The sequence below is a fragment of the Cellulomonas endophytica genome (assembly GCF_004123805.1).
In the GTDB taxonomy this organism is placed as follows: domain Bacteria; phylum Actinomycetota; class Actinomycetes; order Actinomycetales; family Cellulomonadaceae; genus Cellulomonas; species Cellulomonas endophytica.
In genome coordinates this window covers 1-52,008 of record NZ_RWJX01000026.1, presented here as the reverse complement: position 1 = coordinate 52,008, position 52,008 = coordinate 1, and the positions used below count along the sequence as shown (strand labels likewise).

Annotated in this window: 45 protein-coding genes and 1 riboswitch; of the genes, 23 read left to right on the top strand and 22 right to left on the bottom strand. The window is 76.6% G+C overall.

Translation table 11 applies throughout. The features are described from left to right. Positions 1-497 precede the first annotated feature (497 nt). From EJA20_RS09835 to EJA20_RS09795, 9 genes are all read right to left on the bottom strand, one after another. Positions 498-1,448 carry a phosphotransferase family protein gene (locus EJA20_RS09835; protein ID WP_164983918.1) on the bottom strand — a complete coding sequence of 317 codons (951 nt, stop codon included), beginning with the start codon at positions 1,446-1,448 and terminating at the stop codon, positions 498-500. Between the two features lie 185 nt (positions 1,449-1,633). Then, positions 1,634-2,800 (bottom strand): glycerate kinase, encoded by a 1,167-nt coding sequence (locus EJA20_RS09830; RefSeq protein ID WP_205687441.1) that lies wholly within the window; start codon positions 2,798-2,800, stop codon positions 1,634-1,636. Continuing rightward, positions 2,797-4,572 (bottom strand): alpha-amylase family glycosyl hydrolase, encoded by a 1,776-nt coding sequence (locus EJA20_RS09825; protein ID WP_129337978.1) that lies wholly within the window; start codon positions 4,570-4,572, stop codon positions 2,797-2,799. The genes EJA20_RS09830 and EJA20_RS09825 overlap by 4 nt, the downstream gene beginning before the upstream one ends. Further along, positions 4,569-5,987 carry a glycoside hydrolase family 36 protein gene (locus EJA20_RS09820; RefSeq protein WP_129337977.1) on the bottom strand — a complete coding sequence of 473 codons (1,419 nt, stop codon included), beginning with the start codon at positions 5,985-5,987 and terminating at the stop codon, positions 4,569-4,571. Before EJA20_RS09820 ends, EJA20_RS09825 begins: the two co-directional genes overlap by 4 nt. Continuing rightward, on the bottom strand, positions 5,984-7,297 hold the full coding sequence (locus EJA20_RS09815; protein WP_129337976.1) for a Gfo/Idh/MocA family protein: 1,314 nt from the start codon (positions 7,295-7,297) through the stop codon (positions 5,984-5,986). Before EJA20_RS09815 ends, EJA20_RS09820 begins: the two co-directional genes overlap by 4 nt. Further along, positions 7,294-8,382 carry a zinc-dependent alcohol dehydrogenase gene (locus EJA20_RS09810; RefSeq protein WP_129337975.1) on the bottom strand — a complete coding sequence of 363 codons (1,089 nt, stop codon included), beginning with the start codon at positions 8,380-8,382 and terminating at the stop codon, positions 7,294-7,296. The genes EJA20_RS09815 and EJA20_RS09810 overlap by 4 nt, the downstream gene beginning before the upstream one ends. 155 nt (positions 8,383-8,537) lie before the next feature. Next, positions 8,538-9,461, bottom strand: coding sequence for a carbohydrate ABC transporter permease (locus EJA20_RS09805; protein WP_129337974.1), 924 nt, complete (start codon positions 9,459-9,461; stop codon positions 8,538-8,540). Then, the gene (locus EJA20_RS09800) at positions 9,458-10,504 is read right to left on the bottom strand and encodes a carbohydrate ABC transporter permease (protein ID WP_240675304.1); all 1,047 of its coding nucleotides are present in this window, start codon (positions 10,502-10,504) and stop codon (positions 9,458-9,460) included. Before EJA20_RS09800 ends, EJA20_RS09805 begins: the two co-directional genes overlap by 4 nt. Continuing rightward, positions 10,501-11,880: an ABC transporter substrate-binding protein gene (locus tag EJA20_RS09795; protein ID WP_240675303.1), complete on the bottom strand. Its 1,380-nt coding sequence runs from the start codon at positions 11,878-11,880 to the stop codon at positions 10,501-10,503. The genes EJA20_RS09800 and EJA20_RS09795 overlap by 4 nt, the downstream gene beginning before the upstream one ends. 176 nt (positions 11,881-12,056) lie before the next feature. On the opposite strand from EJA20_RS09795, the gene EJA20_RS09790 reads away from it, so the two are divergent. The 4 genes from EJA20_RS09790 (at position 12,057) to EJA20_RS09775 (ending at position 14,861) form a co-directional block, all read left to right on the top strand. Continuing rightward, entirely contained in the window at positions 12,057-13,205 is a 1,149-nt protein-coding gene (locus EJA20_RS09790) for an ROK family transcriptional regulator (protein ID WP_129337972.1), read from the top strand. A gap of 186 nt (positions 13,206-13,391) precedes the next feature. Continuing rightward, entirely contained in the window at positions 13,392-13,736 is a 345-nt protein-coding gene (locus tag EJA20_RS09785) for a hypothetical protein (RefSeq protein ID WP_129337971.1), read from the top strand. A 125-nt stretch (positions 13,737-13,861) separates the two neighbouring features. Then, positions 13,862-14,356, top strand: a complete 495-nt coding sequence (locus tag EJA20_RS09780; RefSeq protein ID WP_129337970.1) for a molybdenum cofactor biosysynthesis protein — start codon at positions 13,862-13,864, stop codon at positions 14,354-14,356. Between the two features lie 112 nt (positions 14,357-14,468). Then, on the top strand, positions 14,469-14,861 hold the full coding sequence (locus tag EJA20_RS09775) for a hypothetical protein (RefSeq protein ID WP_129337969.1): 393 nt from the start codon (positions 14,469-14,471) through the stop codon (positions 14,859-14,861). 14 nt (positions 14,862-14,875) lie between these two features. Here EJA20_RS09775 and EJA20_RS09770 read toward each other — a convergent pair whose 3' ends face one another. Further along, positions 14,876-16,165, bottom strand: coding sequence for a coiled-coil domain-containing protein (locus EJA20_RS09770; RefSeq protein WP_129337968.1), 1,290 nt, complete (start codon positions 16,163-16,165; stop codon positions 14,876-14,878). Between the two features lie 156 nt (positions 16,166-16,321). After that, complete coding sequence (locus EJA20_RS09765) at positions 16,322-16,903, bottom strand: helix-turn-helix domain-containing protein (protein WP_129337967.1); 582 nt, start codon at positions 16,901-16,903, stop codon at positions 16,322-16,324. Positions 16,904-16,952: 49 nt separating this feature from the next. On the opposite strand from EJA20_RS09765, the gene EJA20_RS09760 reads away from it, so the two are divergent. Both EJA20_RS09760 and EJA20_RS09755 read left to right on the top strand, forming a co-directional pair. Beyond that, a complete protein-coding gene (locus EJA20_RS09760) occupies positions 16,953-17,960 on the top strand; it encodes a class I SAM-dependent methyltransferase (protein WP_129337966.1) in 1,008 nt (335 codons plus the stop codon). A gap of 175 nt (positions 17,961-18,135) precedes the next feature. After that, complete coding sequence (locus EJA20_RS09755) at positions 18,136-19,215, top strand: NAD(P)/FAD-dependent oxidoreductase (RefSeq protein ID WP_129337965.1); 1,080 nt, start codon at positions 18,136-18,138, stop codon at positions 19,213-19,215. A 66-nt stretch (positions 19,216-19,281) separates the two neighbouring features. Here the strand turns inward: EJA20_RS09755 and EJA20_RS09750 are convergent, their stop codons facing one another. Beyond that, a complete protein-coding gene (locus EJA20_RS09750) occupies positions 19,282-19,734 on the bottom strand; it encodes an ATP-binding protein (protein WP_129337964.1) in 453 nt (150 codons plus the stop codon). Further along, positions 19,731-22,481, bottom strand: a complete 2,751-nt coding sequence (locus EJA20_RS09745) for a SpoIIE family protein phosphatase (RefSeq protein WP_205687440.1) — start codon at positions 22,479-22,481, stop codon at positions 19,731-19,733. The genes EJA20_RS09750 and EJA20_RS09745 overlap by 4 nt, the downstream gene beginning before the upstream one ends. A gap of 246 nt (positions 22,482-22,727) precedes the next feature. Between EJA20_RS09745 and EJA20_RS09740 the strand changes: the two genes are divergently transcribed. Next, complete coding sequence (locus EJA20_RS09740) at positions 22,728-23,345, top strand: dihydrofolate reductase family protein (protein WP_129337962.1); 618 nt, start codon at positions 22,728-22,730, stop codon at positions 23,343-23,345. Positions 23,346-23,501: 156 nt separating this feature from the next. Next, positions 23,502-24,269 carry an alpha/beta hydrolase gene (locus tag EJA20_RS09735; protein WP_129337961.1) on the top strand — a complete coding sequence of 256 codons (768 nt, stop codon included), beginning with the start codon at positions 23,502-23,504 and terminating at the stop codon, positions 24,267-24,269. 33 nt (positions 24,270-24,302) lie between these two features. On the opposite strand, the gene EJA20_RS09730 is transcribed toward EJA20_RS09735, so the two are convergent. Next, on the bottom strand, positions 24,303-25,523 hold the full coding sequence (locus EJA20_RS09730) for an aldose epimerase family protein (RefSeq protein ID WP_129337960.1): 1,221 nt from the start codon (positions 25,521-25,523) through the stop codon (positions 24,303-24,305). A gap of 247 nt (positions 25,524-25,770) precedes the next feature. On the opposite strand from EJA20_RS09730, the gene EJA20_RS09725 reads away from it, so the two are divergent. The 11 genes from EJA20_RS09725 to EJA20_RS09675 all read left to right on the top strand — a co-directional run bounded on the left by EJA20_RS09725 (position 25,771) and on the right by EJA20_RS09675 (position 39,211). Next, complete coding sequence (locus EJA20_RS09725) at positions 25,771-27,192, top strand: ATP-binding protein (RefSeq protein WP_164983917.1); 1,422 nt, start codon at positions 25,771-25,773, stop codon at positions 27,190-27,192. Beyond that, positions 27,189-27,881, top strand: coding sequence for a response regulator (locus tag EJA20_RS09720; protein WP_129337958.1), 693 nt, complete (start codon positions 27,189-27,191; stop codon positions 27,879-27,881). The genes EJA20_RS09725 and EJA20_RS09720 overlap by 4 nt, the downstream gene beginning before the upstream one ends. 306 nt (positions 27,882-28,187) lie before the next feature. Continuing rightward, positions 28,188-30,191, top strand: a complete 2,004-nt coding sequence (locus tag EJA20_RS09715) for a coiled-coil domain-containing protein (protein WP_129337957.1) — start codon at positions 28,188-28,190, stop codon at positions 30,189-30,191. A 98-nt stretch (positions 30,192-30,289) separates the two neighbouring features. Next, on the top strand, positions 30,290-30,754 hold the full coding sequence (locus EJA20_RS09710) for a helix-turn-helix domain-containing protein (RefSeq protein WP_129337956.1): 465 nt from the start codon (positions 30,290-30,292) through the stop codon (positions 30,752-30,754). 190 nt (positions 30,755-30,944) lie between these two features. Beyond that, the gene (locus EJA20_RS09705; protein WP_205687439.1) at positions 30,945-32,765 is read left to right on the top strand and encodes a GspE/PulE family protein; all 1,821 of its coding nucleotides are present in this window, start codon (positions 30,945-30,947) and stop codon (positions 32,763-32,765) included. Positions 32,766-32,779: 14 nt separating this feature from the next. Further along, positions 32,780-33,985, top strand: coding sequence for a type II secretion system F family protein (locus EJA20_RS09700; protein WP_129337955.1), 1,206 nt, complete (start codon positions 32,780-32,782; stop codon positions 33,983-33,985). Then, positions 33,982-34,494 carry a type IV pilus modification PilV family protein gene (locus EJA20_RS09695; RefSeq protein WP_129337954.1) on the top strand — a complete coding sequence of 171 codons (513 nt, stop codon included), beginning with the start codon at positions 33,982-33,984 and terminating at the stop codon, positions 34,492-34,494. Before EJA20_RS09700 ends, EJA20_RS09695 begins: the two co-directional genes overlap by 4 nt. After that, positions 34,488-35,108: a type II secretion system protein gene (locus tag EJA20_RS09690; protein ID WP_164983916.1), complete on the top strand. Its 621-nt coding sequence runs from the start codon at positions 34,488-34,490 to the stop codon at positions 35,106-35,108. The genes EJA20_RS09695 and EJA20_RS09690 overlap by 7 nt, the downstream gene beginning before the upstream one ends. Continuing rightward, positions 35,105-37,273, top strand: a complete 2,169-nt coding sequence (locus EJA20_RS09685; RefSeq protein WP_129337952.1) for a hypothetical protein — start codon at positions 35,105-35,107, stop codon at positions 37,271-37,273. The genes EJA20_RS09690 and EJA20_RS09685 overlap by 4 nt, the downstream gene beginning before the upstream one ends. A gap of 248 nt (positions 37,274-37,521) precedes the next feature. Next, a riboswitch (cyclic di-GMP riboswitch) is annotated at positions 37,522-37,606 on the top strand. Between the two features lie 64 nt (positions 37,607-37,670). Beyond that, positions 37,671-38,036 carry a type II secretion system protein gene (locus tag EJA20_RS09680; protein WP_164983915.1) on the top strand — a complete coding sequence of 122 codons (366 nt, stop codon included), beginning with the start codon at positions 37,671-37,673 and terminating at the stop codon, positions 38,034-38,036. A gap of 89 nt (positions 38,037-38,125) precedes the next feature. Next, the gene (locus EJA20_RS09675) at positions 38,126-39,211 is read left to right on the top strand and encodes a type IV pilus twitching motility protein PilT (RefSeq protein ID WP_129337950.1); all 1,086 of its coding nucleotides are present in this window, start codon (positions 38,126-38,128) and stop codon (positions 39,209-39,211) included. Positions 39,212-39,298: 87 nt separating this feature from the next. Here EJA20_RS09675 and EJA20_RS09670 read toward each other — a convergent pair whose 3' ends face one another. Then, positions 39,299-39,907 carry a hypothetical protein gene (locus EJA20_RS09670; RefSeq protein ID WP_129337949.1) on the bottom strand — a complete coding sequence of 203 codons (609 nt, stop codon included), beginning with the start codon at positions 39,905-39,907 and terminating at the stop codon, positions 39,299-39,301. A 191-nt stretch (positions 39,908-40,098) separates the two neighbouring features. Here EJA20_RS09670 and EJA20_RS09665 point away from each other — a divergent pair, with 191 nt between their 5' ends. Then, on the top strand, positions 40,099-41,739 hold the full coding sequence (locus tag EJA20_RS09665; protein WP_129337948.1) for an OmpA family protein: 1,641 nt from the start codon (positions 40,099-40,101) through the stop codon (positions 41,737-41,739). 15 nt (positions 41,740-41,754) lie between these two features. Here EJA20_RS09665 and EJA20_RS09660 read toward each other — a convergent pair whose 3' ends face one another. From EJA20_RS09660 to EJA20_RS09645, 4 genes are read right to left on the bottom strand one after another with little or no spacing between them, the layout of a single operon-like run. Beyond that, positions 41,755-42,681, bottom strand: a complete 927-nt coding sequence (locus EJA20_RS09660) for an ABC transporter ATP-binding protein (protein WP_129337947.1) — start codon at positions 42,679-42,681, stop codon at positions 41,755-41,757. Next, the gene (locus tag EJA20_RS09655) at positions 42,678-43,772 is read right to left on the bottom strand and encodes a FecCD family ABC transporter permease (RefSeq protein WP_129337946.1); all 1,095 of its coding nucleotides are present in this window, start codon (positions 43,770-43,772) and stop codon (positions 42,678-42,680) included. The genes EJA20_RS09660 and EJA20_RS09655 overlap by 4 nt, the downstream gene beginning before the upstream one ends. Further along, entirely contained in the window at positions 43,769-44,830 is a 1,062-nt protein-coding gene (locus EJA20_RS09650; protein ID WP_129337945.1) for a FecCD family ABC transporter permease, read from the bottom strand. Before EJA20_RS09650 ends, EJA20_RS09655 begins: the two co-directional genes overlap by 4 nt. A gap of 7 nt (positions 44,831-44,837) precedes the next feature. Further along, positions 44,838-45,893, bottom strand: a complete 1,056-nt coding sequence (locus EJA20_RS09645) for an iron-siderophore ABC transporter substrate-binding protein (protein WP_129337944.1) — start codon at positions 45,891-45,893, stop codon at positions 44,838-44,840. Positions 45,894-46,091: 198 nt separating this feature from the next. On the opposite strand from EJA20_RS09645, the gene EJA20_RS09640 reads away from it, so the two are divergent. Next, on the top strand, positions 46,092-46,505 hold the full coding sequence (locus EJA20_RS09640) for a CoA-binding protein (RefSeq protein ID WP_129337943.1): 414 nt from the start codon (positions 46,092-46,094) through the stop codon (positions 46,503-46,505). A gap of 68 nt (positions 46,506-46,573) precedes the next feature. Here the strand turns inward: EJA20_RS09640 and EJA20_RS09635 are convergent, their stop codons facing one another. Both EJA20_RS09635 and EJA20_RS19750 read right to left on the bottom strand, forming a co-directional pair. Then, on the bottom strand, positions 46,574-47,047 hold the full coding sequence (locus EJA20_RS09635; RefSeq protein WP_129337942.1) for a ScoMcrA-related endonuclease: 474 nt from the start codon (positions 47,045-47,047) through the stop codon (positions 46,574-46,576). Positions 47,048-47,118: 71 nt separating this feature from the next. Then, the gene (locus tag EJA20_RS19750; RefSeq protein WP_129337941.1) at positions 47,119-49,302 is read right to left on the bottom strand and encodes an alpha/beta hydrolase-fold protein; all 2,184 of its coding nucleotides are present in this window, start codon (positions 49,300-49,302) and stop codon (positions 47,119-47,121) included. Between the two features lie 513 nt (positions 49,303-49,815). Here EJA20_RS19750 and EJA20_RS09625 point away from each other — a divergent pair. Further along, positions 49,816-50,295 carry an SRPBCC family protein gene (locus tag EJA20_RS09625; protein WP_129337940.1) on the top strand — a complete coding sequence of 160 codons (480 nt, stop codon included), beginning with the start codon at positions 49,816-49,818 and terminating at the stop codon, positions 50,293-50,295. Positions 50,296-50,398: 103 nt separating this feature from the next. On the opposite strand, the gene EJA20_RS09620 is transcribed toward EJA20_RS09625, so the two are convergent. Next, a complete protein-coding gene (locus EJA20_RS09620) occupies positions 50,399-51,112 on the bottom strand; it encodes a TetR/AcrR family transcriptional regulator (protein ID WP_129337939.1) in 714 nt (237 codons plus the stop codon). Between the two features lie 119 nt (positions 51,113-51,231). Between EJA20_RS09620 and EJA20_RS09615 the strand changes: the two genes are divergently transcribed. Beyond that, positions 51,232-51,966, top strand: a complete 735-nt coding sequence (locus tag EJA20_RS09615) for a DUF4386 domain-containing protein (RefSeq protein ID WP_164983914.1) — start codon at positions 51,232-51,234, stop codon at positions 51,964-51,966. The last annotated feature ends 42 nt before the right edge of the window (positions 51,967-52,008 follow it).

The window sequence follows — 52,008 nt, the reverse complement described above, 5'->3', positions numbered from 1 at the left end:
AGAACGCCGTCCTGCTCTGCCTCCGTCACCACCACCTCGTCCACGAGGACCACCTGACCATCCACCGGCTCCCATCCGACCCTGCCGGCACGAGGACCGGGCGCTATCGCCCCGGCGGACCGCCGTCGCAGGCTCGCTACGAGTTCCGCGGACCCGACGGAGGGGTCGTCGGCGGGCTGCCGGAGACCGCCCTCGGCGCCGGCGTCGACCGGGCGGCGGGAGCGACGGTGGAGGCCTCTCCGCCGACGCATCCCGGTCACGCCGCAGCCGCCTCGACCGCTGGAGCAGCGCGGCACGGTGGCGACGGCACGGAGGTGCCCGGTCATGCGTACGCACTCTTGGCCTGAGTCCGCGTGGCTCGAGCCACTCGAGCCACTCGAGCCACTCACTCGAGCCGCTCGAGCCGCTCGAGCCGCTCGAGCCAGGCGAGCCGCACGAGCCGCACGAGCGGCACGGGGGGCACGGGGGGCCCGGGCGGCTCGGCCCTGGGCGTCGGGTCAGGCCGACGCCGCCAGGAGGGCGTCGAGGCGGTCGAGCGACGCGCGCCACCCGTGGGGGCGGTCGAACGCGATCCAGGTCCGCTCGCGGACGGTGTGGAGGAGCTCGTGGGCGGTGACCCGCTCGTGCTCGGCGTCGGTGGTGACGCCGTAGGCGGCGCTGATGGTCGGCAGGTCGTCCGGCGTGTGCGACCGCACGTGGGTCCGGAGCTGCGCGACGTCGGCGAGTGGGTCGGACCAGCTCGCGCGCTCGAGGTCGACGAACCCGACGACGGCGGGGTGTCGAGCTTCGGTCACCAGGACGTTCGCGTCGGTGACGTCGCCGTGGCGCAGGACGGGCGGCCCCGTCGTGGCGATCGCCGGCTCGAGGGCCTTCATGCGGCGCGCCACGGCGCGCACCAGGTGCTCACTGCCTCCGGTGGCGGCGAACCCCTCGAGGGCCAGGGCCGTCTCCGCCGCGAGGTGCTCCACCGCGGTGGGCCACACCCCGCCGCCGCCGGCCAGCGGACCGAAGGTGGCGCCGGGGACCTGGTGCACCCGCCGCAGGAGGCGGGCGACCTCCTCGCCGAGACGGGTCGTGCCACCGGCGTCGAGGTCGCGGCGCCGGTCGGCCCACCGCACGCCGGGCAGGCGCGTCATCAGCAGCCAACCGGCCACGGACGGATCGGCGACGGCGCCGTGCGCGAGCACGCGCGGCACGAGGAGGCCGGGGACCTCCGCGAGGAGCGCCAGCGCGCGGACCTCCGTCGCGCACCCGGGCGAGGCGGCGGCCAGGTACACCTTGAGGACCGCGGCGGCGCCGGACGCGTCGGCGACGCCGACCACGTGGCCGACGGCGCCCTGCACGCCGGGTGCCCAGCCGTCGGCCGACCAGGGGCCGTGGTCGCGGGTCGCGGGGGAGGCGTCGAGGTCGTCGAGGACCCGCCGGAGCACGACGGGGGCGACGGCCACCCGCCCATCGTGGCACGACGCGATCTCCTCACCCCGACCGGGCCGGGACGCCGACGGGCGGCATCGCGGCGTCAGGGACATGGGTGTCAGGGACGGGGGCGTCCGAGGCTCGAGCAAGGGCGCGGGCATCAGGGGTGCGAACGGGAGGAGGGACGCGTCAGGGGTGAGGACAGAGGAGGGAGGTCTCAGGGGTGCGGGCGGGACGGGCGGCGGGCGGCGGCGGCCAGGAGGCGGACGAGCTGCTCGGCGGTGGCTCGCAGACCGGCGAGCGTCGTGGTCGGGTCGAGCGCGTCCGCGAGCGGGAGCGGCCGGGGGTGCACGGGCAGGACGGCGTCGAACAGGTCGCCCGTCGGGCCGAGCGGGTGGACCACGCGCCCGGCCAGCCCGACCACCAGGGCGCCGGCGGCCCGGCCGCGGCGGGCGACGCCCGCCGGCGCCTTGCCCCGTGCCGTCTGCGCGTCGATGCTCCCCTCCCCCGTCACCACGAGGTCGGCGCCCACCAGGGCCTCGTCGAGCCCGCCCAGGGCCGCGAGCGCGTCGAAACCGGGCTCGAGACGACCGCCGAGCGCGAGGACCGCGGCGCCCAGGCCGCCGGCGGCACCGGCGCCGCGCACGTCCAGGGCACGGCCCGCGACGGCCTCGAGCTCGCCCGCCCAGGCCGCGAGGGCGGCGTCGAGGACGGCGACCTGCTCGGGCGAGGCGCCCTTCTGCGGCCCGAACACGGCGGCGGCGCCGTCCCGCCCGAGCAAGGGGTTCGTGACGTCGGTCAGGGCGACGAGCTCGACCCCGCCGAGGTCGGGCAGGGCGGCGTCGAGCAGGAGCTCGGGGGCGGGCGGGGCCGGCCAGAGCGGGTTGCGCCCCGGCGACGGGTCGCGGGCCAGACGGGCGCCGAGAGCAGCGAGCATCCCGGCGCCGCCGTCGGTCGTCGCGGTGCCGCCGAGGCCCACGAGCACCCGGCGGGCACCGAGCGACACGGCGTGCGCCACCTGCACCCCGAGCCCCCACGACGAGGCGCGGGGCGGCACGGTCGCGTCGACCGGCGCGACGAGGGGCAGCCCGATCGTCGTGGCGGCCTCGACGACCGCCGTGCCGTCGGGGAGGAGGAGGAGGGGTGCGCGGCGCGGGCGTCCGAGGGCGTCCACCGTGTCGACGGGGACGAGACGGCCGCCCCGGGCGGCGGCGACCGCGTCGAGAGTGCCCTCCCCGCCGTCCGCCACGGCGACGACGCGCACGTCGGCGGCGGGGTCCGCGGCCAGCACGCCCGCCCGCACCGCGGCGCCGGCCTCCCGGCTGCCGACGCTCCCCTTGAAGGCGTCGACGGCGACGACGACCCGCAGGGCTGCCCCGCTCACGGCGACGGGGACGCGCCGGACCCGCCCCACGGCCGGGTTGCCGGCACGAGCCACGCGTACCCGTGCGGCGGCAGGTCCAGGCCGTCGGGATGGGCGGTGCCCGTGAGGACGTCGGTGCCCGTCAGCCCCGGCAGGTGCACCCCCTCGTCCGACACGTTCACCACCGTCACCACCTCGTCGTCGGTCCCGGCCGCCCGGCGGACGACCAGCACGCGGGGGTCGGGCTCCTCGACGGCCTGCGCCGCGAACGGGGACAGGCCGGGCAGGGTCCGGCGCACCTCGAGGAGCCGCCGCAGGCCCTCGAGCATGCCCTGCCTCCGGGGAGACGTCACGAGCTCGTCGGCCAGCCGGTCGGCGTCGAGGGTCTCCCGGTTGATGCGGCGGGCGATCCCGCTGGCCTCGACCGCCGCGGTGTCCTGGCCCGAGCCGAGCAGGGAGTGGACGTAGACCGCCGGCACCCCGACGAGCGAGAGGAGCACCGCGTGCGCCGCCAGCCCGCGCACGACGGCCGCCGTGTCGGGGTCCGGGTCGCCGGGGTCGACGAGGGCGTCGAGGTAGTTCGTGTTGAGCTCGTACACGCCCTCGGAGCCGTCGGGGCGCCGGGCCAGCGACACCCGGCCGCCGCGGGCGAGGGTGCGCTCCACCAGGAGCGCGCGGTCGTCGTCGGTGAGGAGCCCCTCGGACGGCCGCAGGCCGATGCCGTCGTGGCTCGCGAGGAAGTTGAACCAGGTCGCCGTGGGGCTCACGGGCCCGATGCCGGCGGCCCAGCGCGCCAGGGCGGTGGCCCGGCCGGTCACGAAGGCGTGCAGCACCAGGGGCGGCAGGGCGAACTGGTAGACCATGTGCGCCTCGTCGGAGCCGTCGCCGAGGTAGGTGACGTTGTCCGCGTGCGGCACGTTCGTCTCGGTCAGCAGCAGCGCGCCGGGGGCGAGCGCGTCGACGAGGGCCCGCCACACGCGGATGACGCCGTGCGTGCCCGGCAGGTGCAGGCAGGTGGTGCCGGGCTCCTTCCAGAGGAAGCCGACGGCGTCGAGGCGCACGGTGGTGGCGCCGTGCGCGAGGTACCCGAGCAGCACGTCCGTGAGCTCGAGCAGCAGCTCCGGGGTGCGCGGGTCGACGTCGACCTGGTCGGGGCCGAACGTCGTCCACGCGTGGGCGACGGTCCCGTCGGGACGGGGGAAGGGGTGCACGAGGGGCGTCGTCCGCGGCCGGACCACGCGGGAGGTGTCGAACCCCTCCCCCGGCTCGAGGAACCAGCCCGCGCGCCGCGGGTCGCGGGCGAGCCACTCCCGGAACCAGGGGCTGGAGCCGCTCACGTGGTTGGCGACGAAGTCGAGCATGAGCGCGTGGTCCGCGCGCAGGTCGGCGACGTCCTCCCAGGTGCCGAGGGCCGGGTCGACGACCCGGTGGTCGACGACCCCGAACCCGTCGTCGGACGTCCACGGGTACAGCGGCAGCAGGTGCACGTCCGTGACGGCGTCCCGGACGTGCGTGCGGAGCACCTCCCGGAGGGTGCGCAGCGGGGCCTCGCCCGGGCGGCGGACGGAGTCGCCGTAGGTGATGAGGTACGCGGTGCCCTCGTCGGGGCGCGCCCGCCCCGTCGGCCCCAGCCGCGGCGCCCAGCGGTCGGCGAGCGCGAGGAGGGCGCCGAGCACCTCGTCGGCCCGGGCCGGGTAGAGGGCGGCGACGAGCGGTGAGAGGCGGTCCTGCAGGGCGTCCCGGTCGAGCGGTACGGCGTCGGTGCCCGCTGGAGGAGCCCCTCCGGCGCTCATGCCCCGACCTCGGTCCCGGCGTCCGATCCGGAAGCGCGCCCGGCGTCCGAGCCGGCGTCGCGGCCGGCGTGCGGTCCCGAGCCGCGCCCGGCGAGGAGGTCACGCACGAGCTCCAGGCCGCGGGCGTCGAGCTCCGCGACCCGGTCGGAGAACCCGCGCACGCCCGGGGCCGCCAGGACGACCTGCGCCCACTGCTCCCGCAGCGCGAAGGACGGCCGCGCGACGAGGCAGTCGGGGTCCGTCGTCCAGAACCGGCCGTGCTGCCAGGCCCGCGCCTCCAGCGACATCCGACCGCGCAGGCCCTGCGACCCGTCCTCGCCGCCCTCGTGGAAGGTGTCGGGCGAGACCCGCATGGCGTCGACGAGCCCGACGCTCGGCAGGAGCGGCGCGCCGCACCCCAGCAGGTCCGCGCGCTCGCCGAGCACCTCGCGCACGAGCGCCAGCCCGGAGCGGTAGGCGCTGACCGGCGTGGCGTCGGGGTCGTGCCGCGGGCCCGGGACGGCGCCGGCGTAGAGGAAGTCGAGCTTGGCGTAGTCGATGCCGAGGTCGCGCAGCCCGGAGAGCACCCCGGCGAGGTGGTCGCGGACGTCGGGGTGCGTGAGGTCGAGGCCGACGAGGTCGTCGCCCCAGTTGTGCCCCGCGGGCCCCACCAGCCAGTCGGGGTGCTCCCGGGCGGTGGTCGAGCGCGCGCCCACGACGAAGGGCGCCAGCCAGATCCCGGCGCGACGGCCCGTGTCCCGGATCGCGGCGACCACGTCGGGCAGGGAGCCGAAGCCGGGACGCGGACGGGTGCCCTCGCCCGTGCCGAGGCTCCACCCGTCGTCGACCTGCACCACGTCGACGTCGAGATCGTGGGCGTCGAGGGCCGCGAGGTTCTCGAGCACGTCCGCCGCCGTGACCCCCTCGAAGTACCGGTACCAGCTGCACCAGACGCGCGGCGCGGGCCCCGAGGAGGCCCGGGCGCCCGCGGCGGCCCCCAGCGCCGCGCCGACCGCGGCGAGCACCGCCTGCCCGGCCGAGCCCCCGTCGGCCCCGGCCGGGACCTCGCCCCCGGTGCGGGACCGGGACGCGTCCGGCGGGGCGGTCCAGACGGTCACGGGGCCGTCGGCGGTCACGACGAGGTGCCCGCGCTCCAGCACAGCGCGGATCGTGGGCACCTCGCGGTCGACCTCCAGCGTGCCGTAGGCGCGGGCGGGGCTGCCGTCGCCCGGGTCGACGACGAGCAGGCCCTCCCCCTGGTGCCCGTCCGCGGGCGGCTGCACGCCGGGCCGGAACCGCATGAGGTGCTGCCAGCCCTCGGCCGGCCGGTGGGGCGGGTCCCCCGGCGCGGCCCAGGTGGTGGGGCTCCAGCTCTGCCAGCCCTCCGTGTACACCCGGGTGCGGGCACCGACCGGCAGCTCGTCGACGACGGTCATGGGCGGGCCTCCCCGGGGCCGGTCCCGGGCGCCGGGGACGGCGGGGACGGCGGGGTCGACGACGTCGACGGGGTCGACGCGGTCGACGGGACCGACGGGGTCGACGACCACGACGACGGCAGGGCCGCCCGCTCGCCGGGGCGGGTGAGGACGAGGGCCTCCGGGTGGACCGGGGCACCACCGGCGGCCGCGGAGTCCACGGCCGCGAGCCCCAGGCGCACGGTCGCCAGCACGTGCTCCGCGGCGTTCTCCGGCTCGCGGCCCTCGTCGACCGCCGTGAGCAGCTCGCCCATGGCCCCCGCGAAGCCGTCCGTGAACCACTGGCCCTCGAGCGCGAAGCGGGTCGTCGTCGCCCCGCGCTCCAGGACGAGCGCGTCGGAGCCGAGCAGGACGCTCCCGCGCAGCGTGCCCTCCGTCCCGTGGACCCAGAACGGGCAGCCGCCGGTGCGGGTGCGGGCGTCGCCGACGACGCGGAGCGCGGCGGACGCGCCGGACGCGAGCCCCACGTGCACGGACGCGTGCCACGGGTTGCGGGCGGCGTCGGGCTGGCCGGGGACGCGGGAGTCGTGCGCCGCGACCGTGGTGACCCGTCCCCCTTCGAGCCAGCAGCGCGTGATGTCGAGCCAGTGCACGAGGTAGTCGGCCAGCAGCATGTGGGGGACGTCGTCGAAGGGCGTGCCGGCCAGCGGGGGCAGCGGCTTGTCGTGCAGGTGCGTCACGCCGACCACCTCGCCGACCGCCCCGTCGCGGACGAGCAGGGTCGCCAGCCGCCACGCCGGCGCCCACCGCCCGTTCTGGTTGACGGCGACGCGGACGCCCCGCGCCCGGGCGTCGGCGAGGACCTGCGCCAGCCGCGGCAGGTCCGCCGCGTCGGCGACGAGGGGCTTCTGCGCGAGCACGTGCTTGCCCGCCTCGACGGCGGCGGCGAGGAGGTCCAGGCGCCCGGCGGGGCCCGTGGCGAGGTCGACGACCTCCACGGCCGGGTCGGCGAGCAGCTCGGCCACGGTGGCGTGCACGGTGGGGATGCCGGCGGCGTCCGCGAGCGCGCGGGCGTGCTCGGGGGTGCGGGAGGCGACCGCCACCACCGGCACGCCCCAGGCGGCGTAGGCCGGCAGGTGCGCCGAGCGCGCGATCGCCCCGGCGCCGACGAGCCCGACCCCGGGCCGCCGCGCGGGCAGCTGCGGGCGCGTGCCGGGCACGGCGTGGGGGCCCGGCGCGGAGGACCAGCGGCTCGCCGGGTGCTGCCCGCCGGCGGCACCCGCCGTCGCGCCGGGAGCGGTGGCCCCGGCGGGCGGCAGGGGCCGTGTCATCGCTCCCCCGTCCCGGCGTCGTCGGTCGACGGGTCGGCCGCGGGGGCCGCGTCGAAGCGCAGGAGGGTCTGCAGGACCGCGGGGTCGCCGCGGTCGAGGCGCCTGAAGGCCGCGGCGACGTCGGCGGCCGCGACGACGTCCGTCACCAGGGCGCGGGCGTCGACGCGGCCCGCCACCATCTCCGCAAGCACCGTCCGGACGAGCCGGGCCTGGTCCCACCGGCCGCCGAGGCCGACGGGCACCCCGGAGATCTGGCTCGCGACGAGCCGCACCCGGTTGTGGTGGAACTCCTCGCCCAGCCGCAGGTGGTCGGCACCACCCTGGTAGAACCCGGACGCGGCGACGAGCCCCTCGACGACGACGGACCGGATGGCCTCGTGCAGCGCCGCCGGTGCCCCGGACAGCTCGACGGCGCTGTCGGCGCCGCCGCCGGTGAGCTCGCGGACCCGCGCACCGGCTCCGCCCTCGACCCGGGCGTCCACCGTCGCGGCCGCCCCGAGGCGCTCCGCCACCGCGAGCCGCACCGGCTGGGCGTCCACGGCCACGACCCGTGCCCCCGACAGCGTCGCGAGCCGCGTGGCGAGCAGCCCGATGACCCCCTGCCCGAACACGGCGACCTGCTCCCCGAGCCGCACGTCGGCCGCGAGCACCGCGTTGAGCGCGATGGCCCCGACACGCGCGAAGGTCCCGACGACCGGGTCCGTCCTCGCAGGCAGCACCCGCCAGGACAGGGCCGCGGCGGGCAGGACCGCGTCCGACCGGTGCCCCCAGATGCCGTGCACGACGTCGCCGACGGCCGGGGCCGTCACGTCGTCGGCCACCTCGACGACCTGGCCGACCTCGGAGTAGCCCCAGCCCTGGACGGGGTAGCCGAAGCTCGGCTCGCCGGGCACGAAGAGGCGCCGCTCCGCGTCCCAGGTCGAGGTGAGGTACGGGTTCGTGCCCCGGTACGCGGTCAGCTCCGTCCCGGCGGAGATGCCGGAGTACCAGGTGGCCACGCGCACCGTGCCGGGCGTGAGCGCCACCGCGGGCGTCTCGACGAGCTCCACGTGGCGCGGGCCGGTGAACTGGACGATCTGGGGCACGACGACGTGCCCTCCCTTCGGGGCGGGTGCGGCGGGACGGGACGGGACGGGTACGGCGGGACGGCTGCGACGGGACGGGGTGCGGCGAGACGGGTGCGTGGGGGGTGCGTCGGGCGGGGGCGGCGCCGGGGTGCCGTGCCGCACCCCGGCGCGGGTCAGCCCTTCTCGGCGCCGGCGGTGAGCCCGCCGACGAGGAGCCGCTCCGAGGCGAAGAAGAGCACGATGATCGGCAGCGTGAGGATGACGGAGCCGGCCATGAGGATCGTCGTCGGGACCTCGATGCTCCCGGACAGCTGCGACAGGCCGAGGGAGACGGTCCACCGGTCCCGCCGCTCGACGAGGAACAGCAGCGCGAACAGGAACTCGTTCCAGGCGATCATGAAGATGAACAGCCCGTTGGAGACGATGGCCGGCATGGCGAGCGGCAGGCTGATGCGGCGCATGGCCTGCAGGCGCGTGCAGCCGTCGATGGCGGCGGCCTCCTCCAGCGACACGGGGATCGTCGTGAAGTAGTTGCGCAGCATGTAGATCGACACGGCCGCGACCTGCGCGACGTAGACGACCAGCAGCCCGACGAGCGAGCCCCGCAGCCCGATGCGCGTGAAGAACACGAACAGCGGCACCGCCAGCAGGATGCTCGGGAAGAAGTACACGGCGAGGAACAGCGCGGACACCTGCCGCCGGCCGAAGAACTGCAGCCGGCTGACGGCGTAGGCGCCGGGGATGGCGACGAGGAGCGAGAGCACCACGGTCCCCAGGGCGACGAGCAGCGAGTTGCGGATGAAGGTGCCGAAGCCCTGCCCGCCGTCGGCGACGGGCGTGAGGACGTCGACGTAGGTGTCGAGGTTCAGCTCGTCGACGGACACCCACAGCGCGCCGGGGTCCTGCAGCAGCGAGTCCAGCGACCGGAAGCTCAGCAGCACCATGTAGTAGAAGGGGAACACCGCGACGACCAGCAGCAGCACGATCACCAGCGGCCGCAGGACGCGCAGCACGCCGTTCTCGAACCGGTCGCGGTTGAAGCCCCCGTCGCGGGCGGCGGACCGCGACGGCGGGCGGGCCAGGACGCTGCCGCTCATGCCTGCTCCTCCTCCTTGCCGAACCGCTTGAGGTAGATCCCGACGAGGACCGCGAGGATCGCCGCCAGCACGAGCGCCTGGGCGGCGGCCGCGCCGATGTCTCCGCGCGCCGTGAGGTAGTCGAAGACGCGGACGGAGACGACCTCCGTGCCGGCGCCGCCGCCGGTGAGCAGGTAGATGTCGTCGAAGTTGTTGAACGTCCAGATGAAGCGCAGGACCGACAGCACCGCGATCGTCGGGACGAGCTGCGGCCAGAGGATGTGGCGGAAGCGCTGCGTCGGCGTCGCGCCGTCGACCCGGGCGGCCTCGTCGAGCACCTCCGGCACCGCGCCGAGGCGGGCCGTGAGGAAGAGGAACGCGAACGGGAACGAGCGCCAGCCCTCGAAGAGGATGACCGTGAGCAGGGCCGTCGGGACCTGGACGTCCCAGCCGAGGAGCGACATCTCCGTCGACCGCGCCGACAGGAACGCGATGGGCTCGTCCCAGCCCAGCCACCGGGTGCCGACGTGGTTGACCAGCCCGAACTGCGGGTTGAGCATCGTCGACCACACGAACGTCGCCGCGACGACCGGCGCCACGTACGGCAGGAGCATCGCCGCCCGCACGGCGCCCCGGCCCCGGAACGGGGCCCGCAGCGCGAGCGCCGCCGCGAGCCCCACGGAGATGGCCAGCGTCGTGCCGAGGACGGAGTAGAGCACCGTCGTCAGCAGGGCCTGGAGGAAGCCGGGCGAGGTGAGCACCCCGGTGAAGTTGCCCAGCGTGTAGTCGCCGAGGATCCCCGTCGTGCGGATGTTGAGCAGCCGCACCGACTGGAACGCCAGCGACACCGTCCACAGGATCGGGAGGACGACGACCACGACGACGATGACGACCGTCGGCGAGATGAGCGCCAGCCCCGTACGGGACTCCTCCCGGCTGCGCTGCGAGCGCCGGTTGCCCCCGGGCAGCCGCCCCCGGCGACCACGACCGCCGCCGGGGCCCGGGTCGGCGGGGACGCGGGGGGCCGGGCCGGTGACCCCCGACCCCCCGGCGAGCTGCGTCACTGCAGGGACTCCGCGATGGAGCGCACCGCCTCGGCCGCCGTCTGCGCCGCCGTCTCCGGGTCGGTGCCGCCGGCGACCTCGCTCACCGCCTCGGCCACGGGGTGCTCGCCCTGGGTGGCGCCGAGCAGGTCGCCCTGCCCCTGCGTGATACCCCACCGCGCCAGGTCCTCCGGCCCCGCGGCGACCGCTTCGAGCACCTCGGGCGCGTAGAAGTCGGCCAGCGGGGCCTTCGTGTCGACGCCGGCGGGCAGCGTGGCCCAGGTGTCGGAGTAGAGCGTCGGCTCCTCGGGCGTCCCGGCGCGGACCGGCACCTTGCCCTCGGGGGCGATGGCGATCCACGGCTCGTAGCCGTCGCCCATCATGTACTCGACGAAGGCCTGCGACGCGGCGGTGTCGGCGCCCGCCGTGACCGTCCACGACGTGATCTCGCCGAACTGCGCCGGCGCCGAGCCGTCGGGGCCCTCGATGGCCGTCACGACGCCCGTGTTCTTCGCCAGGTACGCCGGGTCGGCCGCGCACTCGGCGCAGGAGGGCTTGGCGTCCTCGCGGAGGCCGGCCATCTCGTCGAGCACGAACGTCGACCAGACGAACATCGCCGCCTGCCCCGCGAAGTAGGCGGCGCGGGTGGTGTCGACGTCCTGGGCGCCGGCCACGCTGTAGTCCGTGACGAGCTGCCCGTAGAAGTCGAAGGCGGCGACGCAGGCCTCGGAGTCGAGCTGCACCTCGCCCTCCTCGTCGACCATCTCGCAGCCGTTGCCGAGGGCGACGTGCTCGAAGGTCTGCTCCGTGAAGGAGTCGCCGGGAGCGGTCGCGCCGACGAAGCCGGCGACCTCGTCGCTGTCGAGCGCCTCGGCCGCCGCGAGGATGCTCTCGTAGGAGGTCGGCGGCTCGAGGCCGGCCGCCTCGAAGAGGTCGGAGCGGTAGTAGAGCATCTGGGTCCACGACTCGCTGGGGACCGCGAGCTGGGCGTCCCCGTCGCGGGTGAGCTCGACCGCCTTCTCCGAGAACGTGCCCGGGTCGAGGGCGTCGAGGACCGCCCCCACCGTTTCCGTGTCGACGAGCTCGTTGGCCGAGAGCGTGCGCACCTGCGGCAGCGAGATCCCGCCGATGACGTCGGGCAGGTCGCCCGCGGCGGCTGCCGAGGTGATGAGCTGGCTGAACTGGTCCTCGGCGACGGAGACGAGGTCGACCTCCGTCCCGCTCGCCTCCGTGAAGGCGTCGACGATCGCCTGGGTGGCGGCCACGCGGTCCGGCAGGTCCTCCTGCACCCAGACCGTGAGGGCGCCGCCCCCGCCGCCGTCCGTGCCGCCCGTCCCGTCGCCCTCGGCGTCGCCGCCGGAGCAGGCCGCCAGGACGAGCACGGCCGCGCTCGTCACCGCCGCCGTCCTCAGTGCCGTGCCACGTACCTTCACCGTGCGCCTCCTCGCGCTGGGGTGGTGCTGCGGGCTCGTCCGGACCGCCGTCGGTCCGAAGTTGTGTCTAGACGCTAGGCATAAGGTGAGCAGCGGTCAAGCACAATGGCGAGCACGATCAGGTCACGGAGGTGGCGACGATGCCGGGAGCCGGGGAGGTCCTCGCACTGGTGCGCAGCGGGCGGGCGACGACCCGCGGCGACGTGCTGGAGGTGACGGGCCTGAGCCGGATGACCGTCGCCGGACGGATCGACGCGCTGCTGGCGGCCGGGCTACTCGTCGAGAACGGGACCGACCGCGTCACGGGTGGCCGCCGCCCGCGGCGCCTGGAGTTCAACACGGAGCACGCGCACGTCGTCGCCGCGGCCGTCGACACCACCCACAGCACCGTCGCGGTGACCGACCTGGCGGGGCGGATCCTCGACGAGGTGCGCGTCCAGGTCGCGGTCGCCGACGGGCCGGAGCGCACCCTGCGCGCGCTGACCGACGCCGCCACCGCGCTGCTGGAGCGCACCGGCGTCCCGCGGGCGCACGTCGGCGGCATGGGGATCAGCGTGCCCGGGCCCGTCGACCCCGACACCGGCCGGCCCAGCCAGCCGCCGATCATGCCCGGCTGGGACGCCTACCCCGTCCCCGAGCACCTGCACGACGCGCTCGGCGTCCCCGTGCTCGTCGCGAACGACGCCGACGCCGCCGCCCTCGGCGAGCAGCGCACGGGCTACCCCGCCTCGCGCTCGCTGTGCCTGGTGAAGGTGTCGACGGGCATCGGGACGGGCATCGTCATCGGGGGCCAGGTCTACCGGGGGGTCGACGGCGGCTCCGGCGACATCGGGCACGTCCGCCTCGCCGGGCACGACGACGCGCTGTGCCAGTGCGGCGGCCACGGCTGCCTCGCGGCGGTGGCGTCGGGGCGCGCCGTGGCACGGTCGCTCACGGCGCTGGGCACGCCCGCCGCCTCCGGGTCGGACGTCGGCGCGCTGCTGGCCGCCGGCGACGCGGACGCGGCCCGCCTGACCCAGGCCGCGGGGCGCGTGATCGGCGAGGTCATGGCGACGGTGGTGTGCCTGCTCAACCCCGGCGAGGTCGTCATCGGCGGCGCGCTGGCCTCCGCGCCGCTGCTCGCCGGCGTGCGCGAGACGCTCTACCCGCGCTCCCTCCCCCGGGCGACGCGGCACCTGACGATCCACGGCGCCGCCCTCGGCGAGGACGCCGGCGTCGTCGGGCTCGCGGCGATGGTGGTGGAGCGCGAGTACTCCGCCGCCGCCGTGGACGCCCTCCTGGGCGCCTGACCGCCGGGGGCCGACCCCGCTCGCCCCCGCGGCGGAGATGGTCGGGCCCGGGCCTGGGTCGGTCACCGCGGTGCGAGCCCGGTCCACCGCTGTGGACCCCTGGGCGACCGGGCCTGGTGCCACCGACCTGTGGCGCGCACCCGCGCCGGGTCGCCGGGGCCCTGCCGTGAGACGACGATCGGCGGCATGGACCGCACGCCGCACGCACCCGTCCCCGCGCCCGGGCGCGGCTCGCCGACCGACTGGACGACGGGCGAGCGCGTGTTCGCACCCCCGGCGGGCACGCTGGACGTGGCGTGGCTGGTCCCCGCGGTCCTCGAGGCGGCCCCGGGCACGACGCCCGCCGTGGCGCTCGCCGCGCTGGAGGCGTCCTGGTCGCGCCTGCGGGCCGCGGGGCCCGTCGACCCGTCCGCGGGTGCGCGTCCCGGTGACCCCGTCGCGGCGGCCGCCGAGGACGTCGTGCGGGAGGCCGTCCGGCAGTTCGCGGTCCACCCCGCTCCGTCCGCCGCCACCCCGCCGCCGCCGGCGTGAACGGATGCTGCACCGGCGCCGTGGCACGCCGAGCCGGGCACCGTCGCAGCCGGCGCGTCGGCCCGCCGGTGCAGCATGGCTCCGGGAGGCGCGCGGCGTCGGCGTGGGGCGGGCAGGATCACGGGGTGGCACGCATCGAGCAGCTGCTCGCCTCACCGGTGCACCGGTACGCCGGGCGACCGGCCGACGGGCCCGCACCGGCGCCGGAGGGCGAGCTCGTCGACGCCGTCGAGGTGCGCGCCGGGCTCGGGATCGTCGGCGACCGGTTCTTCGGGCGGCCCGCCCACCGCGACGCCGCGGTCACGCTGATCGCCGCGGAGCACCTGCCCCCGGGCACGGGCCTGGCGCAGGTCCGCCGCAACGTGCTGCTCACCGGTGTGGCCGTCGACGACCTCGTCGGCGCCGTCCTCACCCTCGACAGCGGGGACGGGCCGGTGCGGCTGGCCGTGCGCACGCGCGCCCGCCCGTGCGCGTGGATGGACGTCGCCGTCGGCCCGGGGGCCTGGCGGGCGATGCGGCTGACGGGTGGCGTCCGCTGCCGCCCGCTGACCGACGGCACCCTGCGCGTCGGGCCGGTCCAGGTCCTCGTCGAGCCGGCCGAGGCGCCCGTCGGCCCGTGAGCCGCCCCGACGAGGGACAGGACGCGGGCACCGCCGGACCCCTGGTGCGGGCGGGCCGGCGCGGCACGGAAAGGCCGGGACACGGTGCCGGTGCCGCCCCTAGCCTGCGCGCATGCTGCCGACCGACTGGACCGAGCACCGCCGGGCCGGGGACCGCGAGCTCCTGGGCTGGGTGCGACCCGTCGGCGAGGGGTGGGTCGCCGTTGACCGGCTGGGCCGCGACCTCACCGGCGTCGTGGACTGGATGGAGGCGGAGGAGGCGCTGGAGGCTCACGGCATCGCGTGGCTCTCCGGGCTGTGGCAGCTCCCCGCGACGGACGGCTCGCGGCTGCGCGTGCGCGTCGTCGAGGTCCGCGCCGACGCGGTCGTCGTCGCGACGGACGACCTCGGGTCCGTCGACGCGCCCCAGGTGCGCCACGTCCTGCCGTTCCCCGCGCCGAAGGACCTGGTCCCGTTCGCCGGCGACGCCCACACGCTCGACGCCGGCCTCTTCGGCCGGCACTGAGGGCCGGGCGGCGGCTACGCCCCGGCCGCCGGGTCCAGCGCGTCGTGGAGGCGCTCGAGGTCGTCGGCGAGGGCCTGGACGCGGGCGCGCTCGGCGGCGTCCCGTGCCTCGTCGGCGGCGACCGCCGTCCCGCGCGCCGCGAGCGAGGCGTCGTCGCGCGCGAGCAGCGTGCGGGCCAGCGCGAGCGTCTCCTCGGCGGACGCCTGCGGCAGCTCCGTGCCGTCCCACCAGGTCCAGGACAGCAGCAGCCGCGACCGCTCCGCCGCGCCGAGGGCGGCCACCTCGGCCTCCTGCTCGGCCAGGGCCGTGCGGTAGGCGTCGCGGGCGGCGGTGTCCGCGACGAGCTGCGCCCGCGCCGTCGCGGTGACGGCCTCCTGCGCGACGAGCGCCTGCCCGGACTCCTGCACCTCCGTGCCGAGGTCCGTGAGCACCGCCTGCCACGCCTCGTGCACCGCGACGAGGGCCGTCCGGTCCGTCACGACGCGTCCCCACGCGACCTCGAGGTCCGCGCCCAGGCCGCCGGGCCGCTGCACCTGCGTGCCGAGGTAGGCGAACAGCTCCGTGGGACGGCTCGCCGGCTCGTCGCCGACGGACCCCGCGAGCTGGTCGTGGAGCGGGTCGTCCGCCGGCAGGCGCGCCACCTCGACCTCGAGCAGCGGCGTCAGCCGCGCCCGCTCGGTGTCGTCGAGCTCCGCCCACGCCGCGTGGAGGAGCTCGTGCGCGGTGGTCTCGACGACGAAGCCGCCCAGCCGGGCGTCCGACGGACGGAAGACGACGATGCGGTCCGGTCCCTCCCAGAAGCACCCGACCGCACCGGCGGGCGCCGCGAGCCCCCGGGCCGGCCGCGCGCCGAGGCGGTCGCAGCGACCGGCGAAGGCGGCGGCGTCGAGGACCTCGGGACGCGTGGCGTAGAGCAGGGCGCGGCCCTCGTCGGTCAGGTGCGCGGCGTCCGCGAGCGCGACGACCTCGGCCGACGGCGGCGGCACGGACGGGCGCAGGTCGACGGCGCCGTCCGTGACGTCGGCGAGCGCGGTCGCGACGGAGACGCCGAGCTCGTCCCGGTCGGCGACGTCCAGCCAGAGGGCGGCACCCGCCCCGAGCCCGCCGACCACGAGCAGCCCCGCGACGAGACCGCCCAGGGGACGACGGCGGCGGCGTGCGGGCCGCGGGGCCGCGCCCGCCGGAGCGCCCGTCGGGGGGTGCGGCACCGTCCCCGGGGCGGTGCCGCCCGACGCCTCGTCGAGGACCCACCGCGGCACGCGCCCGGTGGGCGAGCGCGGCAGGTCGTCGGGCGGCAGGGGCACCCCTCCAGCATCGGGACCGCGGGCCCCGCCCGCCGCGACACGCCGGGCCGTTCGCCCGATCGGCTCAGACGGGACCGGTCCCGGCGCACCGGCGCCCTCGGGTGACGCCCCCGGGGGCCGCGCACCGGGACCGTCCGGCAGGGGACACCCCGCGGGTCAGGTGCCGGGGGCCCGCTCGTCGAGGTGGGCGCGCTCGCCGTCGTGGTCGAAGATCGTCAGCAGCTCGGCCGGGCCTCCGTGCGCCTGGACGACGTGCGGCGTCATCGTCGAGAACTGCGCCGCCTCGCCGGCGCGCACCACGACGGAGCGCGAGCCGAGGGTGAGCCGGACGACGCCCGACAGCACCGTGAACCACTCGCGCCCCGGGTGCACGCGGGGGTCCCCGACGACGCGCTCGGGCGTGAGCCGCATCTTCGCGACGACGACGCCCTGCGTCGCCCGTTCCCGGGAGAGCAGCCAGGTCGTCGCCCCCGGCTCGTGCCGGGGCTCGGGGCGGATGACCACGTCGTCGTCGCCCTCCGGCTCCACGAGCTGGTCCAGCGTCGTCCCGAGCGCCCGCGCCAGCGGCACGAGCTGGTCCAGCGCGATGCGCCGGTGGCCCGTCTCGATGCGGCTGAGCGACGAGGCGCTGAGCGCGCACCGGGACGCCAGCGCGTCGAGCGACCAGCCCTTCGCCAGCCGCAGGCCCCGGATGCGCTGTCGGACGACGAGGTCCAGCGCCGCCTCTTCTTGCGTCATGCGCAAGAGCCTATGCCGCTCCGGCACGTCCCGGCCTACCGTCGTGCGCATGACGCACCGCGACGAGACGACCGGGGCCGGCCCGACCGGCGCCGGGACCGGTCGGCCACCCTCCGCCCACGCCCGGGCCCACGTCCACGGCCACGCCCAGGCCCATGCCCACGCCCACGGGCGGTCCCGCGGCGCCGTCGGCGAGCACCGCCCCGCCGGCGACCCCGAGGCGCACGCGCGGCTCCTCGACCTCGACGCGCGGCTGCACGCCGACGGGGCGGCGGCGCTCCTCGACGCCGTCGCGGCCCACCTGGACGCCCCGGTGCGCGCCGTGGTCGACCTCGGCGCCGGCACCGGCCGCGGCGCCGCCGCCCTCGCCGCACGCTTCCCGACGGCGCACGTCGCGGCCGTCGACCGCGACGCCGCGATGCTCGCGCGGACCGCCGCGTCGGCGGCGGAGGCCGGGGTCGGCGACCGCGTCGTCCCCGTCGCCGCGGACCTCGACGCGCCGGGCGGCCCCGCGGCGGCCGCCGCCGCGGTCGGCACCCCCGACCTCGTCCACGTCGCCCTCGCGCTGCACGAGGTGGCCGACCCCGCACGGCTCCTGCGCGAGGTGCACGACGTGCTGCGGCCGGGCGGGCTGCTCGTCGTCGTGGAGCCCGACGGCCCGCCGGACGTCCTGCCCGACGGCGTCGGCCCCGCCGGGCTGGGGGCGCGTCTGCGGGCGGCCACCGTCGACGCCGGCTGGGCCGCGCACCCCGACTGGCACGACGCGATCGTCGCCGCGGGGCTCGAGCCGCTGGACCAGCGCCCCTGGCCGCTCGTGCGGGAGCCGGCGGACGCGCTCGTCGGCCGCTACGCGCACGCGTGGCTCGGCCACGTGCGGGACGCCCTCGGCGACCGCCTGGAGGACGCCGACCGCGCGGCGCTCGACCACCTCCTCGCGGTGGCGGACCCGTCCCGCGGGCCGGCGCCGGACGGGTCCGCGGGGCCGTCGGTGCTCGAGCACCGCGACGACCTCGTGCTGCGCACCTCCCGGACGGCCTGGACCGCCCGACGCCCGTGACGCGCCCGACGCCCGTCACCCCCCGACTCCCGCAGGCGCGCCCACCCGCCCGCCCTGCCGGGCCCCGGCGCACCGCCCGCCGTCGCGCCACGGGCACCGCGCCGTGACGCCGCGGCACCCGCCGCACCCCCGGCACCGCACCCCCGACCCGACACGACACGACACGGAGACCCGCATGACCACCGCCCTGCCCACCGGCCCCGCCACCGGCGGAGCACCGACCGACCGCTCCTCCCCCGACCGCCCCTCCCCCGACCGGCCCTCCCCCGACCGGCCCCGCGAGGCCGACCTCCTCGACGTCGTCGTGGTCGGCGGCGGCCCCGCCGGCCTCGCCGCCGCCGTCGCCCTCGCCCGGTCCCTGCGACGCGTCACGGTGGTGGACGCCGGCGAGCCCCGCAACGCACCCGCCGCGGGCGCCCACAACCTCCTCGGCCGGGAGGGGGTGCCGCCCCGCCTGCTCCTGGCCGACGGCCGCCGGGAGGCCGAGGGCTACGGCGCCGTCGTCCTCGACGACCGGGTGGTCGCGGCCCGCCGTGCCGCCGACGACCGGCCCGAGGCCCCGCGGTTCGTCGTGGACCTGGCGTCCGGGCGGACGCTGCGCGCGCGGCGCGTGCTGCTCGCGACGGGCCTCGTCGACGAGCTGCCCGACGTGCCGGGGGTGGCGGAGCACTGGGGCGGGGCCGTCCTGCACTGCCCCTACTGCCACGGGTGGGAGGTCCGCGGGCGCCGGGTCGCCGTGCTCGCCACCTCCGCGCGGGCCGTGCACGTGGCGCTGCTGCTGCGCCAGCTCACCCCGGACGTGACCCTGCTGACGCACACGGCGCCCGACCTCGACGCGGACGCGTGGGAGGCGCTGGCCGCCCGGGACGTGGCCGTCGTCGACGGACCGGTGGAGCGGCTGCGCAGCGAGAGCGGCGTGCTGCGGGCGGTCGTGCTCGCCGGCGGCCGCGAGGTCGCCGTCGACGCCGTCGCCGTGGCCCCGCGGTTCGTCGCCCGCGGCGGGCTCTACACCGCGCTGGGCGGGACGCTCGTCGAGCACCCCATGGGCGCCCCGGTCGTGCCGGCCGACCCGACGGGGCGGACCCCCGTGCCCGGCGTCTGGGCCGCGGGCAACGTGGACGACCTGGCGGCGATGGTCGCCGTCGCCGCCGGTGCCGGGCTGCTGGCCGGCGCCGGGCTGAACGGCGACCTCGTCACGGAGGACGTGGCCGCCGCCGTCGCCGCGCGACGGGGAACCGCGGTCCCGGCTCGCTGACCCGCCCGCTGACGGGCCCGCTGACGGGCCCGCTGACCTGGCCCGGCCGCCGGGGCGGGCCCCGGCTCAGCCGAGGGGGAAGAGCGCCCAGACGTGCTTCGCGCCCGAGGCGCGGTACCAGCCGACGTCCCGGGCCACCCGCTCGGCGATGACGAGGCCGAAGCCGCCCGCCCCGGCCGTGCGCCGGCCGGCGAGCACCGGCACGCGCTCGGTGTCGCCGTCCGCGACCTCGAGCACGAGGGCGCCGCGCCCGCTCAGGAGCCGCACGTGCGCGGGGGGCGCGCCGTGCCGCAGGGCGTTCGTCGCGAGCTCGGAGGCGACGAGGACGACGTGCTCGTCGAGCGCGTGCCCGCCGTCCGGCGCCGCCGCGGCGAGCGCCTCGAGCAGCCCCGCGCGCATGGAGGTCAGGTCGCGGGCCGAGCCCACCCGCCAGCTCCCGACGGGCGTCGCCCGCGGCGGGCGCGCCTCGGCGATGCCGCTGTCGACCGCCGCGCGGGCGTCTCCTCGGGGGCGGCTCATGCGCCCTCCGCGGCGCCGACGGGGACGGTGCCGGCCTCGCCCAGGGGAGCCGCCACGGCGTGGCCGGCGGACGCCGCGGGCGCCGCCGGCGGCGCGGGCACGGGCGGGACCGGCAGCGGCGGCGTGGAACGCGGGCCGGCCTCGGCGGGCCGCGCCTGGTCCTCGCGGTGCAGCCGCACGCCGACGACGGCGACGTCGTCCTGCAGCCGCGCGGGCAGGACCCGCTCGAGCACGGCGTCGACGAGCGCCGTCAGGGGCCTGCCGTCGCGCGCGAGCTCGGCCGACGCCGTGCGCAGGCCCTCGAGCGAGATCCGCAGGTCCTCCCCGCGCCGCTCGACGAGGCCGTCCGTGAACAGGAGCACGGTCGTGCCGGGCACGAGCTCCTCGAGGTGGTCGTGGCGGGGCCGCTCGGGCGCGATGCCGAGGAGCAGGTCACCGCCGCGGGGGGCGAGGTAGCGCGCCCCGCCCGCGGGGTCGAGGAGCAGCGGCGGCAGGTGCCCCGCGTTCGACCAGCGCAGCCGCCGCGTGCCGCGGTCCCGCGCGTCGGCGTCCTGCTCCAGCCGGGCGACGACGGCCGTGGCGGTCGTCCCCACCTTGAGCCCGGTGAGGGCGGCGTCGAGCGTGGAGAGCACCGCCGCCGGGGTGACGCCCGTCGCGTAGGCGATGCCGCGCAGGAGGTTGCGCACCTGGCTCATCTGCACGGCGGCGTCGATGTCGTGGCCGACCACGTCGCCGATGACGAGCACCGTGGCGCCGTCCGGCTGCATGAACGCGTCGTACCAGTCGCCGCCGACCTCCGCCGCGCGCGAGGCCGGCGCGTACCGCACGACGACCTCGACGTGGTCGGGCTCGACCGGCGCCGACAGCAGCGTGCGCTGCAGGCCCTCCGCGATGAGGTGCTGCTCGCCGTACAGGCGGGCGTTGTCGAGCGCCAGCGCCGCGCGCCCCGCGACCTGCAGCCCCGTGGCGAGGTCGTCGCCCAGCAGCGGGGGTCGCCCGAGCCCCCGCGCGAGGGTCACCGCGCCGATGGTGCGTCCGCGGGCCCGCAGGGGCAGCACCGCGCCCGTGTGCGGCGCCAGCTCCCGGATCAGGGCGCGGGCCTGCTCGTCGCGCAGCATCGCGGCCAGCGTCTCCACGGCCGGCGCCGCGACGAGCTCGGGCTCGCCGCTCTCCAGCGCCCGCGAGAGCACGGACCGGCCGGTGTCCAGGGCGGCGAGCCGGCTCGCGGAGTAGCGCTCGAGCAGCGGCCGCGCGTCCGGGTCGGCGTGCCAGGTCGCGACGTCCCGCAGCCCGTGCTCGTCGACGAGGGAGACGATGCACCAGTCCGCGATGGTCGGGACCAGGTGCCGGGCGAGCCGCCGCAGCGCGTCGTCGATGTCCTCGAAGGACCCGCTGAGGTCCTCGCTGACCCGTGCGAGCAGCTCGAGCCGGCGGCTGGCCCGCATGGCCTCGTCGCGGGCGGCCTCGGCCGCCTCCTGCGCGGCCCGGCGGGCCGTCACCTCGATGAAGGTGACGGAGAGCCCGTCGGGCGAGGGCCAGGCGCGGACCTCGTACCAGCCGTCCAGCGGCGGCGGGTAGTACGCCTCGAAGGACACGGCCTCGTCCGTGGCGACGGCGCGCCGGTAGTGCTCCTCGAAGGGCCCGTCCACGGCCGCCGGGAACAGGTCCCACAGGACGCCGCCGAGCAGCTCCTCGCGCGGGCGGCCCAGGAGGCGCTCCGCCTCGCCGTTGACGTAGGTGAACCGCCACTCGCGGTCCACGGAGTAGAAGGCGGACGACATGGACTCCAGGAGCCGCGCGAGCCGCGCGTCCGCCGCGCGCCCGGCCGTCGTGTCCCAGGCGACGCCCAGCACGCGGCTCGCGGTGCCGTCCGGCCCGGGCAGCGCCGCGCCGCGGGCCTGCACCCAGATGCGGTCGCCGTCGGGCAGCAGCACGCGGTACTCGGCCTCGTAGCCGCCGCACGTCGCGATGGCGTCCTGCAGCGCCTCCGTCACGCGGACCCGGTCGTCGGGGTGCACCCGCGCGCTGAAGGCCTCGATCGTCGAGCCGAACTCCTCGCGCGCGAGCCCGAAGAGCGCCAGCAGCTGGTCGTCCCACACGAGCTCGCCCGTGTGCAGGTCCCAGTCGAAGCTGCCGACCCCGCCCGCGGCGACGGCGAGCTCCCAGCGCAGCCGGTCGAGCCCGTAGCCCGCGGTCACGGAGGCCAGCTCGAGCTCGTCCGCGCACGCCTCGGCGAGCGCGCGCAGGAGCACCACGTCCGCCTCCGACCACCCCCGCGCCCCCGGCCCGTAGACGCACAGGGACCCGACGAGGTGCCCGTCCTGCCGCACGATCGGCACGCCGAGGTACGCCCCGACCGTTCCGTCCCGCACCGACTCCATGTCCTCGACGCGCCCGTCGTGCACGGCGTCGGCCACGACGAAGGGCTCCGTCGAGGAGGCGACCGCACGCGCGCACACCGACCGGTCCAGCGCCGTGCTCGTCCCCGCGCCGTCGGCCGTCCCCGCCGAGGCGACCACGAACTCCCGCTCCCCGAGCAGCGAGACCTGCGCGGCGGGCGCGTCGAGGATCCGGACCGCGAGCCCGACGAGCCGGTCGAGCGCGGCGCCCCGCGCCCACGCGGACAGCCGACGGGCCTCGTCGTCCACGGGCGCGGCGGCGCCCGCGCCGACGCCGCCCGCCGGGCGCGCCGCGGAGGAGGGGGCCGCGGCTGCGCCGACGGGCTCCGCTCCGGAGGACTGCGCCACGACCACGCTCCCGGGTACCGCACCTGGACCACTTGCAGGCGGCATCGTAGACGGGACGAACCGGACCGGCTCCTCCGGGCCCGCACCGCGGTCACCTCCCCCACCCCCGGGGGCACGGATGCGCGTCCGACCGGCCTCGCCGCCCGGGCACCGGCGGGCGTCCCGCGGCCGATGAGAACCGGGCGGGACCACGGTCGGAAGGGGCGGGGCCGTACCGTGCGGCTCCCCCCGACCGAGAGGTGACCGATGGCGACGATCGTCTCCACCCTGTTCAGCGCGCTCGACGGCGTGGTCGAGATCGACCCCGCGTGGCACTTCCCCTACTTCGACGAGCACATGGGGGCGGCCGTCGGCGAGGACTACGAGGGGGCGGACGTCCTGCTGCTGGGCCGCGTCACCTACGACAGCTTCGCCGGCGCCTGGCCGGAGCGCGAGGCCGCCGGCGGCGAGGACGCCGGGTTCGCGCGGCAGCTGGGCGACACCCGCAAGGTCGTCGCCACCCGCTCCGGCCGCGACCTGGGCTGGCGCAACGTCGAGGCCGTCGAGGGCGACCTCGCCGCGGTGGTCCGGGGCCTGAAGGAGGACCCGGCGGTCTCGAAGGTCCTCGTCGCCGGGTCCGTCTCCGTCGTCCGGCAGCTGCTCGCGGCCGGTCTGCTCGACGAGCTGCGCCTCCTCGTGCACCCCGTCGCCGCGCGCAAGGGCGAGCGGCTCTTCGACGAGGGCGACGCGATCTACCCCCTGCGGCTGCTGCGGTCGGAGGTGTTCCCCACGGGCGTCGTGCGGCTCGTCTACGCCCCGTCCGCGCCTGCCGGAGAGGCGTCGTACGACGACGTGACCGAGCACGTGCCCCCGGGCGAGGGCTGACCGCCGCACGGGGCGGCCGCGCGGCGCGACCCCGTCCGGCCGGGCCGGCACCGGGCGCCGCGGCGGCGTCGCCGGCCCGGCCGCGGCGGCCGCCGCCTCGTCCCCTTCACCCGTCCGGGCGGACGCGGCGGCGGGCGACGCGTAGCCTCGTCGGCCATGGCCGTGGGGGCGACGGGGCCGTCGCACGAGGGGACGGCCGTGCTCGTCCACGGGCTCTGGGGGTCGCCGTCCGACTGGACGTGGGTCGCCGCGGCGCTGGAGGCGCGCGGCTGGGACGTCCGCACGCCCGACCTGCCCTCGCACCGCGCGCCCGACGCCGGGCTGGCCGCGGACGCCGAGGCCGTCCGGGTCGTCGTGCGCGGGCTGCGGGCCGCGCGGCGGCCGGTCGTGCTCGTGGGCTGGTCCTACGGCGGGACGGTGGCGACGGTCGCGAGCTGGGGGGACGCCCCGCCCGACCGGCTCGTGCACGTCGCGGCACTGCCCGAGCACCCCCGCCCCGGCGAGCGCCGCGACCGCTCCCGGGACCGCGCCGACCACGTCCACGTGCTCGACGACGGCACGTGCGTCCTCGACCACGAGTGGTGGACCACCCGGGGCGGGGCGGCGACCTTCCCCGCCCACGTCCGGGCCCGACTGGCGCGCCGCCGTCCCGCCTCGCAGGGCACCACGGGCGAGCCCATCCCCGTCGCCGGGTGGCACGACGTCCCGACGACGGTGCTGCTCGGCCGCGACGACACCCTCCTGCCCCGCGGCGCGGCCCTGCTCGTGCCGCCCCCCGTCGACGACGTCCGGCAGGTGGACTGCGACCACTTCCTGCCGTTCCGCCTCCCGGACCTCGTCGCGGCGACGGTCGCGGAGCCCCCCGGGCCGCCGGTCACGCCCCGACCGGGCCGGGACGCGGCCGGGGCACGGGACGCCCCCTGACGTCCCGGGCCCCGGCCCCGGCGGTCCCTCCGGTCACCAGCCGCGGGAGTGCCCCAGGTCGAACACCGTCGTCGTCGCGTAGGTCTCCCCCGGCCGCAGCACGGTGCTGGGGAAGGCGGGCTGGTTCGGCGAGTCCGGGAAGTGCTGGGTCTCCAGCGCCAGGCCGTCGGACTGGCGGTAGACCTGCCCGCCGGTGCCGACGAGCGTCGCGTCGAGGAAGTTGCCCGAGTAGAACTGGATGCCGGGCTCCGTCGTGAGCATCCGCATCGTCCGTCCGCTGACGGGGTCCTTCAGCCGCGCGGCGAGCACGAGCTCGTCGTCGCCCGCGCTGCCGCGGTCGACCACCCAGTTGTGGTCGTAGCCCTGGCCGAAGAGCAGCTGCTCGAAGGGCTCGCGGATCCGGTCGCCGATCGCGGTCGGCTGCCGGAAGTCCATGGGGGTGCCCGCGACGGGCGCCAGCTCGCCGGTGGGGATGAGGGTCGCGTCGACCGGGGTGTACGCCGAGGCGTTGAGCCGCAGCGTGTGGTCGAGGATCGTGCCCGAGCCCTCGCCGGCCAGGTTCCAGTAGGTGTGGTTGGTGAGGTTGACGACCGTCGGCGCGTCCGTCGTCGCGGTGTAGCGGATCTCGAGCTCCTTGCGGTGCGTGAGGGTGTACTCCACCTCCACGTCCAGCTCGCCGGGGTACCCCTCCTCGCCGTCGGCGCTCGTGTAGGACAGGCGCAGGCCCACGCTGCGCGGCCCGCGGACCTCCTCGGCGTCCCACACCTTCTTGTCGAAGGAGTCGTCGCCGCCGTGCAGGGAGTTCGGGTCGTTGTTGATCGGCAGCTGGTAGGTCTCGCCGTCGAGCTCGAAGCGGCCCTCGGCGATGCGGTTGCCGTAGCGGCCGATGATCGCGCCGAAGTAGGGCCCGGGGTTGTTGCTCGCGACGTAGCCGGCGAGGTCCTCGAAGCCGAGGACGACGTTCACGGGGAGGCCGTCGCGGTCGGGCACCTCCAGGCTCTGGATGATGCCGCCGTAGGTGAGGACCCGGACGGTCATCCCGCGGTTGGTGAGGGTGTACCGCTCGACGGCCTCGCCGTCGGGCGTCGTGCCGAACGGCTCCACCGCGACGGTGGGCTCGTTCGCGGCGGCGGCCGCGAAGGCCTCCGCGGTGTCGGCGGCCGGCGCCGCGGTGGGGGCGCCGGCGACGAGGAGGGCCGTGGCGGCCAGGGGGGCGGCGCCCACGAGGGCGCGCCGGAGGGAGGGCATGCGCATGCTGTGCTCCTGTCCGAGTGGGTACCCGTCCCCGGGACGTCGTCGTCCTGCTGCTGCGGCGGCCCGGTACGACGGTGGACGGGGGTCGCCGCCTCGGGGGCGGAGCGGTACCCCGACCGTAGGAGCGCTCCCGGACGGCGTCAACGGTGCCGGTCGATCACCCGGACGGATGGTCCCGGACCGGCGGAGGGGTGAGAAACCGGCCCCCGGGGGCGGTTCCCCTCGCGCCGGTGCCTACGGTCCCGACATGAGGGTCATGGGCGACCACGCCGCTCGCCGACGTGCGAGCACCCTCGCCGCTGCGACCGCCGCCGTCGCCGCGGTGCTCACGGTCGTCGTCGTCGCCTCCCGCGAGGTCCCGTTCGTCTACTCCGCGCCCGCGCTCCACGTCATGCTGGAGACGCTCACCGCCGTCGTCGCCGTCCTCGTCGCCTTCCTCCTCTACGGCCGCTTCCGTGAGGGGCGCCGCCTCCAGGACCTCCTGCTCACCCTCGCGCTGGCGTCCGTCGCCGTAGCGAACCTGCTCCTCACCGCGCTGCCCGACGCCCTCGCCGACGGCTGGGCGGCCGACCTCGACCGGTGGGCGCCGCTGACGGTGCGCTTCGTGAGCACCGTGGTCTACGCCACGGCCGCGCTCGCCACCGGTGCCCGCCGGGTGCCCCGTCGGGCCGGCGTCGCCACCACCGGGGCCGTCGTGGCGCTCCTGCTCGCGATCGGGCTGGTCGGGGTCGTGTGGGGCCACCTGCTGCCGGCCGCGGTCGACCCGCTCCGGGCTGGCGACGCCACCCGCCCGATGCTCGTCGCCCACCCTGTGCTGCTCGGCACGCAGGCCGCCGGCATCGTCCTCTTCGCGGTCGCCGCCGCGGCGTTCGCGCGGCAGTCCGACCGCACCGGCGACGCGCTGCTGCGCTGGGTCGCCGCCTCGTGCGTCCTGTCCGCCTTCGCGCGCGTGCACTACATGCTCCTCCCCTCCCTGTACTCCGAGTACCTGTACACCGGGGACGTCCTGCGCCTGGCCGCCTACGGGTGCCTCGCGGTCGGCGCCGCCGGCGAGATCACCACCTTCTGGCGGGCACGGGCCCGCGCGGCGGTCCTCGAGGACCGCCGCCGCCTGGCCCGCGACCTGCACGACGGCCTGCTCCAGGAGCTCGCCTACATCTCGTCGCAGTCCCGGCGGCTCGCGGCTCGCCCGGACGACCTCGTGACCGTCGGGCGGATCGTCGGCGCCGCCGGTCGCGCCGTCGACGAGTCCCGCCGCGCGCTGAGCGCGCTCACGAGCGTGGGCGACGAGCCGCTGCCCGTGGCGCTGCGCCGAGCGCTCGACGAGATGGCCGCGCGGTACGACGTCGAGGTGGTGGCCGTGCTGGACGAGGACGCCGGCGCGGACGAGCGCACGACGGAGGCGATCCTGCGCATCGCGGCCGAGGCCGTCCGCAACGCCGTGCACCACGGCGCCGCCACGCGTCTCGACGTGCGGCTCGCCGCCGCGCCCCTGGAGCTCACGGTGGCGGACGACGGCCGGGGCTTCGCCGTGGGCGGCCCCGAGGCCCGCCGCAGCGGCGGGTTCGGGCTGACGAGCATGCGGGAACGGGCCGAGGAGGTCGGCGCCGTGCTGGCCGTGGCGTCCGCCGCGGGAGAGGGGACGACCGTGCGGGTGGTACGGGCATGACGGGCACGCGGGCCACGTGCGCCGCCGGGACGGGCGCTGCTGCGCCCCTCCGGGTGCTGGTGGCGGACGACCACGCCCCCACGCGCGAGACCGTGCGCGAGGCCCTCGAGGAGGGCGGCTGCGTCGTGGTGGCCGAGGCCCCCGACGGGCCCGGCGCGGTCGCCGCGGCGCTCGCCACCCGGCCGGACGTCTGCCTCCTCGACATCCACATGCCGGGCAGCGGCATCCTCGCCGCCGCCGAGATCACGCAGGAGCTGCCCGGCACGCCCGTGGTGATGCTCACCGCGTCGCGGGACGACGAGGACCTGTTCGCGGCGCTGCGGGCGGGCGCGGTCGGCTACCTGCCGAAGGACCTGGGGCCGGACCGCGTGGTCGGCGCGCTGCGGGGGGTGCTGGCCGGCGAGGCCGCGCTGCCGCCCTGGCTCGTGCTCAAGGTGGTGCAGCAGTTCCGCGCGGAGCCGCGACGGGTGCTCGGGCTCGGCCCGCGCCGGGCGACGGACGCCCTCACGCCGCGGGAGAAGGAGGTCCTCGACCACCTGGCCCTCGGCCTGTCGACGGAGGAGATCGCGGGGCGGCTCTTCGTCGCGCAGGTGACGGTCCGCACGCACGTCTCGACGATCCTCAAGAAGCTGCGGGTGAAGGACCGGGCCGCGGCCGTGCGGCTGCTCGCGGAGACCTCCGGCGCCTGATCCCGTGCCAGGGTGCGGAATGCGGTGCGGCCGTTCTCGCCCCCGCCCGGCGGGGCCGCCGCGCATCGGCAGGCGTTGAGAAGACCTCAACGCGTTGAGGCGGATCTCAACGCGTTGTCCCCCGGACGGACGTAGGCGGGCGCGGGGACGCCGCCTACTGTTCTAACCGACAGACCGTGACGCATTGATCCGGGGCGCTGAATTCTGGTCGCTTTGCCCCCGAGGAGCGAGTAGCGAAACCGACGCGGTGTCATGCCCTCCACCTTCGGGGGGCTTTCGCCACCGATGTCGAGGAGAGATTCCCTCATGCCCGTCACCGCCCGTCCCGCCCGCCGTATCGCCGCGGCCCTCCTGCTGCCCACGCTGCTCGCCGGAGGCCTCGCCGTCGCCGCGCCGGCCTCCGCCGCCACGACGACCACCACCACGACGGTCGGCGCCTGCAACGGCGTCCTCAACCAGCTCGCCGTCCGGGGCTCCGTGCAGCCGAACCTGCTCCTCGCGGCCGCCCGGCAGAACGCGGCGCTCATCGCCGCGCTGCAGGCCACGAAGGCGGCGCTCGTCGCGCAGAAGAGCTCGCTCGAGTCCCAGATCACGGCCGCCAAGGCGGAGATCGCCCGGCTCGACGCGGCCGAGGCCGCGCTGCAGCGCAGGATCGACGAGGGCGCCGCCGAGCTCGAGCGCCGCACCTCGACGGTGACGGAGCTGAACGCCGGGATCGCCGCCGCGCAGTCCGAGCTCGTGACCCTCTCGTCCGCCCAGGACGCCGCCCAGGCGCAGCTGACGGCGACGCAGGGCCGCCTGGACACCGCGACGGCCGAGCTCGGCCGGCTCGTGGACGCGAAGGCCGCCGCCGACCGCGAGGTCGCCGCGGTGCAGGGCCGCCTCACCGCCGCCCAGATGACGCTCGACGCGGCGAAGAAGGCCTCGCTCGCCGCGGACGCGGCCGTCGACGCCCAGGTTGCCGCCGTGCAGGTCGCCACCGACCGGCTCACCGCCGCCGTCGAGACCGCCGACGGCACCTCCGAAGCGGTGGAGACCGCCGCGGACGCGGTCGACGACGCGAACGCTCTGCTCGTCGAGCGCCTCGCCACGGCCGAGACGGCGACCCAGGCGCTCACGACGGCGCAGACCGCCGTCCAGGGCGCCAAGGCGGACCTCGCTCAGGCCGAGGCCGCGGCCCTCGTGGCGGCCGGGAAGGTCACCGACGCGCGCGCCGCGCTCAGCACCGCGACGGCCGCGCAGGCGGCCGCGAAGTCCGCGGCGGACGCGAAGGCGGCTGCGGTCGCGGCGAAGCAGGCCGAGCTCGCCACGCTGAAGACCCCGACCTACGTCACCACGACGGTGACCAACCAGGCCGTGGTCGACCAGATCGCCGTGCTCCAGAAGGAGCTCGACGCGATCAAGGGCAACGCGGACCAGCGCAAGCAGGTGCTGCGGGACCAGATCAAGGCGCTGGAGACGCAGAAGACCACGACGACGACCACGCTCGTCGACAAGACCGCGGAGATCACGACGGCGACCGCCGAGCTCCAGGACCTCACGGTCGAGCTCGACACCCTCACGGCCGCGCTCTCCACGGCCACGGGGGTCACGGCACGGGCCCAGGCCGACCTCGACGCCGCCATCGCCGGCAAGAACGCCGCGGACGCGGCCGTCCTCGGCCGGCAGGGCGAGGTCGTCCGGCTCCAGGGCGTGGCGGCCGACGCACAGGCGGCTGTCACGGCTGCCGAGGCGGCCGTCGCGGAGCAGCGCTCGGTCCTGGCCGCGGCGCAGGAGGTGCTCGACGAGGCCACCTCGGACGACCAGGCCGCGCAGGCCGCGGTGTCCGCGGCGGGGACGGCGCTCTCGGCCGCCGAGGGCGACCTCGCCGCCCAGCGGACGACCGCGACGGCCGCCGCCCAGGCCGTGGTCGCCGCCCAGGACGGCGTCGCCGGCCTGGAGCAGGAGCTCGCCGCCGCGTCCGCCGAGGCGGAGCGCCTGTCGGGCGTCGTGACGGCGCAGCAGGGCGTCGTGAAGGGCCTCGAGGCCCAGGTCGGCGACCTCCTCGACCGCTTCAACGCGCTCGACGGCCAGGTGACGGCGAAGGAGAACGAGCTCGCCGCGCTCCAGGAGAAGCTCTCTTCGGCCGCGGCCGCCGTGGCCGTCCAGGAGGACGTCGTCGCGGACCTGCGCGAGGACCTCGCGAGCGCGGAGACGGCCGAGACCGCCGCCGCCGCCCGCCTCACCACGCTCGAGGCCCAGCGCCTCGACGTGATCCGTCAGATCGCCGCCATCGACGCGCAGATCGCGCTCGGCGGCTGCGTCGCCTGACGCCCCTGATCGCGGGCGGCGCGGGCCTTCCAGCCCCCGGAGGCCCCGCCGCCCGCACCCTCTCCCCGTCCGCCCGTCCAGCCAGGAGCGCAGCCGCCATGGCCCACCACGACGCGACCCGCGACCTCTCCCTCACGGAGGCCGCCCGGGTCTACGACGTGCCGGTCACCACGCTGCGCCGGCGGGTCGGGCGGGGCGAGATCCCCGCGTACAAGGTGCGCGGGGTCCGCGGCTACGAGTGGCGGCTCAGCCGGCGGGCGCTCGACGAGCGCGCCGCCGCGGACGCCCGCACGCCGCGGGGCCCGTCCGCCAGCACGGCCTCCGCACCGGATCCCGGCGACGACCGCCCCGCCGGCTGCCACCGGGTGCTGGAGCAGGAGCTCGTCGCCCTGCGCCGCGCCGCCGCCGCGGAGCGCCACCGCGCCGACCGCGCCGACCGCGAGCTGGGCCACGCGCTCCTCGAGAGCGGACGGATGCGCAGCGCGCTCGAGCAGGCCGGCCGCGCCGCCGAGCGGTGCCCGGACTGCCCCGTGCCGGTGACCCTCCTCGCCGGCACCCCCTGAGCGGGAACCGCCACCGCACGACGCCCGGCACGACCCCGCACCCCGAGCCTCACCCGTCCGCGTCCCCGACGGGATGAACCCGGCGCCGACGACCGCGCCGCACGCACCGCACGCCGATAGGACCGATCAGACCGCGCACCGTCGCCCGCGACGGACTGTGGGCCGTGGACACGAGAAGGGTGGGACCGCGATGGCCTTCGGCCGCGTCACCACGGAGAGCCGCACGGGTCGCCGCGGGCAGCCCGCCGGCACCGACATGCCCGTGCCCGCGAACTCCGCCCCGGGCGCCGGGGCCACCGGTCCCGTCGCCGGCGGCGTACCGGTCGCGCGGTACGGCACCCTGCTCGGCGAGCTGCTCGTCCGCAACGGCGCCCTGAGCGAGGGCACGCTCGACGAGTCGCTGGACCAGCAGCAGGCCACCGGTCGGCGCCTGGGCGCCCTGCTCACGGAGATGGGCGTCGTCACCGAGCGCGACCTGGCCCGCGCCCTGGCCGAGCAGGTCGGCCTCGAGCTGGCCGACCTCACGCACCAGGCACCCGAGCCGGAGGTCGCCGAGCTGCTCGGCGAGAGCCGCGCCCGCAGCCTCCAGGCGATCCCGCTGACCGTCCTGCCCGACGGCCGCGTGCAGGTCGCGCTGTCGGACCCCTCGCCGGAGGTCGCGGAGGAGGTCCTCGTGGCGCTCGGTCGGCCGGCCCAGCTCCTCGTCGGCGCCGCGTCCGAGGTCCGCCGGGCGATCGACTCGACCTTCCGGGCGCTCTCCGCGGTGGGCGACCAGGTCGCGGCGTTCTCCGCGACGACCGAGGTCCGCACCGTCGTGCACCGCACGGACGTCGACGACAGCGCCGACGACGCCCCCGTCGTCCGGGTCGTCAACGCGATCATCACGCAGGCCCTGCGGGACCGCGCCTCCGACATCCACGTGGAGCCGCAGGACGGGCGGGTGCGGGTGCGCTACCGCATCGACGGCGCCCTGCACGAGGTGCTCGAGCTGCCCGCGGAGATGGGCCCGGCCGTCGCCAGCCGCATCAAGATCATGGGCGGGATGAACATCGTCGAGCGACGCCGGCCGCAGGACGGTCAGATCGCCACGACGGTGGACGGCCGCGGCATCGACATCCGGGTCGCGACGATGGGCAACGTCTGGGGCGAGAAGGTCGTCATGCGGCTGCTCGACAAGAGCCGCTCCGTCAAGCGCCTGCGCGACCTGGGCATGCCGCCGGCCACGCACGAGGCGTTCGCGAAGATGATCCGCTCGCCCTACGGCATGGTCATCTGCGCCGGCCCCACGGGCTCGGGCAAGACCACCACGCTCTACGCCTCGATGTCCGAGGTCAACGACGCGGACCGGAACATCACGACCATCGAGGACCCGGTCGAGTACGTCTTCTCCTCCATCAACCAGATCCAGATCAACGAGGCCGCGGGCGTCACCTTCGCGGCGGGCCTGAAGTCGATCCTGCGGCACGACCCGGACATGATCCTCGTCGGCGAGATGCGGGACGTGGAGACCGCGCGCATCGCCGTGCAGTCGGCGCTGACCGGCCACTTCGTGCTCTCGTCGCTGCACGCGACGGACTCCGTCGCGGCGCTGTACCGGTTCCTCGACATGGGCATCGAGGCGTTCCTCGTCGCCTCCTCCGTGGTCGGGGTCGTCGGCCAGCGCCTCGTGCGCAAGATGTGCTCCTACTGCCGCGTGCCGTACGAGCCGACGGCCGACGAGCTCGCGTTCTACAGAGCCAGCGGAGGCCCCTCGAAGGACCGCTTCTGGGTCGGCGAGGGCTGCCACTACTGCTCGCGCACGGGCTACTCGGACCGCGTCGGCGTGTACGAGCTGCTCACCGTCACCGAGCAGATGCGCGAGCTCCTCGTCCGGCCCAACCCGTCGCACGACGAGATGCGCCGCCTCGCGATCAGCCAGGGCCTGGTCCCGCTGCGCGACGGCGGCATCCACCTCGTCGAGAGGGACGAGACGACCATCGCCGAGATCCTCCGCTCCATCTACATGATCTGAGGGCAGGGACCACCATGCCGAAGTTCGCCTACGTGGCACTGGCGCCCGACGGCGCGACGAGCAAGGGCACGCACGACGCGCCCACGCTGGCCGCCGCGCGGATGGCGCTCGTGCAGCGCCAGCTGCGCGTGACGAAGATCGAGCCGAAGAAGAGCGTGCTCCAGATGGAGCTGACGCCGCCGCGCATCAAGCCGGCCGAGCTCATGCACCTCTCGCGCCAGCTCTCGGCGTTCCTGCGGGCCGGCATCCCGATCCTCGAGGCCATCCGCACCATCGGCGAGGAGAACGCGTCCTCCGCCGTGCGCCGCGTGCTCGAGGCCGTCGGCGAGGACCTGCGCCAGGGCCTGACGCTCTCGGCGGCGGTCGACAAGCACCCGGACGACTTCCCCGACTGGTACCGCGGCATCCTGCGCTCCGCCGAGCTCACCGGGAAGCTCGACACCGTCCTGGACCAGCTCTCCTCCTACATCGAGCGGGACGTGGAGGCGCGGCGCAAGATCAAGACGGCGCTGACCTACCCCTCGATCGTCTTCGTCATGGCACTGGGGACGATCGTCGTGCTGAGCGTGTTCGTGCTGCCGAAGTTCGAGGACTTCTTCTCCTCCCTCGACGCGGAGCTGCCCCTGGCGACGCGGATGCTGCTGGGTGCCACCCGGTTCCTCGGCTCGTGGTGGTGGCTCATCGTCGCGGTGCTGGCCGTGCTGGCCCTCGGCGCGTTCGTCGCGTCCCGCACCACGGGCGGGCGCCACCTGCTGCACCGGATCCAACTGAGGATCCCGGTGGTCGGCGAGGCGATCCGCTACTCCAAGATCGAGCGCTTCACGCGCCTGCTGGCCTCGATGGTCCATGCGGGCGTCGCCCTGCCGACCGCGCTCGGCGTCGCGACGAGCAGCCTGAAGAACCTCGTCTTCGAGCGCCGGCTGGCCGGCGCCCGCGACGCGATGCTCCGCGGCGAGGGGCTGGCGCAGCCCATCGCGGCGACCGGCCTGTTCCCGGGCATCGCCTCCCAGATGCTCCGCGTCGGCGAGGACACGGGCACGCTTGACACCCAGCTCGAGGTCGCCGCCGGCTACTACGAGCGCGAGCTGGACTACAAGGTCGCCAAGGTGACCTCGATCATCGAGCCCGTCGTCATCATCGTCATGGGCGGCGTCGTCGGCTTCGTGGCCGTCGCGCTCGTGTCCGCGATGTACGGCATCTTCCGGACGGCGTCGCTGTGACAGCCGGCCGGCGCAGGGGGCGGGACGCCGGCGAGAGCCTCGTCGAGATCCTGCTGTCCGTCATGATCATCGGCATCGCCGTGACGGCGATCCTGGGGGGCGTGGGGCTGGCGGCGCGCGCCTCCAGCCAGGACGAGCGCCAGATCCAGGCGCAGGCGCTGCTGCGCTCGTGGGCGGAGCACGTCCAGGCCCGCACGACCGACAGCACGTACGTCGCGTGCGCGACGACGGCCACCTATTCCGGCTCGACGTGGGCCTACACCAGCCCCGCCCCCGCCGGGCTCGAGCCGCTCCCGGCCGGCTTCACCGCCTCCGTGACCGAGGTCCAGTACTGGGACCCGTCCACGACGTCCTTCGGCAGCACGTGCGGCACGGACTCGGGCGTCCAGCGGGTGCGGCTCGCCCTCACGGCCACCGCCACCGCCGCTCCGGGCTTCACCTCGACGTACGACGTCGTCGTCCGGCGCCCGTGCGCCGCCCTCGCCGCGAGCGGGGGCCCGGGGTGCTGACGCGGCTGCGCCGGCGGCTGGCACGCGACGAGGCGGGCTTCACGCTCATCGAGCTCATCATCTCCATCGGGCTGCTCGGGCTGCTGTTCTCCGCGCTCTCCCTCGTCATGCTCTCCACGGCACGGGTGAACGACGAGACGCAGCACCGCCTGGACCTGACGCGCGACGAGCAGTTCACCGCCGCGTACTTCGCCACCGACGTCGCCGGGGCGACGGACGTCGCGACCGGTGCCGCCGCCCGGTGCGGCTCGGGCACGGCGACCGTCGAGCTCCGCGGGACGTCCTTCTCGCCGACGGCGACACCGCCCACGCCGACGACGACCGTCGTGTCCTACGTCTTCTCCACGACGACCACGAGCGGCGTCACCGCGGGGTCCGTCGTCCGGCGCGCGTGCGAGCAGACGACGGCCGGTGCGCCCGCCTACCCCTGGACGCCGACGAGCTCGGAGACGGTCGCCGAGCGGCTCGCCACCACGCCGCCCGTCGTGACCTGCTCGACCGCCGGGACCCCCGCCGCGTGCTCGGCCGCCACCACCACCGTCAGCGTCTCCTTCGCCCGCCTGGGCGGCGGCGACCCCTTCGTCCTGTCCGCCACGAGGAGGACCACCCCGTGAACCCGATCCTGCGGTCGCTGCGCCGGCGCGCGCGCGGGGACGAGGGTGCGTCCCTCGTCCTCGTCATGGCCTTCGTCGTGTGCGTGGGGCTCGTCGTCACGGCGATCCTCGGCTACGCGCAGTCCGCCCTCACCTCCGCCGCCGCGACGCAGAGCCGCCAGGACCTCTCGGCGGACGCCTCGGGTGCGCTCGACGTCGCCGTCAACACGCTGCGCACCTCGTCGTACGCCGACGCCGCGGCGGCCTGCCCGGTGGACGGCCTGGACGTGCCCGGCACGAGCGGCTCCGTGCGCGTCCAGTGCTCACCGGTCGCCGGGACGGGCGTGTCCGCCGGCGTCGTCCCCATCACGGCGCTCAACCGCCCCGGCTCTGCCGTGCTGACGCTCGGCGGCTCGGGCACCACCCTGTCGAAGGGGTCGAACGGCATCCTCCGCATCAAGGGCCGCGTGTACGTCAACGGCGCCATCGCGGTCGCCGGCACGACCTGCCCGAGCACGAACTGCTCGCGCATCGACGTCACCGAGGCGCCGGTCCTCGCGACGGGGACGTGCAGCACGGCCTTCGTCACGAGCACCGTGTCGGTGACCTGCCCGAGCGCCGGCACCCCGCCCGAGGGCAAGGACCCGGCGCTGCTCACGGACGGCGACATCCCGCCGAACCCCGGAGCCGGCCAGCCCGGCGGCGCCGCCCTGGCCTCGGCGTACGCGCAGCCGGCCAGCGGTCCCGCGCAGCTCGTCCATCGCGTGGTCCCCGCGTGCGTCGCCTCGGGCAACGTGCAGCTCCAGCCCGGCTACTACGACGACGCCGTGGCCCTGAGCAGCCTGTCGAACACCTGCGGGCGCCCGCTGCACTTCACTCCCGGCACCTACTACTTCGACTTCCGCAACGAGGAGATGGCGGCCATCGCCGCAGCGGCCCGGCCGATGAGCACGGGCAGCAACGTCTGGACGGTCAACAGCTCCGGCGCGCGCCTCGTCGGCGGCACGCTCACGGCAGCAGGCCCGTCGACCATCCCGGGCTCCTGCGTCAGTCCCCTGACCACCACCGTGAGCAACAACGGCGTGCAGTTCGTCTTCGGCGGCAACAGCCGGCTGGACATCCAGGCGGGGAAGATGGAGCTGTGCGGGCAGTACGCCACGGACCGGCCCTCGCTGGTGATCTACGGCGCGAAGAGCGGGACGACCCTCGACTCCGGCGCGATCCGCGGCTCGGTCGCGGCGACCACGTCCGCGCCCGCACCGGCACCGGCCCCCGGCTTCACGACTCCGGACGCGGGGCGCACCGTCGACGGGAACCTCGCCAGCACCACGATCACCCGCCCGGCGAGCGGCAACCAGGCGACCACCCTCCGACTGGCGGGCATGGACGCCGCCACCCAGATCCCCGCCGGGTCGATCCTCACGGCTGCCGAGCTGCGGGTCACGCACCGGGAGACGGCCACGCGGTCGGGTGACGCGCTGAGCCTGGCGCTGACGCCGAACCCGACGCGGACGACGCCGGCGCCCACGACGACCACCTCGAACGTGGCGCTCAACGCCTCCGCGACGCTCACGACGCAGACCTACAACCTGACCACCGCCCTCGCGGCGGAGACGTGGCGCTACGGGCTGACCGACCTCCGCATGGACTGGGTCGTCAACGCCACCCGCTCCGGCGGGGGGAACACCCTCTGGACCGCCGACCTCGACGCCGCCCAGCTCTGGCTGCAGTGGAGGCCGCCGTCCCTGCGCACCGAGGCGGGGACCTGCGTCGCCACCGGCCTCACCTGCCCGCTCGTCCAGACGAACGGCGCGCAGACGAGCCTCTACCTCCAGGGCACCACCTACGCGCCGAACGCCCACTTCAACGTCAACCTCACGAACGTCTCGGGCCAGGTGTTCAAGAGCGGCATCGTCTCGCGGTCGCTGGCGGTGTCCGTGACGCCCAGCGCCGGCTTCGTCGGCCCCGTCATCGAGATCCCCGACGAGACCGGCAGCGGCGTGAGCCTCGACGTCAACCTCACGGCGTACGCCTGCCGCATCACCTCGTGCGCGGCCAGCGCGGCGCCGCCCTCCGCCGACTGGCGACGGGTGGGACGCGCCACCGTGGCGCTCGAGAGCGCGTGGCCGGTGCCGTCCAACGGCAGCCGCGCGGTCGAGGTGAAGAGCTGGAACCTGCTGGGCTGAGCGCCGGCGGGCAGGAGGAGCGGTGGTCGCAGGAGCGGCCCCCGCTCCTGCGCGTCGGGCGCCTTTTTCACCCTCCCCGAAAGGCTCGTCACCGCCCCGAGGTATTGACGTCGCCGCATTTTCTCCGAGGCGCAGATCACCGAGCCGGGCGCGTTGAGGACGATCTCAACGCGTTGAGACCGCACCTCAACGCGTATTCGCCCGTTCAGCCCTTCTTTCCCGCCTCCCGGGCTTCTAATGTTCTCGCTGTCAGACCGTGACGCACTGATCCGCCGGCCTCCATCTGGTTGCCTGGGCCGCGGGGAGCGAGTGGCGAAACCGACGCGGTCGCACCATTCCTCGAGGTCGAGGAATGGGCGCTCCCACCCCCGCTCGTCATCACCAGAAAGGCACCACCATGCTGCAGCTCCAGAACCGTGCCCGGTCCCTGCGCGAGGCGCGCGAGAACGGCGAGTCCGGCTTCACGCTCATCGAGCTCCTCATCGTCATCGTCGTGCTGGGCATCCTCGCCAGCATCGTCGTCTTCGGCGTCGGCACCTTCCGCGCCGATGCGACGAAGCGGGCGTGCGAGTCGAACCTCAAGACGGTCAACGTGGCGCAGTCTGCCTACATCGCCTCGAACGCCACCCCCGCGCTCTCCACGACCGACACCGGTGTTGCCATGGGCCAGCTGAAGACGGCCAAGTACATCGAGGAGGTGCCGACCTTCACCGGCACGGTCACCTTCGACGCGACGAGCGGCAAGTTCACCACCACCTGCTGATCGAGCCCCCACCCGACGGCCCGGCGACCTCGGTCGCCGGGCCGTCGGCACACCACCCCATCGACGCACCCCCAGGACGGAGCACCACCGTGCCGCACGTCGCGCTCGACCCGCGGGTCGACGACCTCCTCGCCGCCCTCTGGGCCGCCGGCGGGTCGGACCTGCTCCTCACCGCTGCCAGCGCGCCGCTGCTGCGCGTCGACGGCTCGCTCCACCCGCCGCAGGGCGCGCAGCGCCTCACCGACGAGGACACGGCCGCACTCGCCGAGGCCCTCCTCTCCGATCGCCAGCGCGAGCAGTTCGCCGCCGGCGCGGAGGTGGACTTCTCCTTCACCTGGCGCGAGACGGCCCGCGTCCGCGGCAACGCCTACCGTCAGAAGGGCGCCGTCGCCGTCGCGCTGCGCATCATCCCGCGGACGATCCCGTCGTTCGACGACCTCGCCCTCCCCTGGGCGGTGCGCAACCTCGGCACGGTGCAGCAGGGCCTCGTCTTCGTCACCGGCCCGACGGGCTCGGGCAAGTCCACGACGCTGGCGTCCATCGTCGACTGGGTGAACCGCAACCGCGCGTGCCACATCCTCACCATCGAAGACCCCATCGAGTACGTGCACGACCACCAGCGCTCGGCGGTCAGCCAGCGCGAGGTCGGCGACGACACGGAGAGCTTCCCCCACGCGCTGCGCAGCGCCCTGCGCGAGGACCCCGACGTCATCCTCGTCGGCGAGATGCGCGACCTGGAGTCCATCCGGTTCGCCCTCACGCTCGCCGAGACCGGCCACCTCGTCCTGGCGACCCTCCACACGAACGACACGGCGCAGGCCGTCGACCGCCTCGTCGACGTCTTCCCCGCCGACCAGCAGCCGCAGATCCGCGTGCAGCTGGCGAGCACGCTCACCGCGATCGTCCACCAGCGCCTCGTCCCCCGCCTCGGCGGCGGCCGGGTCGCGGCCCACGAGGTGCTGATCGCCAACCCGCCGGTGCGCAACCTCATCAAGGAGGGCAAGTCGCACCAGCTGCGCAACCAGATCATGACGGGGCTCTCGTTCGGCATGCAGACCCTCGAGATGTCGCTCAACGCGCTCGTGCACGCCGGACAGATCTCCTACGGGGAGGCGGTGTCCCGCGCCGGCTCCCCGGCCGAGATCGAGCAGCCCCTCCCGGTCGCCGCCCGCTGACGCGCCCCGGTCGGCCGGCTCCGGCCCGGCGCGACGACGCCCGCCCCCGTCCGTGCTCGGCACGGCGGGGGCGGGCGTCGTCGTGCGTCAGCGCAGGTGCGCGCCGCCGCTGCGGTCGATCGTGCCGCAGGCGACGGGCAGGGTGGCCTCGAACAGGCTGGTGAGCGAGGTGTCGTCGCCGTCGGGCAGCGCCGTGCCGTGGAGCACGACGTGCAGCTCGCCGAGCTTCTTCGACAGGTCCTTCGGGATCGTCACGGTGCGGTGGTACTCGACGACACCGTGCGCGTCCGCCACCGGGAAGCGCTCGAGCGCGAGGCCGCTGGCGGCGCTCGTGTCGCCGGACGTCGTGAGCGAGACGTCGATGGGGCCGTAGTCCGGTGCCGCCTCCTGCAGGGAGATGAGACCGTCGCCGTCCGCGTCGGCCGAGGGGTCCGGGCACTCGTTGAGGGCGGCCAGCTCGCCGTGGATGTGCATGGCGTGCGGCTCGTTCGGCGTGAGGCCGGTGGCGCGCAGGTCGATGGTGAGCCGCGTGCCGCGCAGGGCCAGGTCGGCGTGGCCCTGCACGTCCGACCCGCCGTCGGCGACGTGGTCGTGCGGGACCGGGTCGAGGTCGGCGTGGAAGCCGCCGCCCGCCGCGACGGCGGCCGTGGGCAGGAGGACCGCCGCGGCGGTGAGGAGGGCGAGGCGCTTGCGCATGTCTGAACTCCGTCGTCCAGGGCCTCGGGCGGGAGCCGTCAGACGCTGTTCGTCGCCGGAGCACCGCCGGACGGGTGACGGTCCCCCAGGTTCACCCGTGCGGAGCCGGCACCCGCCGCCGAGCTGCGGCCGCCCCGGCCGCCGCGGCCGCCCCGGTAGGGTCGGCCCCCGGTCGAGACCAGGGGGCACCGATGAGGGCGGAACCGGCACGCACGGCAGGACGCGCCCGCACGCGCGGGGTGGCGACGGCGGCCCTCGTGGCCCTGGTGGCCGCGGGCTGCACCGGGGGCGACGGGGACGCCGCCCCCTCGCCCGAGGGCACCTCCACGGGCACGGCCACGGGCGCCACGCGCACGCCGCGGCCGACCCCCACCCCGACGGCCGAAGCGGTGGCGCCGGTCGTCGTCGACACCTGGCTCGAGGGGGAGCGCCTCGAGCTCGAGGTGGGCCCCCTCGCGGTCCACGACGACGTGGCGGTGCTGCGGCTGGCGGCCGCACCCCAGGACACCCCGCTGGTGTTCGCGTTCTTCGAGGTCTTCGAGAGCATCAACAACGTGGGCCCCAACGGCGTCCGGCTCCTCGACCGGGCGCCCGGCACGGTGCTCCTGGCGGCGCGCACCGCGGAGGACCGCCTGGTCATGACGGGGAACCAGGACCCGGGCGGCCCCGCCACGGAGGCCGCGGAGGCGGCCGTCGGCGAGGACGTGGACGTCCTCCACGTCGCCTTCGCCGTGCCGGAGGGCGACACGGTCGACGTGGTGCTCGCGCAGGGCGGGACCGTCGCCGACGTGCCCGTCGTGGACGCGAAGGACGCCGGAACCCTGACGGTGCCGCCGGAGGAGCTGGCCGACGGGCCCGTCGACGTCGCGCCGGTGCTCCCCGTGGAGAGCTTCACGGAGGCGCTGGGCGGCCAGGTGCGCACGCGGGAGACGCCGGAGCAGGTCACGGTCGACGTGTCCTCCGACGTGCTCTTCGCCAGCGACTCCGACGCCCTCGGCCCGGAGGCGGAGGGCGCCCTTTCGGCCCTCGCGGCGCAGGTCGGGCCCGGCACGGGCGGCACGCTCACCGTCGTCGGCCACACGGACGACGTCGACGACGAGGCCTACAACCTCGACCTGTCGCAACGGCGAGCCGCCGCCGTGAGCACCCGCCTGGCGCAGCTCGTCGACCTGTCGGGCTGGACCGTCGCCGTCGAGGGACGCGGCGAGTCGGAGCCCGTCGCCCAGGGCCGCGACGCCGCCGCGCGCGCGGCCAACCGCCGCGTCCAGGTCGTGCTCGTGCCGACGGAGCCCGCAGCCCCCGAGGGGCCCGTCCTCGCCGACGAGGGCGCCGCGCTGGCGGAGCCCGCCGGACCGGTGGGGACCGGCGCCGAGGGCGTCACCGTCCAGGACGACGACCAGACCTTCACCGTGCGGCTGCCCGAGGTGCGCCGGCTGGGCGCGCGCCTCGTCGGGGAGCTCGAGATCACGAACACCGGCGCGACGGACCTCTCCCTCACGGCCATGGCCACGGGCGCCTGGGACTCGCGCGGTGCCTTCGACCCCACGCTCGTCTACTCCGCGACGAACCTCACCATCCCGGTGGGCAGCAACCGCCTCTACCCGCTGGACTACCTGCGCAGCGCCGAGCGCGGGACCCGCGAGCCGCTCACCGACCGGTCCCTCAACGGCATCGCCCCCGGGACCACGTACGTGCTGAGCGTCGTGTGGCCCGACCCGGGCACGGACACCGTCGTCGTCGAGGTCGCCCCCCGCCGCCTGGAGGCCTACGGCGGCGTCGAGCCCCTCTCCGCGCCGTTCCGGCTCACGGACGTGCCGGTCGTCGAGGGCTGAGGGACCCGGCGGGGCCTACCGGCCGCGCCCGACGAGGGCGACGTCCCCGGCGGCCGGGACGGGCGCCCCGTCGGGGGCGGAGCCGGCCCCGACGGCCCCGTCCGCCCCGTCCGCCCCGTCCGGCTCCGCGCCCGCCGCGGCCCGGCCCGCGTGGTGGCGCCCGATCGGCACCATGAGCGGGCGGCCGGAGACGGGGTCCTCCACGACGCGGCAGTCGAGGCCGAAGACGGTCCGGACGCACGCCTCGGTGAGGACGTCGGCGGGCGCGCCGGACGCGTGCACGGCGCCGTCGACCATCGCGACGAGGTGGTCGGCGTAGCGGGCCGCCATGTTGAGGTCGTGGAGCACCATGACGACGGTCGTGCCGCGGGCGCGGTTGAGGTCCGTCAGCAGGTCGAGCACCTCGACCCCGTGGCTGACGTCGAGGAACGTCGTCGGCTCGTCGAGCAGCAGCACGTCGGTGCGCTGCGCGAGCGCCATGGCGATCCAGACGCGCTGGCGCTGGCCGCCGGAGAGCTCGTCGACGGGCCGCTCCGCCAGCTGCACCGTGTCCGTGGCCTCCAGCGCCTCCGCGACGGCGAGGTCGTCCTCGCGCGTCCACCGGGAGAACAGGCCCTGGTGCGGGTGCCGCCCCCGCCCGACGAGGTCCGCCACTGTGATGCCCTCCGGCGCGATGGACGACTGCGGCAGCAGGCCGAGCGTGCGCGCGAGCGCCTTGGCCGGCGTGCGGTGGACGGCGGCGCCGTCGAGCAGCACGTGGCCGCCGCGCGGCGCGAGCAGGCGCGCCATCGCGCGCAGCAGCGTGGACTTCCCGCAGGCGTTGGGACCGACGATCGCGGTGACCGACCCGGGCGGCACGACGAGGGACAGGTCGTGCACGACGGTCCGGTCGCCGTAGCCGACCGTGAGCCCCTCGGCGACGAGCGTGTGCGAGGTGGTCACAGGGAGCCTCCGGCGCGGTGGGTGCGGACGATGAGCCAGATGAGGTACGGCGCGCCGAGCACGCCCGTGACGACGCCGACGGGGAACCGGGTGCCGAGGGCGAACTGCCCGACGAGGTCCGCGACGAGGACGAGCAGCGCCCCGACGAGCGCCGCCGGCAGCAGAGGCGAGCCGTGCGGCCCGACGACCCGCGCCGCGATCGGCCCGGCGAGGAAGGCGACGAAGGCGATGGGCCCGGTCGCGGCCGTGGCGAACGCGATGAGGCCCACGGCGGCGACCACGACGACGAGCCGCGTCCGCCCGACCCGGACCCCGAGGGCGGCCGCGGCGTCGTCGCCGAGCCGCAGCGCCTCGAGGTCGCGCGACCGCGCGAGGAGCACGGGCGCGAGGACCACCAGCGCCACCGCCGTGGGCCACGTCGCCTCCCAGGTGGAGCCGTTGAGGCTGCCCGTGAGCCAGCGCTGCGCCTCCTGCAGGTCCCACTGCCCGGCGCGCTGGAGCACCCAGAGGGTGACGCTCTCGAGCATCTTGCCGACGCCGATCCCGACGAGCACCAGGCGCGTCCCGGCGCCGCCGCTCCGCGAGGACAGGAGGTGGATGAGCAGCGCGACGCCCAGCCCCGCGGCGATGGCGACGGCCGAGACCGCGGTGCCGCTCAGCCCGAGCACGACGATCGCGACCGTGGCCGCGGCGCTGGCCCCGGCGGTGATGCCGATGACGTCGGGGCTGGCGAGCGGGTTGCGCAGCATCGTCTGGAACGTGACGCCGCCCAGGCCGAACGCCAGCCCGACGACGAGCGCCAGCACCGCGCGCGGCAGCCGCAGCGTCCCGACGGTGAAGGTCGCCCCGTCCACGTCCTGCCCCGCCACCACGCGCAGCACCTCGAGCGGCCCGTAGAAGGTCCGGCCGACCATGAGGCTCGCCAGCAGCACGACGACGACGAGCACGGCGAGCACGGCGACGACGACGCTCCGCCGGCGCAGGCGCCCGCGCCGCCCGGCCGCGATCCGGGCCGCGGTCGCGGCGGTCGACGCCTGCGGGAGGGGCCCGGACGCGACGGGCCGGGGGGTCGTCGTGGTCGGCGCGCTCACAGGGACCGCACCTTCTGCCGGCGGACGACGTGGATGAAGAACGGCGCCCCGACGAGGGCGGTGACGATGGCGACGTCGACCTCGCCCGGCCGGGCGACGACGCGCCCCAGCACGTCCGCGGCGACGAGCAGGCCGGCGCCCGTGAGCGCCGAGAACGGCAGCAGCCAGCGGTGGTCGACGCCGACGAGGAGGCGGCACAGGTGCGGTACGACGAGCCCGACGAAGCCGATGGGCCCGGTGACCGCGGTCGCGGCCCCGCAGAGGAGCACGGCGCCCAGCGCCGCCACGCCGCGGGTGACCGCGACCCGCTCCCCCAGCCCGGCCGCGGTCTCGTCGCCGAGCGCCAGCGAGTTGAGCCCGCGCGCCGACAGCAGGCTGAGGGCCGCGCCCACGAGGAGGAACGGCAGCACCTGCCCGAGGGAGGTGAAGGACGCGCCGCCGACCCCGCCGATCTGCCACGAGCGGACGGTGGCGGAGATGTCCCCGCGCGGCAGCGTGAGCGCCGTGATGAAGGAGGTGAGCGCGGCGGACGTGGCCACGCCGGCGAGCGCGAGCTTCAACGGCGTCGCACCACCGCGGCCCAGCGAGCCCACGGCCTGCACGAACACGGCCGCGACCGCCGCCCCGGCGACCGCCAGCCACACGTAGGCCGACGCCGACGAGAGGCCGAGCAGCGCGATCCCGGCGACGACGGCCAGGGACGAGCCCATCGTGATGCCGAGGATCCCGGGGTCGGCGAGCGGGTTGCGCGTGACCCCCTGCATCACGGCGCCGGACAGCCCGAGCGCCGCCCCGGCCACGAGCGCGAGCACCGTGCGCGGCACCCGCTTCACGACCGCGGCCTGCCCGAGGTTCTCCGTCGAGCCGCCCAGCCCCGCGACGAGGTCGGCGAACCCCACGGCGCGCGACCCGACCGTCACCGACAGCGCCACGAGGACGAGCAGCACCGCGAGCACGGCGAGGAGCCACAGGGCACGCACGCGGCCCGGCCGTCGCACGAGGGCGAGGGCCGGGCCGGGTGCGGCGAGGGTCGCGGGACCCGTCGCGGTCGTGGTCACCGGAGGGTCACGAGGCGGTGGCGCTCGCGTCGGCCGCCTGCGCCAGGAGCGCGAGGTAGTCGTCGAGGACCCACGAGATCGCCAGGGGCGTCGGGTTGGCGGCGGTGCCGAGCGGGTCGGAGCCGGGCAGCGAGACGATGGCGCCGTTCGCGACGGCGGGCATCTGCGACAGCAGCGGGTCGCCCGAGAGCGTCGCGACGAGCTCCTCGTCGCCGTACGTGACGATGATCTCGACGTCGGAGAACACGTCGACCCTCTCGGCGCTGACCGTGCCGGAGAACTGGTCGTTGCTCGCGGAGGCCTCCGCCACGCTCGCCGGCGTCGCCAGGCCCAGGTCCTCGAAGAACGCGGCGCGGGTGTCGTGCGCCGTGTAGAAGCTCACCTCGGACAGGTCCGTGGGGTCCACGTGCGTGAGGAACATCGTCGAGCGGCCCGCGAGCTGCGGGTAGCCGGCCACGGCCTCCTCGATCTCCGCCTCGAGGCTCGCGACGAGCTCCTCACCCTCCTCGGCCATCCCCATGCCGGCGGCGTTCACCGTGATGACCTCGCGCCACGGGGTGGCCCAGGCGCTCTCGGGGTAGGCGACGACCGGCGCGATCTCGCTGAGGGTGTCGTAGTCCTCCTGCGTGAGGCCGGAGTACGCGGCGAGGATGACGTCGGGGTCCGTGTCGGCGACGGCCTCGAAGTCGATGCCGTCCGTCTCGTCGAAGAGCACGGGGGTCTCGGCGTCGAGCTCGGTGAGGCGCTCCTCGACCCAGGGCAGCAGGCCGTCGCCGTCGTCGTCGCCGAAGTTCGCCGCGGCCATGCCGACGGGCACCACCCCGAGGGCCAGCGGCACCTCGTGGTTGGCCCAGTTGACGGTGGCGACACGCTCGGGCGTGCCCTCGATCGTCGTCGTGCCGAAGGCGTGCTCGATCGTCGTGGTGCCGGCGTCCGAGGCCGAGCCCGACGGCGCGGCGGAGGTGTCCTCCGCGGCGGGCTGGGCGGACGAGCCGCAGGCCGCGAGCGCGAGGGCACCGGCGAGGGCGAGGGCGGACGCGGACAGGGTCCGGCGTGCGGGCATGGCGAACTCCGCTCTGGGCGTGCAGGGCGGCCGGGGCTCCGGACCGCGGGACCCGGGGCGGAGCGGGCGCACGGCGCCACGTCCACCTCAGCGGGTTAGGTGAGGCTTACCTGGCAGAAGGTACGGGACGCGGCGGGCGCGACGCAACGAGCGCGGCTGTGACGCCCGGCGGGACGGACGGCGTGGCAGCCTGGGGCGATGAGCGACGACCTCGTCCGACGCCTCCTCAGCACCCCCGGCCGGTGGGCCGTCGTCGGGCTCGGGGACACGCCCTCGCGGCCCGCGTGGGGCGTCGCCCGCTACCTGCAGGAGCTGGGGCACGAGATCGTGCCGGTGCACCCGCGCGCGGAGACCGTGCACGGCGCCCGCGGCTACGCCTCGCTCGCGGACGTGCCCGGACCGGTGGACGTCGTCGACGTGTTCGTCGCGAACGCCCGCGTCGGCGGGGTCGTCGACGCCGCGATCGCCGTCGGCGCGCCCGCCGTGTGGCTCCAGCTCGACGTCCACGACGCGGAGGCCGAGGAGCGGGCGCGGGCCGCCGGCCTGGACCTCGTCACCGACCGCTGCCCCGCCATCGAGGGCCGCCGCCTGGGCCTGCCCGGCCCGGCCTGACCCGCCGGCCGCACCGGCGCTCAGGCGCTCAGGCGCTCAGGCGCTCAGGCGCTCAGGCGCTCAGGCGCTCAGGCGCAGTTGTCGCAGATCCCCGTCGCCGGCAGGGCCATGAAGCACGTCGGGCAGGTCCGCACGACCTCCTCGCGCACCGGGACCCGCCGCCGGGCGGGGTCGGCGGCGGCCCGCGGCGCCCGGGGGGCCCGCGGCGCGGTGGACCGGGCGGCCGGGGCCCGCCCGGCGACCGCACCCCAGGGGCGGACCGGCTCGGGCTCGGGCACCTCGAACCCGCGGCGGCGCAGCAGCGCCGCGGTGGCCTCGGGCCCGCCGTGGAACTCCTCGGCGGTCGCGACGCGGCCGGTGGCGTAGCGGTGCGCCACACCCACGACGGCCGTCGCCTCGTACACGCGGCCCTCGTGCTCGAACGTGTCGCCGGGGACCCGGGCGAAGCCGTGGACGCCGAGGAAGTCCTCGGGGCCGCGGGCGTCGTGCTCGGCGATCGCCTGGAGGATGTGCTGCCGTGTCACGGCGGAGAACGTCGCCATGCCCCGAGCCTAGGTCGTGCCGGGCCTTCCCTCCGCCGCAGGCCCGGGCACGCGGCGGAGGCGGCCCGCGGTCAGCTCCCCGCACCCCCGTCGCCGCCCCCGTCGGGTGCGTCGAGCGGTGCGACGACGACGTCCCCGGCGCCGGCGTTCGTCGCACCGGCGGGCGCCCCGGCGGTCAGCGCCGTCAGCCACGCCGACCCGTCCTCGCCGCGGGTGACGAACAGGTTCGCCTCGGCGAACTCGTCGGCGCCGTCGCGCTGCGCCGAGCCCTGCTGCCGCCACGCGCCCGGCGTGCCGTCGGCCGCCAGGTCGACGACGGCCAGGTCCGTCCCGCCGGCCGGGACGCCGAGGGCGCCGTCCGTCGTCGCGACGAGCGTCACCGCACCGGCCTCCCCCGCCACGACGGCGGCGCCGCGGTCGTCCTGCGGCCCGCCGAGCTGCTGCGTCCACAGGACCTCCCCCGTCGGCGCGACCGCCTGCGCGAGGACGTCGTCCCCACCCCGGGCGCCGGCCAGGTCCCCGCCCGTGTGCCCGACGAGCACCGCGGAGCCGTCCTCGCGCACGGCGAGCCCGGCGATCGCGTCCGTCGCCGCCGTGCCGACCGGGCGCAGCCACGCGACCTCGCCGGCCGCCGACAGCCGCGCGACCCAGCCGTCCATCCCGCCGAGGCCCGGCTGCCCCGGGAGCGCCGCGCCGGCGCTGCCCGCCGCCCACACGGAGCCGTCGGGGGCGAGGCCCACCGCCAGCCCCTTGTCCTCCCCGGGGCCGCCCAGCTGCGTCGACCAGAGCACCTCGCCGTCCGCGGAGACCCGGGCGACGACGGCGTCCTTGTCCCCCGCGCTCGGGGTCCCGGCGAAGGAGCCGCTCGTGTAGCCGGCGACGAGCGCACCGCCCGCGCCGTCGGACGCCACGGCGTAGAGGCGGTCGGCCGCCCCCGCGTCGCCCGTCTGCAGCGTCCAGCGGCGCTGCCCCTCGGCGTCCACCGCCACGACGAACGCGTCGTCGCTCGCCCCCGAGGGGTGCGCGCCGTCGAGGTCGCCCCGGGTGTAGCCCGCGACGAGCACACCGCCGTCGGCACCCGGCACGACGCCGTAGGCACGGTCGTTCGCCGCCGTCGCGACGTCGTGCCGCCAGGCCGTGGTGCCGTCCGCCGCCCGGCGGGTGAGCGTCACGTCCAGCCCGCCGGCGTGCGGGGCCCCGTCGAGGGAGGCCCCCGCGTTCACCGCGAGGGTCCGGGCCCCGTCCGCGACGACCGCCAGGCCGCCGGCGCGGTCGTCCGCGGCCGTCCCGACGAGCTCGGCCCTCCACGGCTCGGCCTCGGAGGCGCGCAGCCGTGACGCCACGTCCACCACGCCCTCGCGGAAGGCCGGCTGCCACACGTCCCAGTCGTGGCCGCCGTCGAGGACGCGCAGCTCCGCCGTCACGCCGGGCACCCGGCGGGCCGCGGTGTAGAGCTTGGCCGCCTCCATGTCGAGGTCGTGCTCGGCGTCGCGCGGGTCCGGGTTGGCGTACTCGTCGTCGCCGACCGCGACGAACAGGTGCACGGGCAGCGCGGGGTCGAACGCCGCGAGCGCGGCCGGGTAGGACAGCTCGCGGAACCGCTGAGGGGTGAAGAGGCGCTGGCCGACGCCGTACGCGCCGTAGTCGCGCGTCGAGGAGTCGCGCGGCGGGGTCGGCTCGTACACGGCGGCGGACAGCACGATGGCGGCGGAGAAGACGTCGGGGTGGGCCAGCGTGAAGCGCAGCGCCCCGGCGCCGCCCATGGAGTAGCCGCCCACGGCCCGCGCGGCCCGGTCCTCCGCGGTCCGGTACGTCGCGTCGACGTGGGCGACGAGGTCGCGCGTGAACGCCGTCTCCACGGGCACGCCGGGGCCGGCGCCGCGGCTGCCGGTGTAGAGGGAGTCCGTGTACCAGTTCCCGCGGTCGTTCCACGGGGCGTCCGGCATGACGACGACGAGCGGCTGGATCGCCCCCGAGCCGATGAGCTCGTCGAGGTCGCCCGCCACCCGCGGCCAGGCCGCCATGGTGTCGCCGCGCCCGTGCAGCAGGTAGAGCGTCGGGTACTCGCGCCCCGGCTCCTCGTCGTAGCCCGGCGGCAGGTACACGGTGTAGTCGATCTCCCCGACCGCCTCCGAGGAGGTGGAGACCTGGCGGACCGTGCCCTGGTCCGCGGCCAGCGCGGGGGCGGCGAGCAGGCCTCCCGTGGCGGCGAGCGCGGCGGCGAGCAGGGCGACCGTGGTGCGGCGACGAGCCATGCGTCATCTCCCTCGAGGTCGTGCCTCGCCTCGGCACGGGCCGGAGCGGTCGCGACGCAGCGCGTGCGTCGCGGGCGCCGGGACGACCCCGCCCGGCGGCTCGTCGTCGAGCCGGCCCACGGGCGGGGACCCGTGCTGAGAACGTTTCCAGGATCACCCGGGAGCCGCGCCGTGTCAACGGTCGGGAGCCGTCACGACCGGCGCCGGGGACGAGCGTTCCGCGCGCACCGCCGGCACGACGACGGGCGACGACCTCGCGGTCGCCGCCCGTCACCGTCCTGCACGCACCGGCAGACGCCTCACGGCGCGAGGCCGCTCGTAGCGGCGAGGGTTGAGCCCGGGGGTCATGGACCGGCACGCAGAAGGCCTCAACGGCGCGGTGCGACCAGGTGTTCCCGTCCCCGCGGACCAGTTCTCCGGGGTTCCCCGAGCCGTGGTCGCCCGCTCGGAGGGCCCGCGGGCGGGGCACCGGACCCGCCCGGACGTCGCCCGACGGCGTGAGAGGGTCGCCCCATGACACGCCCCGCCGCGGTGACGAGGACTCTGGACCTGCCCGTCGACGCCGCGTGGGCGCTGGTGTCCGACCCGCGCAACCGCGCCCGCTGGGTGCCGCTGAGCCGGACGGCGGTGACGGGCCTGCCGCTCGGCACGGGCACGACGGTGACGACGCTGCTCGGCCCCCTCACCGACCGCGGCGCGCCGGGCCTGCCGGACCGGTCCCGCGTCGACGCCTTCACCGCGCCGTCGGCGGGCACCGGCGTCGGGACGGCCGTGCAGACCCGCACGGGTCCGGCGCTGCTCGGCGCGACCCGCCTCGAGGTCGCGCCGGCCGCCACCGGGGAGGGCAGCACCGTCACGTGGACGGTGGACGTGCACCTGGCCGGCCCGCTGCCCGCCGGGCTCACCGCCGCGCTCCTGCGCCCCGTCGTCGCGCTCGGGCTCCGCGTGGCTGCCGGGCGCCTCGTCGGAGAGGTCGCCCGCCGGGTGCGCTGAGCCGCCTCGGCCGTCGACCCAGGTCGGCGCCCACCGGCGCCGGTCGGCGCCCGTCGGCGCCCGTCGGCGCCCACCGGCGCCGGTCGGCGCCCGTCGGCGCCGGTCAGCGGGAGACCGGGGCCGACGTCCAGCCCTCCGCGTGGAGGCGCTCCACGCCGGACAGCAGCAGGTCGAGGGCGAACTCGAACTCGAACCGGTCGTCGCACCCCGTCGGGCCGACGACGGTCGCGGGGTCGTGCGGGCGGCTCGTCGCGACGGCCACGATGTTCGGGAACATCGCCCCCATCCGCTCCGCCATCACCGCGAGCAGCTCGGGGTCGACGGGCGCGGGCGCCGCGTCGTAGAGCTCCTGGGAGAAGCCGAAGACCCGGCTGCCCAGGGCGTGCATGACGTGGTGGACGAGGTCGACGGACAGGCCGCCCGCCAGGAGCAGGCCGATCATCGCGTCCTGGTGGGCCAGCACGGCCGGCGTGGGGCTCACCTGCTCCTCCATGACCCGGCGCGCCCAGGGGTGGCGCAGCAGCACCTCGCGGGCCGCCAGCACGCGTCCGCGCAGCGCCGGCCGCCAGCCGTCGTCCCCGACGGTCGCGGACCCGGCACCCATCTCCGTGACGACCGCGTCCACCATGGCGGCGAGCAGCTCGTCCTTGTTCGCCACGTGCTTGTAGAGCGCCATCGGCACCACGCCGAGCACCTGCGCGAGCCGCCGCATGCTCACGGCCTCCAGCCCCTGCTCGTCGGCGACGGCCACCGCGGTGCGCAGCACCCGGTCCCGCGTCAGCGGCTGCCGCCCCGTCCCCTCGCCCCGCTCCGCCACCGGCGCACCTCCGATCGGCCCCTCGACGGACTCCCCCTTGACCCGGTGTACACCGTACGCCTAGCGTCACCGTCATGAAGGTGTACGCCGTACACCTCCGGACGACGAGGAGCACCACCATGGCCACGACGAGACGGACGGCCCAGGTCGCGGGCGGCCTGTTCCTGCTCACCCACGTCACGTCCATCCCCGCGCTCGCCCTCTACGGCGAGGTGCTCGGCGACCCCGGCATCGTGCTGGGCGGCGGCGACCCGGGGCGGATCCTGCTGGGGGCGCTGCTCGAGGTCCTGCTGGCCTTCGGCATCGTCGGCACCGGCGTGACGATGTTCGCCCTCGTCCGGCACGTCGACACGGCGATGGGCCTGGGCTACGCCGCGCTGCGGACCCTGGAGGCCGCCGTCATCGTTGCCGGGGTCGTGCCCCTGCTGGCCCTCGTCACCGCCCGCGCGGAGGTCGTCGCGTCGGGCACGGAGGACCCGGCGGGCCTCGTCGCGCTGGCCGGGGTGCTCGTGAGCATGCACGAGTGGACGTTCCTCATCGGGCCGAGCCTCGTGTGCGGGGCGAACACGACCGTCCTGGCGCTCGTCCTGCACCGCTCCCGGCTCGTTCCGCGGTTCATCAGCACCCTGGGGCTCGTCGGCGGGCCGCTCGTGCTCGCCGCCGGCACCGCGCAGCTCTTCGGCGTCATGGAGCAGCTCTCGACGGCGGCGATGGTGACGGCCCTCCCCGTCTTCGCGTGGGAGGTCTGCCTCGCCGTGCGGCTCCTGGCCCGCGGCCTCGACCCGGCCGCCCCCGCCGCCGCGCTCGACGCGGCGGCCCGGCGCGACCGGCCCGCCGCCGCCGTCGCCGGCTGACCCGCACGACGACGGGCGGGCGGGGCGGCACCGGCCGCCCCG

Bases quoted from the DNA above. Each gene is read 5' to 3' on its own strand.
- EJA20_RS09665 (WP_129337948.1), top strand. From the start codon at position 40,099: ATGAGGGCGGAACCGGCACGCACGGCAGGACGCGCCCGCACGCGCGGG.
- EJA20_RS09825 (WP_129337978.1), bottom strand. From the start codon at position 4,572: ATGAGCGCCGGAGGGGCTCCTCCAGCGGGCACCGACGCCGTACCGCTC.
- EJA20_RS09730 (WP_129337960.1), bottom strand. From the start codon at position 25,523: ATGCGCATGCCCTCCCTCCGGCGCGCCCTCGTGGGCGCCGCCCCCCTG.
- EJA20_RS09755 (WP_129337965.1), top strand. From the start codon at position 18,136: ATGACCACCGCCCTGCCCACCGGCCCCGCCACCGGCGGAGCACCGACC.
- EJA20_RS09680 (WP_164983915.1), top strand. From the start codon at position 37,671: ATGCTGCAGCTCCAGAACCGTGCCCGGTCCCTGCGCGAGGCGCGCGAG.
- EJA20_RS09735 (WP_129337961.1), top strand. From the start codon at position 23,502: ATGGCCGTGGGGGCGACGGGGCCGTCGCACGAGGGGACGGCCGTGCTC.
- EJA20_RS09725 (WP_164983917.1), top strand. From the start codon at position 25,771: ATGAGGGTCATGGGCGACCACGCCGCTCGCCGACGTGCGAGCACCCTC.
- EJA20_RS19750 (WP_129337941.1), bottom strand. From the start codon at position 49,302: ATGGCTCGTCGCCGCACCACGGTCGCCCTGCTCGCCGCCGCGCTCGCC.
- EJA20_RS09765 (WP_129337967.1), bottom strand. From the start codon at position 16,903: ATGACGCAAGAAGAGGCGGCGCTGGACCTCGTCGTCCGACAGCGCATC.
- EJA20_RS09705 (WP_205687439.1), top strand. From the start codon at position 30,945: ATGGCCTTCGGCCGCGTCACCACGGAGAGCCGCACGGGTCGCCGCGGG.
- EJA20_RS09785 (WP_129337971.1), top strand. From the start codon at position 13,392: ATGGACCGCACGCCGCACGCACCCGTCCCCGCGCCCGGGCGCGGCTCG.
- EJA20_RS09635 (WP_129337942.1), bottom strand. From the start codon at position 47,047: ATGGCGACGTTCTCCGCCGTGACACGGCAGCACATCCTCCAGGCGATC.
- EJA20_RS09715 (WP_129337957.1), top strand. From the start codon at position 28,188: ATGCCCGTCACCGCCCGTCCCGCCCGCCGTATCGCCGCGGCCCTCCTG.
- EJA20_RS09700 (WP_129337955.1), top strand. From the start codon at position 32,780: ATGCCGAAGTTCGCCTACGTGGCACTGGCGCCCGACGGCGCGACGAGC.
- EJA20_RS09645 (WP_129337944.1), bottom strand. From the start codon at position 45,893: ATGCCCGCACGCCGGACCCTGTCCGCGTCCGCCCTCGCCCTCGCCGGT.
- EJA20_RS09670 (WP_129337949.1), bottom strand. From the start codon at position 39,907: ATGCGCAAGCGCCTCGCCCTCCTCACCGCCGCGGCGGTCCTCCTGCCC.
- EJA20_RS09760 (WP_129337966.1), top strand. From the start codon at position 16,953: ATGACGCACCGCGACGAGACGACCGGGGCCGGCCCGACCGGCGCCGGG.
- EJA20_RS09740 (WP_129337962.1), top strand. From the start codon at position 22,728: ATGGCGACGATCGTCTCCACCCTGTTCAGCGCGCTCGACGGCGTGGTC.
- EJA20_RS09720 (WP_129337958.1), top strand. From the start codon at position 27,189: ATGACGGGCACGCGGGCCACGTGCGCCGCCGGGACGGGCGCTGCTGCG.
- EJA20_RS09790 (WP_129337972.1), top strand. From the start codon at position 12,057: ATGCCGGGAGCCGGGGAGGTCCTCGCACTGGTGCGCAGCGGGCGGGCG.
- EJA20_RS09640 (WP_129337943.1), top strand. From the start codon at position 46,092: ATGAGCGACGACCTCGTCCGACGCCTCCTCAGCACCCCCGGCCGGTGG.
- EJA20_RS09820 (WP_129337977.1), bottom strand. From the start codon at position 5,987: ATGACCGTCGTCGACGAGCTGCCGGTCGGTGCCCGCACCCGGGTGTAC.
- EJA20_RS09750 (WP_129337964.1), bottom strand. From the start codon at position 19,734: ATGAGCCGCCCCCGAGGAGACGCCCGCGCGGCGGTCGACAGCGGCATC.
- EJA20_RS09625 (WP_129337940.1), top strand. From the start codon at position 49,816: ATGACACGCCCCGCCGCGGTGACGAGGACTCTGGACCTGCCCGTCGAC.
- EJA20_RS09710 (WP_129337956.1), top strand. From the start codon at position 30,290: ATGGCCCACCACGACGCGACCCGCGACCTCTCCCTCACGGAGGCCGCC.
- EJA20_RS09615 (WP_164983914.1), top strand. From the start codon at position 51,232: ATGGCCACGACGAGACGGACGGCCCAGGTCGCGGGCGGCCTGTTCCTG.
- EJA20_RS09805 (WP_129337974.1), bottom strand. From the start codon at position 9,461: ATGAGCGGCAGCGTCCTGGCCCGCCCGCCGTCGCGGTCCGCCGCCCGC.
- EJA20_RS09775 (WP_129337969.1), top strand. From the start codon at position 14,469: ATGCTGCCGACCGACTGGACCGAGCACCGCCGGGCCGGGGACCGCGAG.
- EJA20_RS09815 (WP_129337976.1), bottom strand. From the start codon at position 7,297: ATGACACGGCCCCTGCCGCCCGCCGGGGCCACCGCTCCCGGCGCGACG.